57 protein-coding genes (2 of these 57 running past the window's edge) are annotated in these 55,410 nt (G+C 72.9%); 3 read left to right on the top strand and 54 right to left on the bottom strand.

Features of this window, described 5'->3' with window-relative positions:
- The 21 genes from ACZ4UB_RS27165 to ACZ4UB_RS27065 form a co-directional block, all read right to left on the bottom strand.
- Positions 1-510, bottom strand: the 5' portion of a protein-coding gene (locus tag ACZ4UB_RS27165) for a LuxR family transcriptional regulator (protein WP_354379798.1). Its footprint begins 294 nt before the window's first position; only the first 510 of its 804 coding nucleotides appear in the window; its start codon is at positions 508-510; its stop codon lies beyond the left edge, outside the window.
- 109 nt (positions 511-619) lie between these two features.
- The gene (locus tag ACZ4UB_RS27160) at positions 620-1,915 is read right to left on the bottom strand and encodes an MFS transporter (RefSeq protein WP_468073981.1); all 1,296 of its coding nucleotides are present in this window, start codon (positions 1,913-1,915) and stop codon (positions 620-622) included.
- Positions 1,912-3,288, bottom strand: a complete 1,377-nt coding sequence (locus ACZ4UB_RS27155) for an ATP-grasp domain-containing protein (RefSeq protein WP_468073979.1) — start codon at positions 3,286-3,288, stop codon at positions 1,912-1,914. Before ACZ4UB_RS27155 ends, ACZ4UB_RS27160 begins: the two co-directional genes overlap by 4 nt.
- Complete coding sequence (locus ACZ4UB_RS27150) at positions 3,285-4,508, bottom strand: 3-deoxy-7-phosphoheptulonate synthase class II (RefSeq protein WP_354379801.1); 1,224 nt, start codon at positions 4,506-4,508, stop codon at positions 3,285-3,287. The genes ACZ4UB_RS27155 and ACZ4UB_RS27150 overlap by 4 nt, the downstream gene beginning before the upstream one ends.
- The gene (locus ACZ4UB_RS27145; protein ID WP_468073976.1) at positions 4,505-5,953 is read right to left on the bottom strand and encodes a nitrosuccinate lyase; all 1,449 of its coding nucleotides are present in this window, start codon (positions 5,951-5,953) and stop codon (positions 4,505-4,507) included. Before ACZ4UB_RS27145 ends, ACZ4UB_RS27150 begins: the two co-directional genes overlap by 4 nt.
- Positions 5,950-7,932: an FAD/NAD(P)-binding protein gene (locus ACZ4UB_RS27140; protein ID WP_468073974.1), complete on the bottom strand. Its 1,983-nt coding sequence runs from the start codon at positions 7,930-7,932 to the stop codon at positions 5,950-5,952. The genes ACZ4UB_RS27145 and ACZ4UB_RS27140 overlap by 4 nt, the downstream gene beginning before the upstream one ends.
- A 92-nt stretch (positions 7,933-8,024) precedes the next feature.
- Entirely contained in the window at positions 8,025-9,404 is a 1,380-nt protein-coding gene (locus ACZ4UB_RS27135) for an aldehyde dehydrogenase family protein (protein WP_468073972.1), read from the bottom strand.
- Positions 9,404-10,504, bottom strand: a complete 1,101-nt coding sequence (locus ACZ4UB_RS27130) for an AMP-binding protein (RefSeq protein ID WP_468073970.1) — start codon at positions 10,502-10,504, stop codon at positions 9,404-9,406. The genes ACZ4UB_RS27135 and ACZ4UB_RS27130 overlap by 1 nt, the downstream gene beginning before the upstream one ends.
- Before the next feature lie 114 nt (positions 10,505-10,618).
- Positions 10,619-11,635, bottom strand: coding sequence for a 3-oxoacyl-ACP synthase III family protein (locus ACZ4UB_RS27125; RefSeq protein ID WP_468073968.1), 1,017 nt, complete (start codon positions 11,633-11,635; stop codon positions 10,619-10,621).
- A 7-nt stretch (positions 11,636-11,642) separates the two neighbouring features.
- Entirely contained in the window at positions 11,643-11,936 is a 294-nt protein-coding gene (locus ACZ4UB_RS27120; RefSeq protein ID WP_354379807.1) for a phosphopantetheine-binding protein, read from the bottom strand.
- Complete coding sequence (locus tag ACZ4UB_RS27115; RefSeq protein WP_468073966.1) at positions 11,933-13,510, bottom strand: amino acid adenylation domain-containing protein; 1,578 nt, start codon at positions 13,508-13,510, stop codon at positions 11,933-11,935. The genes ACZ4UB_RS27120 and ACZ4UB_RS27115 overlap by 4 nt, the downstream gene beginning before the upstream one ends.
- A 51-nt stretch (positions 13,511-13,561) precedes the next feature.
- Positions 13,562-14,161, bottom strand: a complete 600-nt coding sequence (gene wrbA / locus ACZ4UB_RS27110; RefSeq protein WP_354379906.1) for an NAD(P)H:quinone oxidoreductase — start codon at positions 14,159-14,161, stop codon at positions 13,562-13,564.
- An 89-nt stretch (positions 14,162-14,250) separates the two neighbouring features.
- Positions 14,251-14,772, bottom strand: a complete 522-nt coding sequence (locus ACZ4UB_RS27105; protein ID WP_354379809.1) for a flavin reductase family protein — start codon at positions 14,770-14,772, stop codon at positions 14,251-14,253.
- A 73-nt stretch (positions 14,773-14,845) separates the two neighbouring features.
- Positions 14,846-15,520: a phenazine biosynthesis FMN-dependent oxidase PhzG gene (gene phzG, locus ACZ4UB_RS27100; RefSeq protein ID WP_468073963.1), complete on the bottom strand. Its 675-nt coding sequence runs from the start codon at positions 15,518-15,520 to the stop codon at positions 14,846-14,848.
- Positions 15,521-15,535: 15 nt separating this feature from the next.
- Positions 15,536-16,399, bottom strand: a complete 864-nt coding sequence (locus ACZ4UB_RS27095) for a PhzF family phenazine biosynthesis protein (RefSeq protein WP_354379811.1) — start codon at positions 16,397-16,399, stop codon at positions 15,536-15,538.
- Positions 16,392-16,760, bottom strand: a complete 369-nt coding sequence (locus ACZ4UB_RS27090; protein WP_354379812.1) for a hypothetical protein — start codon at positions 16,758-16,760, stop codon at positions 16,392-16,394. The genes ACZ4UB_RS27095 and ACZ4UB_RS27090 overlap by 8 nt, the downstream gene beginning before the upstream one ends.
- Positions 16,757-18,631 (bottom strand): anthranilate synthase family protein, encoded by a 1,875-nt coding sequence (locus ACZ4UB_RS27085; RefSeq protein ID WP_468073961.1) that lies wholly within the window; start codon positions 18,629-18,631, stop codon positions 16,757-16,759. The genes ACZ4UB_RS27090 and ACZ4UB_RS27085 overlap by 4 nt, the downstream gene beginning before the upstream one ends.
- Entirely contained in the window at positions 18,628-19,251 is a 624-nt protein-coding gene (locus tag ACZ4UB_RS27080) for an isochorismatase family protein (RefSeq protein ID WP_468073959.1), read from the bottom strand. The genes ACZ4UB_RS27085 and ACZ4UB_RS27080 overlap by 4 nt, the downstream gene beginning before the upstream one ends.
- Positions 19,252-19,265: 14 nt before the next feature.
- The gene (locus tag ACZ4UB_RS27075; RefSeq protein WP_354379815.1) at positions 19,266-19,742 is read right to left on the bottom strand and encodes a PhzA/PhzB family protein; all 477 of its coding nucleotides are present in this window, start codon (positions 19,740-19,742) and stop codon (positions 19,266-19,268) included.
- 32 nt (positions 19,743-19,774) lie between these two features.
- Positions 19,775-20,977, bottom strand: a complete 1,203-nt coding sequence (locus ACZ4UB_RS27070) for an acyl-CoA dehydrogenase family protein (RefSeq protein ID WP_468073956.1) — start codon at positions 20,975-20,977, stop codon at positions 19,775-19,777.
- 53 nt (positions 20,978-21,030) lie between these two features.
- Positions 21,031-21,855 carry an SDR family NAD(P)-dependent oxidoreductase gene (locus ACZ4UB_RS27065; protein ID WP_354379817.1) on the bottom strand — a complete coding sequence of 275 codons (825 nt, stop codon included), beginning with the start codon at positions 21,853-21,855 and terminating at the stop codon, positions 21,031-21,033.
- 246 nt (positions 21,856-22,101) lie between these two features.
- Here ACZ4UB_RS27065 and ACZ4UB_RS27060 point away from each other — a divergent pair, with 246 nt between their 5' ends.
- Both ACZ4UB_RS27060 and ACZ4UB_RS27055 read left to right on the top strand, forming a co-directional pair.
- Positions 22,102-22,815: a class I SAM-dependent methyltransferase gene (locus ACZ4UB_RS27060; protein ID WP_468073954.1), complete on the top strand. Its 714-nt coding sequence runs from the start codon at positions 22,102-22,104 to the stop codon at positions 22,813-22,815.
- Positions 22,812-23,231, top strand: coding sequence for a VOC family protein (locus ACZ4UB_RS27055; protein ID WP_467964173.1), 420 nt, complete (start codon positions 22,812-22,814; stop codon positions 23,229-23,231). Before ACZ4UB_RS27060 ends, ACZ4UB_RS27055 begins: the two co-directional genes overlap by 4 nt.
- Positions 23,232-23,305: 74 nt before the next feature.
- Here ACZ4UB_RS27055 and ACZ4UB_RS27050 read toward each other — a convergent pair whose 3' ends face one another.
- The 5 genes from ACZ4UB_RS27050 to ACZ4UB_RS27030 form a co-directional block, all read right to left on the bottom strand.
- Positions 23,306-24,688: an FAD-binding oxidoreductase gene (locus ACZ4UB_RS27050; protein ID WP_354379820.1), complete on the bottom strand. Its 1,383-nt coding sequence runs from the start codon at positions 24,686-24,688 to the stop codon at positions 23,306-23,308.
- Between the two features lie 37 nt (positions 24,689-24,725).
- Positions 24,726-26,255, bottom strand: a complete 1,530-nt coding sequence (locus tag ACZ4UB_RS27045; RefSeq protein WP_468073951.1) for an MFS transporter — start codon at positions 26,253-26,255, stop codon at positions 24,726-24,728.
- A 30-nt stretch (positions 26,256-26,285) separates the two neighbouring features.
- Positions 26,286-27,416 (bottom strand): ParB/RepB/Spo0J family partition protein, encoded by a 1,131-nt coding sequence (locus tag ACZ4UB_RS27040; RefSeq protein WP_468073949.1) that lies wholly within the window; start codon positions 27,414-27,416, stop codon positions 26,286-26,288.
- Positions 27,417-27,462: 46 nt separating this feature from the next.
- On the bottom strand, positions 27,463-28,665 hold the full coding sequence (locus ACZ4UB_RS27035) for an IS701 family transposase (RefSeq protein WP_468073947.1): 1,203 nt from the start codon (positions 28,663-28,665) through the stop codon (positions 27,463-27,465).
- 127 nt (positions 28,666-28,792) lie between these two features.
- Positions 28,793-28,915, bottom strand: a complete 123-nt coding sequence (locus tag ACZ4UB_RS27030; protein ID WP_468073945.1) for a hypothetical protein — start codon at positions 28,913-28,915, stop codon at positions 28,793-28,795.
- A gap of 64 nt (positions 28,916-28,979) precedes the next feature.
- Between ACZ4UB_RS27030 and ACZ4UB_RS27025 the strand changes: the two genes are divergently transcribed.
- The gene (locus tag ACZ4UB_RS27025; RefSeq protein ID WP_468074029.1) at positions 28,980-30,077 is read left to right on the top strand and encodes a phosphotransferase; all 1,098 of its coding nucleotides are present in this window, start codon (positions 28,980-28,982) and stop codon (positions 30,075-30,077) included.
- Here the strand turns inward: ACZ4UB_RS27025 and ACZ4UB_RS27020 are convergent.
- From ACZ4UB_RS27020 to ACZ4UB_RS26885, 28 genes are all read right to left on the bottom strand, one after another.
- Positions 30,074-31,105 carry a glycosyltransferase gene (locus ACZ4UB_RS27020; RefSeq protein ID WP_468073943.1) on the bottom strand — a complete coding sequence of 344 codons (1,032 nt, stop codon included), beginning with the start codon at positions 31,103-31,105 and terminating at the stop codon, positions 30,074-30,076. The genes ACZ4UB_RS27025 and ACZ4UB_RS27020 overlap by 4 nt on opposite strands.
- 7 nt (positions 31,106-31,112) lie before the next feature.
- Positions 31,113-31,727: a hypothetical protein gene (locus ACZ4UB_RS27015; protein ID WP_468073941.1), complete on the bottom strand. Its 615-nt coding sequence runs from the start codon at positions 31,725-31,727 to the stop codon at positions 31,113-31,115.
- On the bottom strand, positions 31,724-32,620 hold the full coding sequence (locus ACZ4UB_RS27010) for a PIG-L deacetylase family protein (protein ID WP_468073939.1): 897 nt from the start codon (positions 32,618-32,620) through the stop codon (positions 31,724-31,726). The genes ACZ4UB_RS27015 and ACZ4UB_RS27010 overlap by 4 nt, the downstream gene beginning before the upstream one ends.
- A complete protein-coding gene (locus ACZ4UB_RS27005; protein ID WP_468073937.1) occupies positions 32,617-33,348 on the bottom strand; it encodes a glycosyltransferase in 732 nt (243 codons plus the stop codon). Before ACZ4UB_RS27005 ends, ACZ4UB_RS27010 begins: the two co-directional genes overlap by 4 nt.
- On the bottom strand, positions 33,345-34,226 hold the full coding sequence (locus ACZ4UB_RS27000) for an aminoglycoside phosphotransferase family protein (RefSeq protein WP_468073935.1): 882 nt from the start codon (positions 34,224-34,226) through the stop codon (positions 33,345-33,347). The genes ACZ4UB_RS27005 and ACZ4UB_RS27000 overlap by 4 nt, the downstream gene beginning before the upstream one ends.
- Positions 34,223-35,110 (bottom strand): glycosyltransferase family 8 protein, encoded by an 888-nt coding sequence (locus ACZ4UB_RS26995; protein WP_468073933.1) that lies wholly within the window; start codon positions 35,108-35,110, stop codon positions 34,223-34,225. Before ACZ4UB_RS26995 ends, ACZ4UB_RS27000 begins: the two co-directional genes overlap by 4 nt.
- Before the next feature lie 45 nt (positions 35,111-35,155).
- Positions 35,156-35,353 carry a hypothetical protein gene (locus tag ACZ4UB_RS26990; RefSeq protein WP_468073931.1) on the bottom strand — a complete coding sequence of 66 codons (198 nt, stop codon included), beginning with the start codon at positions 35,351-35,353 and terminating at the stop codon, positions 35,156-35,158.
- The gene (locus ACZ4UB_RS26985; RefSeq protein ID WP_468073929.1) at positions 35,350-35,772 is read right to left on the bottom strand and encodes a hypothetical protein; all 423 of its coding nucleotides are present in this window, start codon (positions 35,770-35,772) and stop codon (positions 35,350-35,352) included. Before ACZ4UB_RS26985 ends, ACZ4UB_RS26990 begins: the two co-directional genes overlap by 4 nt.
- Before the next feature lie 194 nt (positions 35,773-35,966).
- Positions 35,967-37,169 carry a helix-turn-helix domain-containing protein gene (locus ACZ4UB_RS26980; protein ID WP_468073927.1) on the bottom strand — a complete coding sequence of 401 codons (1,203 nt, stop codon included), beginning with the start codon at positions 37,167-37,169 and terminating at the stop codon, positions 35,967-35,969.
- A gap of 89 nt (positions 37,170-37,258) precedes the next feature.
- Complete coding sequence (locus tag ACZ4UB_RS26975) at positions 37,259-37,921, bottom strand: HAD-IA family hydrolase (RefSeq protein ID WP_468073925.1); 663 nt, start codon at positions 37,919-37,921, stop codon at positions 37,259-37,261.
- A gap of 235 nt (positions 37,922-38,156) precedes the next feature.
- Positions 38,157-38,762: an HAD family hydrolase gene (locus ACZ4UB_RS26970; protein ID WP_468074027.1), complete on the bottom strand. Its 606-nt coding sequence runs from the start codon at positions 38,760-38,762 to the stop codon at positions 38,157-38,159.
- 128 nt (positions 38,763-38,890) lie between these two features.
- A complete protein-coding gene (locus ACZ4UB_RS26965) occupies positions 38,891-40,318 on the bottom strand; it encodes a protein kinase domain-containing protein (RefSeq protein ID WP_468073923.1) in 1,428 nt (475 codons plus the stop codon).
- Positions 40,319-40,466: 148 nt separating this feature from the next.
- Positions 40,467-41,237 (bottom strand): 4'-phosphopantetheinyl transferase family protein, encoded by a 771-nt coding sequence (locus ACZ4UB_RS26960; protein ID WP_467964185.1) that lies wholly within the window; start codon positions 41,235-41,237, stop codon positions 40,467-40,469.
- On the bottom strand, positions 41,234-41,635 hold the full coding sequence (locus ACZ4UB_RS26955) for an acyl carrier protein (RefSeq protein WP_468073921.1): 402 nt from the start codon (positions 41,633-41,635) through the stop codon (positions 41,234-41,236). The genes ACZ4UB_RS26960 and ACZ4UB_RS26955 overlap by 4 nt, the downstream gene beginning before the upstream one ends.
- Entirely contained in the window at positions 41,632-44,058 is a 2,427-nt protein-coding gene (locus tag ACZ4UB_RS26950) for a xanthine dehydrogenase family protein molybdopterin-binding subunit (RefSeq protein WP_468073919.1), read from the bottom strand. Before ACZ4UB_RS26950 ends, ACZ4UB_RS26955 begins: the two co-directional genes overlap by 4 nt.
- Positions 44,055-44,597: a (2Fe-2S)-binding protein gene (locus ACZ4UB_RS26945; protein ID WP_468073917.1), complete on the bottom strand. Its 543-nt coding sequence runs from the start codon at positions 44,595-44,597 to the stop codon at positions 44,055-44,057. The genes ACZ4UB_RS26950 and ACZ4UB_RS26945 overlap by 4 nt, the downstream gene beginning before the upstream one ends.
- On the bottom strand, positions 44,594-45,493 hold the full coding sequence (locus tag ACZ4UB_RS26940) for an FAD binding domain-containing protein (protein ID WP_468073915.1): 900 nt from the start codon (positions 45,491-45,493) through the stop codon (positions 44,594-44,596). The genes ACZ4UB_RS26945 and ACZ4UB_RS26940 overlap by 4 nt, the downstream gene beginning before the upstream one ends.
- Positions 45,490-45,936 carry an ester cyclase gene (locus tag ACZ4UB_RS26935; protein ID WP_354379830.1) on the bottom strand — a complete coding sequence of 149 codons (447 nt, stop codon included), beginning with the start codon at positions 45,934-45,936 and terminating at the stop codon, positions 45,490-45,492. Before ACZ4UB_RS26935 ends, ACZ4UB_RS26940 begins: the two co-directional genes overlap by 4 nt.
- Before the next feature lies 1 nt (position 45,937).
- Positions 45,938-47,452: an MFS transporter gene (locus tag ACZ4UB_RS26930; protein ID WP_468073913.1), complete on the bottom strand. Its 1,515-nt coding sequence runs from the start codon at positions 47,450-47,452 to the stop codon at positions 45,938-45,940.
- The gene (locus ACZ4UB_RS26925) at positions 47,449-48,189 is read right to left on the bottom strand and encodes an AAA family ATPase (RefSeq protein WP_468073911.1); all 741 of its coding nucleotides are present in this window, start codon (positions 48,187-48,189) and stop codon (positions 47,449-47,451) included. Before ACZ4UB_RS26925 ends, ACZ4UB_RS26930 begins: the two co-directional genes overlap by 4 nt.
- A gap of 266 nt (positions 48,190-48,455) precedes the next feature.
- Positions 48,456-49,514 carry an AvrD family protein gene (locus ACZ4UB_RS26920; RefSeq protein WP_468073909.1) on the bottom strand — a complete coding sequence of 353 codons (1,059 nt, stop codon included), beginning with the start codon at positions 49,512-49,514 and terminating at the stop codon, positions 48,456-48,458.
- Positions 49,515-49,524: 10 nt separating this feature from the next.
- The gene (locus ACZ4UB_RS26915; protein ID WP_330332185.1) at positions 49,525-49,809 is read right to left on the bottom strand and encodes an acyl carrier protein; all 285 of its coding nucleotides are present in this window, start codon (positions 49,807-49,809) and stop codon (positions 49,525-49,527) included.
- The gene (locus ACZ4UB_RS26910; RefSeq protein ID WP_354379834.1) at positions 49,803-50,555 is read right to left on the bottom strand and encodes an SDR family NAD(P)-dependent oxidoreductase; all 753 of its coding nucleotides are present in this window, start codon (positions 50,553-50,555) and stop codon (positions 49,803-49,805) included. The genes ACZ4UB_RS26915 and ACZ4UB_RS26910 overlap by 7 nt, the downstream gene beginning before the upstream one ends.
- On the bottom strand, positions 50,552-51,901 hold the full coding sequence (locus tag ACZ4UB_RS26905) for a class I adenylate-forming enzyme family protein (protein WP_354379835.1): 1,350 nt from the start codon (positions 51,899-51,901) through the stop codon (positions 50,552-50,554). Before ACZ4UB_RS26905 ends, ACZ4UB_RS26910 begins: the two co-directional genes overlap by 4 nt.
- Positions 51,898-52,650 carry an HAD family hydrolase gene (locus tag ACZ4UB_RS26900; RefSeq protein ID WP_354379836.1) on the bottom strand — a complete coding sequence of 251 codons (753 nt, stop codon included), beginning with the start codon at positions 52,648-52,650 and terminating at the stop codon, positions 51,898-51,900. Before ACZ4UB_RS26900 ends, ACZ4UB_RS26905 begins: the two co-directional genes overlap by 4 nt.
- Positions 52,651-52,847: 197 nt before the next feature.
- Entirely contained in the window at positions 52,848-54,335 is a 1,488-nt protein-coding gene (locus ACZ4UB_RS26895; RefSeq protein ID WP_468073906.1) for an MFS transporter, read from the bottom strand.
- 38 nt (positions 54,336-54,373) lie between these two features.
- Entirely contained in the window at positions 54,374-55,168 is a 795-nt protein-coding gene (locus ACZ4UB_RS26890) for an AAA family ATPase (RefSeq protein ID WP_385775246.1), read from the bottom strand.
- 117 nt (positions 55,169-55,285) lie between these two features.
- On the bottom strand, positions 55,286-55,410 hold the 3' portion of the coding sequence (locus tag ACZ4UB_RS26885; RefSeq protein WP_467964210.1) for an AAA family ATPase. Its footprint extends 520 nt past the window's final position; the window shows 125 of its 645 coding nt (coding positions 521-645); its start codon lies beyond the right edge, outside the window; the stop codon is at positions 55,286-55,288.

The following is a 55,410-nucleotide window of genomic DNA, read 5'->3' as shown; positions in this document are numbered from 1 at the left end:
CGCGTCGCGGACCAGGACGGCGGAGGTGCGCTCCCGGTCGGCGGGGATGAAGGCGACCTCGCGGTCGATGACGATCATCCGGTCGAAGAGTTCCGGGAGGGTGCGGACCTGCGCGCCGCGGGCCTGTACGCAGCCCACGTACCGCTTGGTGGCCTCGTGGAAGCGCGAACTGTGCTGGTAGAGCGTGCGCATGGCGACGCCGCGGTCGAGGTGGCCGCGGACCGCTTCGTACGCCTCGTCGAGGGTGGCGTCGGGGCGGGGGCCGTCGGGTTGGGCGGTGAGTATCTCGTGCCGGGCCTCGCGCAGTGCGTCGTGGATGGCCCCGGTTATCTCGGGGCCGCCGTGCAGGTAGGCGATGCCGGCGGCCGGTGCGGGGGCGGGCGGGAACGCCGAGGTGGCGTGCTCGGCGCTCTCGGCGGCGTACCGGGAGAGGGTGCCGAGGGTGTCGGCCATCCGCAGGAGGGTGTCGAGCGGGTCGATCGTGGAGGTGGCTCCCTGGGTGGTGTTCATGGCGTGGCCTCTCGTGACGGAGGAGGAACGGTCCGGTGGGGCGGGGCGGACAACGGGCAGGGCCGCGGGGGGATGCAGCATCCCTCCGCGGCCCTCGGTGCGTCCGTGCTCACTCCCCCGGCTCCGGTTCGGGTGCGGCCGGGGCCGTGCGCAGCGCCAGCAGGGCGAGCACGGTGGCCAGCAGGGAGGTGGCGCCGACGGCGTACCAGAAGGAGTGGCCGAAGGCGGCGAACAGCCATCCGCCCGCCACCGGGCCGAGGGCGGAGCCCAGGCCGAAGGCGAAGTGGAAGCTGCCGAGGTAGTGGCTCTTGAGCGGGGTCGGTGCGATGACGGCCGGGTACGAGAAGATCGCCGGCCCGCCGATGATCTCGCCCAGGGTCCAGGCGAGGGTGCCGGTGACGATGACGGCCGGGCCCATCGGCAGCCCGTACAGGGCGACTCCGGCGCCCAGCAGGGCGAAGGCCAGGCCGATGGTGACCCGTACCGGCCAGTCCTGGGTGACTTTGGTGAGGACCAGCTCGAAGGCGATGACGAGCAGGCCGTTGAGGGACACCGCGGCGGTGTACCAGATGAGGCCCAGTCCGGCGGCGGCCACGTCGAGCGGCAGCGTGGACAGGTACTGGGCGTAGACGGCGGTGTGCAGGATGGTGGCGACGAGGTAGAGGGTGAAGCGGCGGTCGCGCAGGACCGCCAGGTAGCTGCCGGTCGGGGCCGGCTCGTCGGGCCCGGCGGCGGCCCGGCCCGCGGGCAGGGTGCGCCAGGCCAGCAGGGCGAAGGCCAGGGCGATCAGCGCTTCGCCCCAGAACAGCAGGTGGTAGGAGTCGTGGCCGAGCCGGAAGAGGCCGAAGCCGACGAGCGGCGCGGCCATCGCGCCGAGGTTGAGCCCGAAGCGGTACATGGCGAAGACCATGACCTGCCGCTGGGGGCCGGCGAGTTCGGAGAGCAGGGCCGCCGACGCGGGCCGGAACATCTGGCCGGCCAGGCCGGCGAGGACGATCACGGCGAGCAGGGCGGTGTAGTCGGTGAGGTAGAGCAGGGCCGCGGTGAGCGCGGCCGAGCCGGCCATGCTGACGGCGGTGGTGTTGCGGGCGCCGAGGCGGGCGGAGAGCGAGCCGCCGATGAGCACGCCGAGGACGGTGCCCGCGCCGTAGCTGCCGAGCGCGAGGGTGGCCCGGCCCGCGGAGTGCCCGAGCGAGGTGAGGTAGAGGACGAGGAAGATGTTGAGGAAGCCGCCGAGCCGGTTGATGAACACCCCGGCGAGGAGGGTCTTCACGGCGAGCGGCGCTTCGCTGAAGGTGGCGCGTACGGTGGCCCGCGCGGCCGGGGGCGCGGCCGCGCGGGTCCCGTCGGCCGGCGCCGGGGCCTCGGGAGCCTCGGCGTCCGGCTGTGGTGCGGTGTGCGTCACGCCCCGGCCACCGCCTCCGGTTCGGGCCCGGCGGGCGAGGTGCGGATGGTGATCGCGGCCCGGACGCGGGCTTCCAGCGCGTCGAGGGCGACGCCGGTGGGGGCGTCGATGAAGAAGTTCGCGACCCGGTCCTCGGAGCTGAGCAGCGGGCCGACCTCGGCGCCCTTCTCCTTCTGGGCGAAGACGGCGCGCAGGGTCGGCGGGTCGCTCGGCCGGCCGACGGGGACCTCGGGCCACAGGTCGCCCTCGCCGGCCCATTCGACGACGGCGCCGGGCCAGTCGACGCTGATCTCGTCGAGGATGCCGGGGTCGTGTTCGAGGTAGACCTGGCGGGCGTGGCGGGTGGGCTTGGGGTAGTCGGCGGGCTCGCCGAGGGCGATCTTGATGATCTCCGGCTCCAGCGGGCGACCGGTGGCCAGGTGGTAGAGGACGGTCAGGCCGTCGCCGGGGGTGCGGGCGGCGATCTCCATCAGCCGGGGGTGGCCGCCGGCGTCCAGGCGCCACTCGGAGTGGGTCATGCCGTCCTTGAAGTCGAGCAGCTTCAGGGTGCAGCGGTTGGCGGCGAGCAGGGTCTTGCGCTCCAGGCCGACCGCGCCGGAGACGGTGTGGGACAGCTCGACGAAGGTGTCGGCGTGGGAGTCGGTGGTCTCCTTGACGGTGACGGACTCGAAGACGACCTTGCCGTGCTGGATCAGGGCCTCGACGGAGAACTCCTGCCCGGGGACCTTCTCCTCGACCAGGATCGTCTCGTGCGCGGGGTAGCCGGCGAGCAGCTCGGTGAGCTGCGCCGCGTCGGTGGCGGTCGCGACGCCCGAGCTGGAGTGCCGGGTGGCGGGCTTGACGACGACGGGGAAGGGCACCGACGAGGGGTCGAAGCCTTCCCGGGCGCCGGGCGGCAGGACCACCGAGGCGGGGTTGAACTCGCCGAGGTGGAGGCGTTGGAGGTACTTGCTGCGGCAGACCCGGCTGGCGCGCAGGCCCGGGCCGGGCAGGCCGAGGGCGTCGGCGATGAGGCCGGTGGGCTCGACGAGGGTCTCGCCGGCCGCGTAGGCGCCGATGATCTCGTACGAGGACTCCCAGGCGCGGACGGCCGCGACGACTCCGGGGGTGAAGGAGCCCTCGCGGTCGACGGAGCCGTCGACGAAGGCGATGTCGGCGATGTCGGTGGCGGGGTGGCCGGGCTCGGCGAGCCCGGCCAGGGCCTGCTCCCGCCACACGGACGGGGTGATGACGAGGATCTTCAGCCCGCGCGCGGCGAGTTCGGTGAGGTAGCGCGGGGCCCGGCAGATCGCCAGGAAGGATCCGGTCAGGAGGAAGGCCGAGGGTCTCCCCGACAACGGCGGCAGGGTCTCGGTCACGGGTGCGGTGCTCATCGTGCGGGCCTCCACAGGTCGGCGGCCAGGAAGGCCATGTCGAGTGCCTGGCCGCGGTTGAGGCGCGGGTCGCAGGCGGTGGTGTAGTTGCGGTCGAGGTCGTCGAGGGTGACCGGGTCGGTGCCGCCGACGCATTCGGTGACGTGGCTGCCTGTGAGCTCCAGGTGCAGGCCGCCGGGGTGGGTGCCCAGCGAGCGGTGGATCTCGACGAAGGCCCGGATCTCGGCGGTGATGTCGCCGAGGCTGCGGGTCTTGAGGCCGTTGGGCGCGACCTGGGTGTTGCCGTGCATCGGGTCGCAGACCCACAGCACGTTCGCGCCGGCGGCGGTGACCTTCTCGACCAGGGCGGGCAGGACGGCGTGGACGCGGTCGGCGCCCATGCGGGTGATGAAGGTGAGGCGGCCGCCCTCGCGGTCGGGGTCGAGGATGTCGGTGAGGGTGAGGAGTTCGTCCGCGGTGGCGCCGGGGCCGACCTTGACGCCGATGGGGTTGGCGATGGAGGCGGCGAAGGCGACGTGTCCGCCGTCGAGTTGGCGGGTGCGTTCGCCGATCCACACGAGGTGGCCGGAGCCCGCGTAGCGGCGGCCGGTGGCGGGGTCGGTGCGCACGAGCGGGGTTTCGTAGTCGAGGAGCAGGGCCTCGTGGCTGACGTGGAAGGGCGCCCCGGCGGCGGGGTCGGCGAGGCCGTCGGGTCCGGTGAGGTCGTCGTCGGCGCCCGGCAGCAGTCGGATGCGTTCCAGGGTGCGGGCGGCGGTGCGGTAGGCGGTCTCCATCCGCCAGGGGTCGGGGGCCCGGTCGGCGGCGGTGAAGCCGAGGCCGTTGACGGAGTCGCCGCGGTAGGCGGGGAGTTCGACGCCGCCGCGGGTCTCGGTGGGGCTGGAGCGCGGCTTGGCGTACTGCCCGGCCATCCGGCCCAGCGGTACGACGGGCACGGCGGCGCCGTAGGAGACGATCTCCGCCATCTGGCGCAGGGTGGTGACCGTGCTCTCGGCCTCGCCGAGCGCGCGCGGGCCGAACTCCTCGGCGCAGTGGCCGCCCTGGAGCAGGAGTGCTTCCCCGCGGGCGGCGGCGGCCAGCCGCTCGCGCAGGGCGTCGGCCTCGGAGAGCGGGACGAGGGGTGGTAGTGCGGCGAGCCGGTCGGTGACGGTGGTGAGGGTCTGCGGGTCGGGCCAGTCCGGCTGTTGGGCCGAGTGGAGGGTCCCGCTGGGGGCAGTGATCATCGTGTACTCGCTCCTCGCTTCAGGGCCCGGTCGGTCAGCGGACCGGCCACCCCGGTGTATTGGGCGGGTTCCAGCAGGTCGCGCAGGTGCTCCGGGGTGAGGTCGGTGGTGCCCGAGAGGTGTTCGGACAGGAGGTCGGACAGGGTGGTGTGCAGCGGGTCGCCGGTGGTGCGCGCGGCGTCCGTGGCCTCGGTGAGCAGGCGGCGGGCTGCCGCCTTGCCCAGGTGCGGGGCGAGGACGGCGGCGATCCGTTCGGTGACGACGGCGCTGCCGGTGAGGGCCAGGTTGGTGTGCATGCGGGCGGGGTCGGGGGTGAGTCCTTCGGCGAGTTCGACGGCGGCGTCGGCGGCTCCGCCGGCCAGGCGCAGGCATTCGCGCAGGGCGTGCCATTCGCTGTGCCAGACGCCGGCGGAGCGTTCCTCCTCGGTGACGAGCGCCTGGGCGAGTACGACGGCCAGCGCGGGGACGGTCAGGGCGGCGGAGCGGATCAGGGTGGCCAGGACGGGGTTGCGCTTGTGCGGCATGGCGGAGGAGGCGCCGCGTCCCGCCGGGGCGGGTTCGGCGGCCTCGGCGGTCTCGGTGCGGACGAGGAGCAGGACGTCGGCGGCGAACTTGCCGAGGGTTCCGGTGGTGTGGGCGAGTACGGCGCCCAGGTCGGCGATCGGAGTGCGCAGCGCGTGCCAGGGCAGCAGGGGCACTGCGAGGCCGGTCTCGGTGGCGAAGGCGGCGGCGAGCCGGTCGTGGAAGGTGTCGGGGTCGATGCCGCTGCCCGTCGTGGTGGCGGCGGCGATGCGGGCGTACTCCAGGTAGCCGCCGAGGGTTCCGGCGGCGCCGCCGAGGGAGACGGGCAGCCCGCCGTCGAGGAGCAGGTCGATGCGGTGCACGGAGTCGAGCAGCCCGTGCCGCCAGCCCGCCGCCTTGAGCCCGAAGGTGGTGGGTACGGCGTGCAGGGCCAGGGTGCGGCCGGCGATCGGGGTGTCCCGGTGGTCCGCGGCGAGGCGGGCCAGGGCGTCGGCGGTGGCCAGCAGGTCGGCGCGGAGCGGGACCAGGGTGCGGGTGGCGACCAGCATCATGGCGGTGTCGAGGATGTCCTGGCTGGTGGAGCCGCGGTGGACGTACTCGGCGGCGGCTTCGCCGGCCAGGTGTGCCGTGAGGGCGGCGACCAGGCCGACGACGGGGTTGGCGGTCTCGCGGGCGGCGAGGGCCAGGGCCCGTGCGTCGAAGTGTTCGGCGCGGGCGGCGGCGGTGATGGCCTCGGCGGCGTCCGGGGGGACCGTGCCGAGGCGGGCCTGGGCCCGGGCGAGCGCGGCCTCGGCGTCCAGCATGGCCTGGAGCCAGGCGGTGTCCGAGGTCGCGGTCTCGGCCGGGGTGCCGGCCCGTACCGGGGAGAGCAGTCCGACGTCGGTGTCGGCGCCGGTGGCGGGTCCGGGGCGGGGCGCGGTCACGGCCGGGGCTCCGCTCCGGTGCCCGACGCGCTGGCCAGGGGTGCGGTGACCGCGGACAGGGCCAGTGCGGCGTGGGCGATGGCGTCGGAGTCCTCCAGGGTGACCGAGCCGACGCCGGGGCGGATGCCGGCGGCGGTGACCCAGTGGACGGATTCGGTGGGGACGCCGTAGGCGAAGCGGCGGGGGTGCTCGCGGCCCTCGGCGTCGACGAGGCGGTAGGGGCGTTCGGAGACGGCCAGGCCCCCGGTCTCGTACTCGATGCCGCAGGCGCCCATGATCTTGAAGGGGCGGCACTGGCCGCTCTCCAGCAGCTGGACGAGCAGCGCGTCGGTGGTGCGGCGCAGGTCGGGGTGGGGCAGGCGGGCTTCGATGAGGGCGGTGGTGCGGATGTCGGGGGCGTCGACGCCGGTGGCGGTGGCGACGAAGGCCGGTCCGTCCGGGCCGTCGGGGTCGGCCGTGACGCGCAGGCCGGGGCCGGTGAACTCGACGATGCCCGCGGAGGCGAGCGCGATCAGTTCGTCGATGCGCGAGACGGGCGGGCCGATGGAGAGGAAGGCGTTGAGCGGGGTGTACCAGCCTTCGAGTTCGTCGCGGTGCGAGGTGGCTTCGAGGCCGCCGTGGTCGACGGCTATGCGGATCTCGTTGCGCAGGTCGCGCAGGACGTCGAGGGCGGCCTTCAGCGGGCCGCTGACGTTGCCCGCGCGGGCCTCGTGGGCGTCGCGCAGCAGGTAGGCGAGCATCCAGCGGCGGAAGTCGTCGCGGCCGGTGAAGCGCAGGTCGCCGTAGGGGCGCGAGAGGCTCTCCCAGTTCCAGCGCTGGCCCTCCTCGACGCCCGCTTCGAGCAGCAGGAGGTCTTCGGCGTCCTCGTCGGGGGCGGCGAGGTAGCGGTCGGTGAAGGAGGCCACGGCGGCGGGGTCCTCGCCACGGGCGGCGAGGAGGCGCTCGTAGTAGACGCTCTGCACCTCCTTCTGGATCAGGGGCCAGATGTGGATGCCGAAGTGGATCCAGTCGCCGTCCTTGGCGGCGGCGCGCATCGCGTCGACGCGGGCGACGGTGAGCAGCCGGGGGGCGTAGCGCCCGTCGGGGCCCTTCTCGTTCTCGCCGCGCGCCTGGTAGGGCAGGCCCCGGCGGGACCCGGCGTACATCTTGGGTTCCAGGCCGGAGGGCCGGTAGACGAGCCGGCCGTCGGCCCGGCGCTCGAAGAAACCGCCGCGACCGAGGGTGAACAGCGCCATGTAGTCGAAGAAGTTGAGGCCCAGGCCGCGCAGCAGGACGGGTCGGCCGGGGGTGATCGCGGTGAGGTCGGTGTCGGCGGGGTTGGCCGGGCCGGTGTACGAGAGCCCGTACTCGGTGGCGAAGTCGGCGAGCCGCTGCTCCTCGGGGGTGAGCTTGGCGGGCAGGTGGCCCTGGGCGAGGACGACCGCGGACAGGCCCGACAGGCGTACTCCGTCGGCGAGTTCGACGGACTGGGCGCCGCCGGGGATCTCCGAGTCGTGCAGGGCGATGGCGCGGGTGCGGTGGACCTGGATGTCCACGTGGGCGGGGGCCGCGTCGAGGGCCTCTTCGAAGGCCCACTGGAGGTAGTGGCCGTAGAAGGCGCGGGTGGGGTAGGTGTCGGGGCCCAGCTCGCGGGCCTCGGCGAGGGTCTGGGCGCCGTAGCGCTCCTCGTGCCCGGGGTTGGAGGGGTCCAGGCGGCGCGCCCAGGCGTAGAGGCTGGGGCCCTCCTCGATGGGTCCTTCGATGCGCACGCTGTCGTCGGTGAAGAGGGTGATCTGCGAGGCGACGGTGTTCATCAGCAGGTGGCGGGGCTGCGCGGTGCGCCACACGTTGCCGGCGCCGGGCGGGGCCGGGTCGACGATGTGGACGGTCAGGGCGTCGTGGGCCGGGGACTTGCGCTCCTGGGCGCAGAGCCGTTCGAGGACGGACAAGCCCCGGGGGCCTGCCCCGACAATGCAGATCTGGGCGTGGCTGTGCTGCATGGCTGATCCTTCTGTTCGGGCCGCGGATCACGCGGAGGGGATGTTCCAGCCGACGTCGGAGAGTCCGCACCTGGTGCACATGGCCGCTCCTTTCAGTCGCGGATGACGGTCTTGCTGCGCATGAGGAATTCGGCGAGGTAGCCGTCGTGCGGGAGCCCGGGACCCATCCAGTACGTGGGGTGGTCGCCGGCGTGGACGTTGCCGATGGAGGGCTCCGCGACGAGCTCGTCGAGGAGGGCCTCGTCCCGGGTGAGGGCGGTGACGACGAGGGAGCCGCGCAGCGGCCCGATGCCGTCCGCCGGGTCCCAGGGGGCCACCCACACGCAGGGGAAGGGGAGTTCGATGCCGGCTTGGGGGGCGTCGGCGCGCTCCAGCTGGTGGACGGCGGGGCGCAGGGCGGCGCTGCCGTCGCCCAGTTCCTCGGCGATGCCGTCGCCGCCGAGCCAGGCGCGGGTGCCGGCGGTGTGGGAGAGCAGGTAGCGCTCGATGGCGAGGGCGCCCTCCAGGGGTTGGACGGGCAGGACCGCCTTGTCGTCCTCGGGGCGCAGGGCGGGGAGCACGGCGAGGCGTTCGGCGAGCTGTTCGGCCAGGGCGGTGGCGGCTTCGACGCCTTCGACCAGGACGGTGGTGGTGTTCACGCAGCCGGTGCCGCCGTGTCCGGCGACGGAGGCGACGACGGTGTCGAGGTGGGCGCGCCAGTCGGTGTCGGCGGTGATCAGGATCTTGCTGCGGCCGGGGCCCTGGAGGTGGACGGCCGGGTTCCCGCCGTACTTGCGGATGACGTCCTCGCCGCCGTAGACCATGGCCCGGTCCACGGCGCGCACGAGGGTGTCGGCTTCGGCGTGTTCGGTGGGCAGCAGCACGATCTGGTCGTCGCCGAAGCCGGCGGTGCGCAGGGCGGTGACCAGCCGGTGCGGGGTGAAGGGTTCGCGGCGGGAGGGGCGGACGGCGACCCGGTAGCCCAGGGCGAGGGCTTCGGGCCACAGGCTGTGGGTGCCGGGGTGGTTGCCGGCGGCGAGGACCGCGAAGGTCTCGCCGCGGCGGGTCCACACGGCGCGGCCGGTGCGGGTGAGCGGGGAGCGCCAGTGTTCGGCGGTGCCGGCCGGGCGGGCCTGCGTGAGGCTGTCGTAGACGCGGGTGAGGCGGGCGGCGATGTTGGTGGTGGTGGCCCGTACGACGGGCAGCGGGACGCCGCCGACGCGGCTGACGGCGCGCTCGTGGACCTCGATGGAGCGCCCGTCGAGCTCGGCGGTGGCGAAGAGCTGCGCGGCGCGCAGGACCGCGGCGACGCGGGCGTCGGCGTCCAGCGGCCGGGCCCGGTGCAGGGCCTTGGCGGCGCGGTCGACGAACAGGGAGGGGACCAGGCTGAGTTCGGCGGCCGGGGCGCCCGAGACGTCGGTGACGGTGAGGCGCTTGCGGGCGCGGAAGGAGCCGCGCGGGCCGAGGGCGTCGAGGCGCGGGACGGTGCTCACTAGTAGACCCCCTCGATGACGGGCTCGTCCTCGAAGGTAGCGACGGGGGCGATGTCGGCGACGGCGTCCCCGACGAGGGCGCCATGGGCGGGGAGCCGGGTGGCGAGGTCGCGCTCCAGGTTGTTGGGGAGCAGGAAGCCCTTGCTGACGTGGCTGACCAGGACCTGGCCGCGCTCGCCGTAGGGCACCGGTTCGCTGGTGGCGGGGTCGACCACGGAGAAGGTGACGTAGGGGCTCAGCGGGTCGAAGACGCAGGGCTCGTCGTCGGGCAGGCCGGCGCGCTCGCCGGCGAAGCCGAGGATCATCGTGCTGCCGTAGTTCCCGCAGAAGGCGACGTCGGGGAAGATCTCCGTCTTGTACAGGTGGCGGGAGTCGGGGTCGAGCTGGGTGCCGCCCCAGCGGATCGCCTTCACCTTGTGGTTGACGAGCTCGACGAGGTCCTCGCGGCCGGCGAGGCGTTCCAGGACGGACGGGGTGATGGTGAGGACGCCGATGTCCTGGGAGCGCAGCACGAACTCGGCCTGTTCCAGCAGGTGCAGGGCGTAGGCCCCGGCGTCGGCGCCGCGGCCCTGGGCGATGAGCTTCTTCACCCAGCGGGGGTCGAGGTCGATGGTGAAGCCGCGGGCGCCGTGGGTGGTGGCGGAGCGGTGGAAGAACTCGCCGACGATGTGCGGGCCGGTGGGCACGAGGCCGAGCCAGTTCGCGCCGCGCGGGAAGCCGTGGGCGTCGATGTTGGCGTTGGACCACGCCACCATGCGCTCCAGCCAGTCGCGGGTGAGGACGACCCGCTTGGGGGCGCCGGTGGTGCCGCCGCTCTCGAAGACGCCGACGACGTCGGGGCCGGAGCCGTAGCCGCGCGGGATGAGGTCCTCGGCGCGCACGTGGCGCAGCTCGCCGGTGACGTTGGGGAAGAGCCGCAGGTCCGCGTGGGACTTGATCTCGGTGCGCGGGTCGAAGTCGAGGGTCTCCGCCCGTCGCAGCCAGAACGGCGATCCGGTCTCCGGGTTGAAGTGCCACTCCATCGCGGCCTGGACGAACTCGTCCGGATCGGGCTGCACGTCGTAGGGGAGGTCCAGGATCGGGTGGGCGGGCGAGGGCACGGTGGTCTCCTTCGGGCGAGGGCAGCGGGTACGCCGGCGGGGCCCGGCACGGGGGAATGGACGGCCCCGCCGGCGTACGCGCTGGTCTGGTGGCCCGGGTGACCGGGCGCGGCTCTAGATGCGGATCAAGGTGGCGCACCAGCGGCCGGTGGAGATCCCGCACAGGGCCACCAGGTCGCCGGTCTTCAGTTCGCCGCTCTCCACCTGGAGACCGAGCGAGATCAGCTGGTCGGCGCCGCCCATGTGGCCGTGGCCGGGGGCGATGGCCGCGTTGGTGCGTTCCAGCGGGATGCCGAGCGGTCCGGCGACGGCGGCGATGCTGGAGGGGACGTCGTTCAGGTAGATGACGTGGTCCAGGTCGGTGCGCCGTACCCCGGCCCGGCGGCACGCGCCCTCGATGACCTCGACGAGGCGGGTGTAGCGCTCGCCGATGAAGGTGCGCAGCGCGGCGGGGTTGCCGCCGAACTGCTCGCGCACCTGGTCGTAGGCGGAGGGCGCGTCCGCGCTGGTCCAGCCGACGGGGGGCAGCGGGGTGACGGCGCCGCCGAAGTCGAGGCGCAGCAGGTCGCTGTACTCGGGGTCGGTGAACTGCTCGCTGGCGAGCCACTTGTTGGCGTCGTGGCCGCGCCGGACGACGACGGCGACGGCCGCGTCGGACAGCACGGTGTTGATGACGTTCATCCGGTTGCGGTGGAACTCGCTGACCCGGTTGACGACGACGAGCAGGGCGTATTCGGCCTCGGGTTGCATGGCCAGGGTGGAGGCGACGTAGAAGAGGCCGTTGACCCCGGACCCGCACCCTTCCTGCAGGAGCAGGGTCTGGGTGCGGCCGATCTTCAGCTCCCGGGCCAGCGCGGAGGCGCTGTCCCAGTAGGAGTACTCGGGCATGTCCGTGATCGCGACGACGACCAGGTCGAGGGCGTCGGCGGTGATCCCGGCGCGGGCCAGGGCCTGTTCGGCCGCGCCCCGCGAGAGGTCGGTGCCGGTGACCCCGTCGGGGGCCCGGTGGAAGGTGTGGTAGCCCCACTTGATGACGCGTTCGGGGTCGCTGACGTAGTCCGCCGCGGCGGCGGCGACGCTCTGGTCCTCCCCGAACGCGTAGCCGAAGGAGACGATTCCGATGTCGACCACGGCGGCCTCAGGCGGCTTCCGCGTCGGGGGCGCTGATCCGGGTGATCCGCTCGGTCAGTTCGTCGGCGGCCTCGCCGAGCGGGCGCTCGAAGAGGACCAGCAGGTCGTACTCGATGCCGAAGCGCTCGTGGGCGTAGCGGCCGAGCTGGAGGGCGAGGGCGGAGTGGCCGCCCAGCTCCAGGAAGGTGTCCTCCAGGGTGACGTCGGGCTCTTCGAGGAGCTCGGCGACCCAGGCGAGGGTGGCCTCGCGGACCTCCTCGGGCAGCGCGACGGGGGTCGTGTGGTGCTGGGGGATGCTCATGCGGACTGGCTCCTCTGCTCTTCCCAGATGCGGGCCACCTCGGCCCGGTTGACCTTTCCGTTGACGGTGCGCGGCAGGTAGGCCAGCGGCAGCGCCTGGTAGACGGACGGGTGCATGTACGACGGCAGCAGGTCGCGTACGTGGGCCCGCAGGGTGCGGGCGCGCGGGTCCTCGGCGCCCTCGGCGACGACGTAGGCGCAGGCGAGCCGGTCGTCGCCGGGCTTGAAGGTGTGCACCCAGACGATGGCGTCGGCGACGTGCGGGTGCGCCTGGACGGCGAGTTCGATGTCGCTGAGCTCGATGCGGTGGCCGCGCAGCTTGACCTGGAGGTCGGCGCGGCCGCGGTAGACGAAGCGGCCGTCGTGGCGGCGGCTGACGAGGTCGCCGCTGCGGTAGTGGCGCACGCCGTCGACGGTCGGGAAGCGTTCCGCGGTCAGCTCGGGGCGGCCGAGGTAGCCGTCGGCGACCTGCGGTCCGGCCAGCCACAGCTCGCCCTCCTCGCCGGGGGCGGCCTCGCGGCCGTCCTCGGTGACCACGCGGGCGGTGCCGGAGAGCAGGATGCCGACGGGGAGGTCGTCGCGGTCGAGGTCCTCCTCGGTCACCGGGTGGTAGGTGCTGAGGACGGCGGCCTCGGTGACCCCGTACATGTTGACCAGGGCCGGTTGGGCGAGGCCGAACCGCTTGGACCAGGGGCGCACGGTCTCGGGGGTCAGCTTCTCCCCGCCGAAGATGACGTAGCGCAGTTCGGGCAGGTCGGCGTCCTCGCGCAGCACGATGGTGGTGAGCGCGCCGAAGGCGGTCGGCGTCTGGTTCAGGACGGTGACGCCCTCCTGGCGGATGAAGCGCAGGGTCGCCTCGGGCGAGCGGGCGGTCCCGGCGGGCAGGACGACGACGCGGGCGCCGGTGGACAGCGGGCCCCAGATCTCCCAGACGGAGAAGTCGAAGGAGATGGAGTGGAAGAGCAGCCAGCTGTCGCGCTCGTTGAAGGCGAAGGGCCCGTCGGCGCTGGCCAGCAGGACGGCCGCGGCGCCGTGCGGGACCAGGACGCCCTTGGGGCGGCCGGTGGTCCCGGAGGTGTAGATGATGTAGGCGATGTCGTGCGGGTCCGGGCCGGGTCCGGCGGGCGGGGCGGAGACGGGCCCGTCCAGCAGGGCCGCGAGGGTGTCCTCGGAGAGGACCGGGACGGCGCCGGTGGGGCAGCCGTCGGGGTCGCCGAGGAAGGCGGCCACCCCGCTGTCGGAGACGATGAACTCGTTGCGGGCGGGCGGGTTGCGCACGTCGAGCGGCACGTAGGCGGCGCCCGCCTTCATCACGCCGATCATCGCGGCGATAGCCGTGGCGCCCGGCGGCAGCCGCAGCGCCACCCGGTCCCCGCCGCCCACGCCGCGGCGCACGAGCAGGTCGGCGATGGCGTTCGCCCAGCCGTCGAGGAGGCGGTAGGTGTACGAGATCCCGTCGGCCGATATCGCGGTGTGCTCCGGGAAGCGCGCGACGGACCCGGCGAGGAGGTCGGTGAGCGTGCGGTAGTCGGTGGCGCGTTCGGTGTGCGGCGGGCCGATGGTGGCGATGGTCATGGCGGGCTCCGGGCTCCGGGGTGCGGACGGACTGGGCTGGTGTGCGGTCGGTCAGGCGTGCTTCACGGCGCGGGCGAAGCGGACGACGCGTTCGGCCTGGGCGCGGGCGGCGTTGCGGGTGGTGTCGTCCACGGGCCGGGCCCCCTTGCCGCCGGACCAGTGGGCCGTGCCGTAGGGGTTGCCGTCGGTGAACTTGTCGGGGTGCGTGTAGCCGGGGGCGACGACGATGCCGCCGAAGTGGTGGAAGGAGGCGGTCAGGGCCAGCAGGGTGGACTCCTGGCCGCCGTGCTCACTGGCGGTGGAGGTGAAGCCGCCGTAGACCTTGTCGGCGAGCAGGCCCTGGCTCCAGGCCGGGCCGAGGGAGTCGAGGAACTGCTTGAGCTGGGCGGAGACGTTGCCGAAGCGGGTGGGCGAGCCGAAGAGGACCGCGTCGGCCCACAGCAGGTCGTCGGGGGTGGCCACCGGGACGGCCGCGGTCTCGGCGGCGTGCCGGGCCCAGACCGGGTTGGCGTCGATCGCGGACTGCTGGGCGAGTTCGGCGACCTTGCGCAGGCGGACCTCGGCGCCCGCCTTCTCGGCGGTCTCGGCGATCTCCCGGGCGATCTCGGTGACGTGTCCGGTGGCCGAGTAGTAGATCACGGCTACGTTCACGGCGAGTCGGCCCCGGTCGGTGGGGGCGGCGGCGGGTGCGGTGGTGGGCGCTGCGGTGGTCACGGCGTACGGCTCCTCGGCTCGAAGGTTCACCAGTCGGCGATGTGGCAGGCGCTGAAGTCCTGCTCGGCCCGGGACGCGTTGGGCGTGGGCCGGGCGAAGGCGCGGTTGTAGTAGACGAGCGGGGTGCGGTCGCTCGTGTACGTCTCCTCGACGCAGCCGAGGAGGATGGTGTGGTCCCCCGCGTCGACCGCCGAGTGCATGGAGCAGGCGACGCGGACGCCGGCCGTCTGCAGGCCGGGCAGGCCGAGCTCGCAGGTCTCCATGTCCCCGGCGGCGAAGCGGTCGATGCCGGAGGTCGCGAAGCGGCGGGCGACCGCGTGCTGCTCCTCGGTCAGGACGTTGATCAGGAAGTGCCGGGCGGTGGCGAACGCGGCGTGCGTGCTGGCGCCCTTGTCCAGACAGACCGAGACGAGCGGCGGGTCGAGGGAGACGGAGCTGAACGAGCTGGCGGTGAAGCCCCAGCGTTCGCCGTCGCCGTCGATCGTGGTCACCACCGTCACCGGGCCGGGTACGCGGGCCATCGTGCCGGTGAGCTGGGAGCGCTCCATCGCACGGTCCTTCCTTTCCGGTCGGGTCTCTTCGAAGCGGTGCGGGGTCGGTGCGGGGCCGGCGGCGGGCCGGTCAGGGCTGGAGGCGGCTGGTGTGCCAGTCGCAGCCGAGGCGGGTGTAGGAGAGCCGGCGGTGCAGCCGGTCGGAGGCGGCGTTCCAGAACTCGACCTCGGCGGGCTCCAGCAGGTAGCCGGTGAACCGGTCGGGGCGGGGCAGCGGCTGCCCGCCCTCGGCCAGTCCCCAGGCCCGCTCGCGCAGGGCGTCCAGGTCGGCGGCCGGATCGCTCTGGTGGGAGACGGTGGTCATCGAGTGCAGCGGGGTGGGGCGGGCCGCCCACAGCTCGTCCGATTCGGCCGCCGACAGGGCGGTGACCGGGCCGGAGAGGATGAGCTGCTGGCCGGTCTCGCGCCAGTACAGGACACCGGACGCCCAGCAGTTGTCGGCGAGTTCGCGGCCCTTGCGGCTGGTGCTGTGGGTGGTGAAGACGAAGCCGCGCTCGGTCTCCCGGGCGATGGTGACGATCCGGTTGGAGGCGTGGCCCATCCGGGTGGCGGTGGCCAGGGCCAGCGAGCGGGGCTCGCGGACCCCGCGCCGGACGGCTTCGGCGATCCACTGCCGGGCCAGGGCGAGGGGTTCGGCGGGCGGGGCGTCGTACTCGGGGAAGGGGAGGTCGGTGGCGCCGGTCAGGGACTCGTACTTGCTGGTGTCCAGGCCCGCCCGGACGGCGGGGCTCGTCGAAGTGCTCATGGCCGCTGCTGCTCCCTAGACGTAGATGGTTCCGCGGGCGATGACCGTGCCGTAGCCGCCCACCCGCACCCCGTTGACCCGGTCCGCCTGGCCGTGCGCGGTGGCGCACATCCGTGACGGGCGGCCCATCTCGACCCCCTGCGTGATCTTGATGCGCTGTCCGTACGGGGCCAGCCCGTGCCGGGCCAGGTGGATGGCCAGCGGCCCCGCGGCCGAACCGGTCGCCGCGTCCTCCACGACCCCGTAGGCCGGGGAGAACATCCGGGTGCGCCACTCCTCCCCCGCGCCGGCGAAGCAGTTCGCCGCCATGTCGGGGAAGCGGGACAGCGCCCGGTGGTCGGGCCGTACGGCGGACAGCGCCTCGATGCTCTCCAGGCCGACGAACACGTGCCGCGGGCCGTTGTGGTAGATCTCCACCGGGGCGATGGACTTGTCGATCCCGAGGGCTTCCAGCAGCTCCTCGGCGTGCTCGTACGCTTCCCAGCTCGGGTGCGGCTGGCGCATCTGGACGATGACCGAGCCGTCCGCGTTGTCCATGCCGACGTCGAAGGGGATCACTCCCATGCCGGTCTCCAGCCGCAGCCGTTCCTCCTTGCGGCCGACCCCGAGCGCCTTGCGGGACAGGCCCAGCGCGACGGCGGTGCCGAGCATCGGGTGGCCCGCGAAGGGCAGTTCGTTGACCGGGGTGAAGATCCGGATCCGGGCGTCGGCCTCGTCGGCGTCGGGCGGCAGGACGAAGGTGACCTCGGAGAGGTTCATCTCCCGGGCGATGGCCTGCATCCGGTCCGACGTGAGGTCCTCGCTGCCGAAGAAGACGGCCACGGGGTTGCCTTCGAGCGGGTTGCGCGCGAAGGCATCCACGACCATGTAGTCATGCATGGGGAAGCGCTCCCTGACTGAGTGAGGTGGCGTCGGCGAAAGCGGCGCCGAGCCCGTGGAGGGTGACGAGGGGGTGTACGCCCTCCACCGCGGCTTCGACCTCGAACCGCGAGCGGTGCGTGGGCGGGCCGCCGATCAGCTCGGCGGCCCGGTTGGCGGGCAGGGTGTCGGTGGGGGGACGCTCGGTCCAGAGCATCACGGCCCCCCACCGGTTGCCGGGCCGGTCGGCGACCCACAGCTTGAGGACCAGCCCGGGCACGTCGACCCAGGCGTCCACGGCCTCCTCGCGCAGGTGCTCGCGCAGCGAGTCGATGCTCGCGCCGGTCCCGGCCAGCTCCCACCAGGCGATGTCCACCCTCATCGGGCCGCCACCTCCAGCGACCCCAGGGCCCGCAGCAGGGCCTGCCCGAGGATCCGGGGGCCGTCGACGGTGAGCACCGATTCGGCGTGGAACTGCATGGAGGCGAAGCGCGCTCCGCGCAGGGCGTGCACCTCGCGGGTGTGCGGGTCGCGGCTGACCTCGACGATGCCGAGGTCACCCGCGTCGATCTCGTCCTCGGCGCTCTGGGCGGCGTACGTGTTGTAGAAGCCCACCCGCTCGGCCGTCCCGAAGAGGTCGATCTGCCGCTGCACGCCCTGGTTGGGGGTGGCGCGGCGGACCAGCGGGAGGCCCAGGCGCAGGCTGAGCACCTGGTGGCTGAGGCAGACCGCGATGAACGGCCTTCCCTGTTCCAGGAGTTGTCCGGCGAGCGCGTTCAGGTGCACGATCCGCGGGTCGGCGCCGTCGCGCGGATCGCCGGGGCCGGGGCCGAGGACGACCAGGTCGTGGGCGGCCGCGTCGTAGGGCTGGTCGAAGCGGCGGACGCTCACCTCCAGGCCGAGCGAGGCGAGCTGCTGGCCGATCATCGCGGTGAAGGTGTCCTCCGCGTCGACGACCAGCGCGCGCAGCCCGGCGAGGCGGGGCTCCCACGCCCCGCGGTCGCCGCGCTCGGCGCAGCCGCGCAACCAGAAGGAGGCGATCCCGGTGTTGCGGGCCGCCAGGGCCGCCCGCACCTCGGGGTGCGCGGCGAAGCGCACCGCGGTGCCGGATTCCAGGGCGCTGAGCAGCCCGGCGGCCTTGGCGCGGGTCTCGGCGACCTCCGACTCGGGGTCGGAGTGGCGCACCAGGGTGGCGCCGACGCCGATCCGCATCCGGCCGTCCGCGTCGATGTCGGCGGTGCGGATCAGGATCGCGGAGTCCAGGGTGCGCCCGCCCGCGGGGTCGCGGCCGATGAGGGCGGCGATCCCGCCGTAGTAGCCGCGGCCCTCGGGCTCGTGGCGCCGGATGACGCGGGCCGCGCTCTCCAGGGGGCTGCCGGTGACGGTCGGCGCGAACATCGTCTCGTGCAGGATCTCCCGCACGTCGCGCTCCGTGGTGCCCTCGATGAAGTACTCGGTGTGCGCGAGGCGGGCCATCTCCTTGAGGTGGGGTCCGGTGACCCGGCCGCCGTCGGCGCAGATCCGGGCCATCATCTTCAGTTCCTCGTCGACGACCATGTACAGCTCGTCGGCTTCCTTGCGGTCGGCGAGGAAGCGGGTGACCCCGTCGAGGGTGGGCCCGGTGGGCGGGTAGCGGTAGGTGCCGCTGATGGGGTTCATGACGGCGGTGCCGCCGGCGAGGGAGACGTGCCGTTCGGGGGTGGCGCCGACGAAGGTCCGCCCGCCGGTGTGGATGGCGAAGGTCCAGTAGGCCCCCTGTTCGCGTTCCAGCAGCCGGCGGAAGAGGGCGGGCGCGGTCCGCCGCGGGGCGTGGTCCTCGATGCGCGCGGTGTAGCTGCGCTTGATGACGAAGTTGGAGCCGGCGCCGGTGCCGATCTCGTCGGTGATGATCCGCCGCACGGTCGCCGCGTACTGCTCGTCGTCGACGTCGAAGCCGCCGCCGCTCAGGTGCACCGGCTGGTCGGCGATCCGGTCGGGCAGCGCGGCGAGCGGGACCGTCTGGCGTTCGGTGACGGTCATCGCGAGCAGCGGGGCGCCGTCGTCGGGCGCGGCGAACCCGCGCTCGGCGAGCTGGCGGTAGGGCACGACCACGAGCACCTGGTCGGCGTCCAGCGGTACGTCGGCCAGCGCGGCCGGGGTGTGCACGGCGCCGGCGAGCACCTCGACGGCGTCGGGGGCGAGCTCGGGCCGGTGCAGCAGGGCGAAGTCGTGGACGTCTCCGGCCAGGATCCGGGCGAGCAGGTCTCTGTTCACGCGAAGACCTCCCCGGCGGTGACGACCCGGCCGCAGCGCTGGGCGACGTACTCCAGGGCGCGGGCGTGGTCGGGGGCGGAGAAGTCGGCGACGGCGTCGGCGACGAGGAAGGGCTGGATGTCGTTGCTGAAGGCGTCCATGGCGGTGGCGAGCACCCCGATGTGGGCGTAGACCCCGCACAGGATCAGCTGGTCGCGGCCCTCGGCGCGCATCCGCTCCAGCAGGCCGGAGCGGAAGAAGGCGCTGTAGCGCCACTTGGTGAAGACCCAGTCCTCGATGTCGGGCGCCAGCTCGGCGACCACCTCGCGGTCCGCGTCCCCGGTCCGCATGCCCGGACCCCAGAAGTCCTTGAGCAGGCCGCGCTGTTCGTCGGACATCCGGCCGGGCTGCGCCGTGTAGGCGACGGGGACGTCGAGGGCGGCGGCGCGCTTGCGGAGCTGCGAGGCGTTGTGCACGAGGTCGGCGCGCAGCGGGTCGGGCAGGGCGGCCAGGAAGTAGCGCTGCATGTCGTGGACGAGCAGCACGGCCCGGCCGGGGTCAGGGGTCCAGGAAACGGTGTTGGCGGGCAGTTCCGCGGCGGTGGGCAGCGGATAGGACGCGACGGGGGGCAGGCCGGGCATCGGGCATCTCCTTACTACGTGGGGATTCCTTCGCGCCGTACCTGCGGGACGTCGATCCCGAGGGCGCGGAACTGCTGGCAGGGGTTCATGAACTCGCGCTGCTGCTTGATCTTTCCGTCCTCGAAGAGGAAGGAGTGGATGAAGTGATTGGTGTAGTGACCGACGGGATACCCGGGGTAGACGATCTTTCCTTCGCCCCGGCACTCGACCCAGAAGCGGTTCGGGTCCTGGGTGGAGAAGATCTCGACGTCCGTCCAGGCCCAGTCGGGGAAGCAGCGCAGGGACCACACCGCGTGCTCGCCGAGCCGGTCGCGGCCGGTGATGGTGATCGGGTGGCCGGTCTCGTTGGTCCACAGGCCGCCGACGCCGTCCTCGGTGAAGAGGAGGTGGCGGCGCAGGCGGTCCTCGCCGCGGGTGTTCATGTACTGCTCGACGATGCTCCGGTTGTGCTCGCGGACCGCCTGCTCGTCTGCCGTCTGCTCGAAAGACACGGTGTTCCTTTCGGGTGGGAGGAGGGCGGCGGTCAGACCAGCAGGCTGATCTCGCGCGGGTCGCGGCCGACCAGGGCCCGGCCGTAGAGCTGCTGCGGGATGCCCATGCCGAAGCCCGCGTGGCGGCTGCCGACGTTCACGTCGCGCCAGATCCGCTGGAGCGGGTTGGCCTCGTTGAAGGCGGAGGAGCCGTAGGCCGTCATCAGCACGTCCACGGCCTCCCGACAGAGCTGGGCGACCTGCGTGGAGTACTGCCGGGCGGCGGCCCGGACCAGGACGTCCGCGAACTCCCCGGCGTAGGCGGCCGCGTCGGCCGCGTCGGCGACCTTGGCGGCCAGCAGCTTCGCCGTCTCGATCTTCGTGGCGGCTTCGGCCAGGTCCAGCTGGAGCGAGGGCGACTCGGCCTGGTTCGGGTAGCGGGACCCGGCGGCGGGCCGCTTGGGGGCCGACTCGCGGACGAAGTCGAAGGCGGCGGTGGCCCCGCCGAGCAGCGAGCCGAGCAGGCCGATGGAGAAGAGGCCGACCAGGCTGTTGCGGTAGCGGTGGGCGGGGTCGACCAGCCCGTCCGTCTCGCCGTTGAGCAGCGGCAGGTAGGGCAGCAGGCGGCGCTCGGGTACGAAGACCCCGGAGGCGACGACGGTGTTGCTGCCGGTGCCGCGCATCCCGGCGAAGTGCCAGGTGTCCTTGATCTCGACCTCGTCGGCCCGCATCAGGGCGAAGTGGACGACCGGGTCGGAGCCCTCGACCGGCCGCGCGATCAGCACGCCCACCCAGTCGGCGTGCAGCGAACCGGAGACGTAGGCCCACTCGCCGGTGACCAGCACCCCGCCGTCGGCGCTCTCGACCCCGCGGGCGGGCATCCCGAGCACGAGGGCGGTGCGGGCGTCCGGGTTCAGGCTCCACACCTCGTCCTGGACCTGGCGGGGGAAGAGGGAGGCGACGAAGTTGCCCGCGTTCAGCACGCCGGTGATCCAGGCCGTGGAGCTGCACCCGCGGCCCACCTCGGTGGCGACCTCCAGCAGGGTGCGGATGTCGGCCTCGTAGCCGCCCAGGCGCTGCGGGGTCATGAGCCGCATCAGGCCCGCGTCGGTGACCGCGTCGATGCTCCGCCCGGTCAGCCGCCGCGCGCCGTCGCTCTGCGGTGCGTCCTCCCACAGGCCCGCGCGCAGTGCGGCCGCCCGGGCCACCAGCTCCTCGCGGCCCGGGGCCACGCCGTTCACGGCTTCACTCTGCACGGTCTTCTTCCCTTCGAGGGTTCTGGCTCGGTGTCGGGCTATGTAAGGGGGGCTCAGTTGCCCTGGGCGGCGCGGGCGAGGGCGTCCCACTGCTTCCACCCGGCGAGGCGCTCCTCGTAGGCGGTGGTGATCGTGTCCAGCACGGTCGCGCCGAGCAGGACGCGCAGCGGCGGGTCCGGGTGGTCGACCAGCTCCAGGACGGGGCCGGCCGTGGCGGCCGGGTCGCCGGGGGCGGAGCCCGCCGAGGGGGCCTTGGCGAAGTCGGCGTACGCCTCGGAGGGCTCGGCCCATACGGCCGAACTCCCGCGCCAGTCCGTCTTGTACGGGCCCGGCTCGACCAGGGTGACGTGGATGCCGAAGCGGCCCACCTCCTGGGCGAGGGAGTCGGTCAGGCCCTCGATCGCCCACTTGGAGGCGTGGTAGAGGCCGAGCATCGGCCAGGACGCGAGTCCGGCGATGCTGGACATCTGGAGGATGTGTCCGCTGCCCTGGGCCCGCAGGACCGGCAGGACGGCCTGGGTCACCCACAGCGTGCCGAAGAGGTTGGTGTCGAGCTGCGCGCGGGCCTGCTCCTCGGTGACGTCCTCCACCGCGCCGAAGAGTCCGTAGCCCGCGTTGTTCACGACCACGTCGATCCGGCCGAAGTGGGCGTGGGCGGCGGCGACGGCGGCGAAGGCCGCGTCCCGGTCGCGGATGTCGAGCCGCAGGGGCAGGACCGCCTCGCCGTACGCCTCGACGAGGGGGTCGAGGGAGGCGAGGTCGCGGGCGGTGGCGGCGACCTTGTCGCCCCGTTCGAGGGCGGCCTCGGCCCAGACCCGGCCGAAGCCCCGGGACGTCCCGGTGATGAACCAGACCTTTCCTGTCACTGCGGAAGTCACTGCGGCTCCTTAACCCGTCGGTGAGGCTTGTGCTCCATTCATCCCGACGCGCAGCGGCCTGTCCATGAAAGGAATTCGGACACCCCGTCCAAGTGCGGAATTTCCTCGGACGGACACGGAAGGGCGTCCGCAGACACCTCGCTCGGACACCAACCACCGTTTCGGACACGGGAGTTGGCGGGTGATACTGCCGTGAATCCCGCACCTACGGATCCCCGAGATCGAATTCACCGCAAGGAGATTCGCGTGAGCGCCACGGAACAGACTTACGACTACGCCGCCGCCGACTTCAACGCCGTCTACACGGGCGGCGAACTGCTCGAAGGGGCCGCCATCAAGGTCGTCCCGTGGGACATCGGCGAGGCCCAGCCCGACGTGGTGGAGCTGGAGCGACTGGGTCGCTTCAGCGGCGCGGTCCTCGACGTGGGCTGCGGCCCCGGCGACAACGCCGTCTTCCTGGCCGGCCGCGGCTACAAGGTCACCGCCGTCGACGCCGCCTCCGCCGCCATCGAGCAGGCCCGCGCCCGGGCCGGCGACCTCGACATCGAGTTCGCCGTGGCCGACGCGACCGCCCTGACCGGTTACGAGGGCCGCTTCGACTCCGTCCTGGACAGCGCCCTCTTCCACACCCTGCCGGCGGCCGCCCGCCCCCTGTACGCGGCCGCCCTGCACCGGGTCACCCGCCCCGGGGCGCGGCTGAGCGTGCTGTGCTTCGCCGACGTGCCCGGCGGCATGCCCGCGCCGCTGTCGGTGTCCGAGGAGGAGCTGCGCGCGACGCTGACGGCGGCGGGCTGGACGATCACCTCGCTGGAGCTGTCGGAGTACGCGGGCGTCGCGGTCGGCATGGAGAAGTTCTTCGAGCGCACCGGCCGGCGCCCCGAGCTGGACGAGAAGGGCCGCACCCGGCTGCCGGTGTGGAAGCTGTACGCCGACCGCGGCGCCGAGGGGTCCGCGGCGTGAGCGGGGCCCACTCCTCGCTCCCCATCACCCCTTCGCGGCCCGCCGCCCCCGCCGTGGTGCGGCGCGCCTTCCCCGTGCTGCGCGCCCGCCGGGTGGGGGCCACCGCCGCCTTCTACGAGCGGCTCGGCTTCCGGGCCGGGCACCGCCACCCGGCGCAGGGAGAACCGGACTTCGTCGCCCTGCGCCGCGACGACGCGGAGCTGGCGGTGAGCCGGGACGACAAGGCCGTCGACCTGCCGTCGGGCGGGGTGGACCTGTTCGTCTTCGTGGAGGCCGTCGACGTCACCGTGGACGCCCTGCGGGCCGCGGGCGCCCCGGTGGTCCAGGAGCCGGAGAACACCCCGTGGGGCGAGCGCGTGGCGTACGTGCGCGACCCCGCGGGCAACCGCGTGGGCCTGGGCTCCCCCGCCGCCTGACCCGCCCGCGCACGTCAGCGCCCCGGGACCGGATCGATCCGGTCCCGGGGCGCTGTCGCTGCGCCGGGCGCGTGCTACGCGGCGGGCTCGATGTTCAAGTTGGTGCGGAAGAGGTTGGCCGGGTCGTAGACGCCCTTGAGCTTGGCCAGCCGGGCCCGGGTGGCCGGGTCGTACAGCTCGCCCGCGTAGGCGTCGGCGGTGCGCTCGCCGTAGACGAAGTTCAGCGAGCGGCCCAGGGTCCAGGGCGCGACGGCCTCGTCCAGGGCCGCGTGCGCGGCGCGGATCTCGGCCAGCGGCGCCTCGTCCGAGCCGGACAGGACGCGCAGGATGTAGGCGGCCTCGCGGAACGGCACCGCGTTGGGCACGGCGGGCTGGCGCGCCAGGGCCCCGCCCATGTGCCGCAGGTCGACGATGCAGTCCACCGGCGCTCCGGGCCCGGCCAGGGTGCGTACGGCCGCCAGGACCTCGGGGGTCAGCTCGCTCAGCAGGACGCTGTTGCCGTCGTAGGCGTGCGAGAAGGTCGGCTCGGCGTAGATCGAGCCGACCTCGGGGTAGGCCAGCTCACCGAGGTGCTCGTGGATGATCTCGGCGCCGAAGGAGCGCCAGGGGGCGACCAGTTCGGGGCCGGCGGCCAGGTCGGTGGTGGCGAAGCGGACGTGCACGACGTGGCGGCCGCGCAGCGGCTCGGGGAACACCGGGATCGGCGGGTACTCGATCATGCCGAGGGAGGCGGTGACGCTCTCGGGGGCGGTCGCGGTCCAGCTCCGGAACTGCTCCAGGACCAGATCGGCCTGGGCGGCGTCGAAGTACATGCCGCCGCCGTAGACCGTGGCGACCGGCAGCAGCGAGATCTCCAGGGCGGTGACGATGCCGAAGTTGTCCCGGCCGCCGCGCAGCGCCCAGAACAGGTCGGGGTCGCTGTCGGCGGTGACCCGGCGGGCCTGTCCGTCGGCGGTGACCACCTCGACGGCCTCGACCAGGTCGGCGGCGTAGCCGAACTCGCGGGCCAGCAGCCCGAGTCCGCCCGCCAGGGTGTAACCGACCACGCCGACGTGCCCGGCGGAACCGCTCAGCGGGGCCAGCCCGTGCGGGGCCGTCCGCTCGACGACCTGCTCCCAGCGGGCGCCGGCCCCGATGCGGGCGGTGCGCGCCGCGGGGTCGACGGTGACCTCGGTGAGGCGCCGGGTGTTGATGACCAGGCCGCCGCGGTCCAGGACGGTGACGCCGTGCCCGGTGGACTGGACGGTGACGGCGATCCCGTGCTCGGCGGCGAAGGCGACCGCGAGGCGGACGTCCTCGGCGTCGGCCGCGCCGAGGACGGCGGCGGGGTCGTGCCGGTAACCGGTCTGGAATCCGGTGAGTTCCTCCTCGTAGCCCTCCTGCCCGGGGGTGAATACCGGTCCGGTCACCGAATCCGTAAGGGAGGTGAAGTCAATCCGGGTGTTGTCATGGGACATCAGGACTATTCCTTTCGATGGCACGCGATGCGGTGGTTCAGCCGACCTTTTGCAGGTCGGAATTCGGGGCGTCCAGCGGCTTCGCGGCGCTTTCGCTCGCGTGCGCGGACTTTCCGGACGGCATGAGCAGGCAGGCGAGCGCGCCCACGAGCAGGACTACCACGGGAAGCAGCAGGGTCGTTCCCGACGCCTGCGCCAACCCCTCGTGGAACGCGTGGCGTTCGGCGGTGGTGGCGTTCTCGGCGAGGGTCTCGGTGGCGAGGCGGGAGGACAACTGCGCCTGCATCAGCACGCCGACGGCGGCGGCGCCGATGACGCAGCCGACCTGGCGGATCGAGTTGTACATCCCGGCCCCCGCGCCGATCTCCGTGACGGGCAGCGTGCCGGTGGCCACATTGGCCATGGGCGCGAAGGCGGCGCCGGTGCCGATCCCGGCGAAGAACAGCGCGCCGGCGAGCTGCCAGACCCCGCCCTCGGGGCGCATCGCCAGCACGATCATGCCCAGCCCCGCCGCGAAGACCAGGAATCCGGCGAGGACCACCCATTTGCCGGGGACCCGGTCGGAGAGGGTGCCGGCCAGCGGCCCGGCCAGCCCGCTGGAGACGGCGACGGGCACCATGAGCAGCCCGGCCTGCTGCGGGGAGAGCTCCATGACCGCCTGCATGTAGAGGGTGAGCGGCAGGTAGAGGCCGGTGACGGCGAAGCCGATGGCGGCCGCGGCGAAGGCGGCGGTGGAGAAGTGCCGGCGCCGGAAGAGGGAGAGCGGCATCAGCGGCTCGCGCGGGTTGAAGCGCTGCCAGAGCACGAAGACGACGAGCAGCACCACGCCGGCGGCGATGACCATCGGCACGGTGACCGGTCCGGCGACGGTGCCCCAGTCGTAGTGCTGGCCGTTCTGCAGGCCGAACACGAGGGCGAACAGGCCGAGTCCGGAGAGCAGGGTGCCGAGCAGGTCGAAGCGGCGGTGGTTGCGGGGCTGGCCGCCGGGGACCAGTTTCGCGGTCATGGCGAGCCCGGCGAGGCCGATCGGCACGTTGACCAGGAAGATCCACTGCCAGCCCGCGGAGCCGACGAGGAAGCCGCCGAGCAGCGGGCCCACCGTGGTGGCCAGGCCCGCGACGGCGCCCCAGACGCCGAGGGCCGCGCCGCGCCGGTGGGGCGGGAAGAGCGTGGTCACGAAGGCCATGGTCTGCGGAGCCATCAGCGCGGCTCCGACGCCCTGTACGGCGCGGGCGGCCATCAGCATGTCGGCGCTGCCGGACAGCCCGCACCACAGGGAGGCGGCGGTGAAGACGGCCATGCCGGCCAGGAAGACGGGCTTGCGGCCGAAGCGGTCGCCGAGCCGTCCGGCGACGAGCAGGGGCACGGCGTAGGTGAGCAGGTAGACGCTGTGCACCCAGGTGATCTGGTTCAGGTCGGCGTCCAGGCCGCTCATGATGCCGGGGATCGCGACGGTCACGATCGTCGTGTCCATCATGATCAGGAAGAAGCCGACACAGAGGGCCGCCAGCGCGGCCCACGGATTCTTCGCGTTCGTCGCGGTGGTGGTGTTCGCGGTGGTCGTCATCGTGTCAACTCATCTTCTCTCAGCGGTTGTTCAGTTCGCGTCGGTGGCCGACCTCGCGCCGCGGTGTTCCAGTTCCGCGGCTATCTCGGCCCAGTGCGCGGCGCAGGCGCGGGCCATGGCGGCGATCTTGGGGGCCTGGTGGTCGGGGGCGCGCAGCACCACTCCGCTCTCGCCCTCGCGGATCATCCGGGCCTCCAGCCAGCGGATCATCGCGCGACCCTCGTCGCTGTACTTGAGGGTGGGGTCGCGCTTGAGGGAGTCCAGGACGAGGGGGACGTCGAGGGCGGCGCGGTCGGGGCGCCGGGCGCCGCCCTCACCGTCCGGCGCGGGGGCCCGTACGCCCGTACGCCCGCCGGGGCCGGCGCCGCGCGCTCCCGTACCGGCGCCCGTACGCGCCCCCGCGCCGCTGCCGGGCAGGGGACCCTCGCCGCGGCCGAGCCGGTCGCGCACGTCCCGGGCGGTCTCCACCGATATGCCGGCGGAGCGGGCGATCTCGCGGAGCGAGGCCTCGGGGCGGACCGCGAGGTAGTCCATGGCCCGCAGCCGGCCCTCGGTGGCGTTGAGCGGGCGGGCCCGGCCGTCGCAGCCGACCCGGGCGGCGGGCAGTTCCCCGGGGGCCCCGGCCTCGCCGTTCTCGGCGGCGGTGCGGCGCAGCACGCCCACGGTCTTGCCGGACAGCCCGACCTTGGCGGCGACCGCCCGGTCCGACCACTCGGGCCAGGCGCGCAGGATGCGGCGGGCGGACTCGCGGCGGTCGGAGAGGGTCAGCGGCAGCCCGTGCCGGTTGTTCGCCTCGACGGCCAGCAGGAAGGCTTCGGGGCGGGTGCCGTCGAACCAGCGGACGGCGATGGACTCGCGGCCGCGCAGCCGGGCCGCGTGGAGCCGGTGCATACCGTCTATCACCCGCAGGGTGGAGCGGTGGACGACGATCGGCGGCAGCTCCGTCTCCAGGCCCGCGAGCAGCCGTACGTGGTCCTGGTCCACCCCGGCCAGCCGGGGTGACTCGGCGTCCAGCAGCGCGTGCACGGGCACGCAGCCGGTCATCAGGGCCGAGGCCGGGGCGGGCAGCGTGACCGGGCGCAGCGCGGTGACGGCGGGCAGGGCGGTGAGGGCGGGCAGCTTGATCGCGCGGATGGGGGCTGCCGCCGTATCGACGGTCATTTCGACTCCTTGGGTGGCATCCTCGGGCACGGGGCGCGGAGCACGGTCAGCCGCTGAACGCGTGGGCCCGGGCGCGGACTTGGCCACTGACGCGGGCGGGCACGCGGGGCGGTGCGGGCTCGGGGGCCCGCGCGGGGCGGGCGGCGGCGCGCCGCGATCCGCCCAGCAGGCGGTGGGCGGCGGCGGCCGAGACGAGGGTCATGTGTCGGTGCCACCCGGGGAAGGAGCGCCCCTCGAAGTCGAGCAGCCCGCACTCCTCCAGCACGTCCATCGAGGTGGCCAGCGACAGCGAGGCGGCGGCCGACAGGGAGAACCGGGTGGCGGCCAGGGTGCGGCCGTCGGGGTCGGCGATCCAGTGCTTCACCGGCCGTTCCGGGGTGGCCGGGTCCCATTCGGTGAGCAGCGCCAGCGGTCGGGCCACCCCGGGGACGCGGATGAGCGCGGGCGCCCGGCGCAGTCGCCCGCCCGCGAGCGGGGAGGAGGCGGGGCCGAGGCGGGCGGCGAGCCGGGCGACGGTGGTGGTGTGGGGCGCGCGGTCGCCGGGCGGACCGCACAGGACGGGCGTGCCGAGCGGTACGGAGACGGCGAAGCCCAGGCTGCGTCCGGCGAGGCCGGCGATCAGCCGCACCGCGTCGAGGGGGGCCTCGGTGGCGGCCTCGGCGACGACGGGCACGCCGGCGGCGGCCGCGTGTGCGGCGGCGGCCTCGGCGGCCTGGTCGAGGCCGAGCCCGGGGTGGGAGGCGGGGGCGGCCGGGGAGGTGCGGGCGGCGGCCGGTATCCGGGCCCGCTCGCACAGCTCGTCGTCCTCGCTCCAGCGGCCGGGCAGCACCAGCCTCCAGTCGACCGGAACGCTGCCGTGGTCGGTGACGAGGAAGAGCCCGAGCGCGAGCTGGCAGCTCAGGGTGCGCCCGCCCGCGGGGTCGAAGCGGCGGTGCACTCCGGCGGAGCACTGGCCGCGCTTGGGAATCACCACGGGCACCATGCGCAGCGCCCGTGCCCCGGCCTGCTCCCCGCACCAGGCGGCCAGCTCCCGACGGACCGGATTCCAGTCCCAGGTACTGGCGTTGACGACCTGGTGCAGCGACTGCGAGGCGGCTCCGAGCGCGGCGGTGGACCGCGCCATGTTCCGCACGGACTTCTTTCCGGGCGTACCCAACAGCCCGGACAGGTAGGCACCGGCCCAACGGCGCTGATCGGTACGGGGCAGGCAGTGGAAGAGACGCCGGGCGAGTAAGTCGGCGGTCGGCATGGCGGGCAGCTCCCTCCGGCGAGGCGGGTCGGGTCGGTTGGCCAGCGAAATAAAGAATAGCGAGTGTTCTCTATGTTTTGCGACCCCTAGGCGCCCCCGCAACGACTTTGTCACCTCCGGGAGGGGGTCAGGTCAGGTCGGCACTCGGATCGATGGACCACCGGTTGGCCCTGAACACCCGCTCGGCGAGGTTCACTTGAACCACCATCGGCACGCCGTATCCGGCGATGGCCGCCGAGGTCAGGGGCATCGCCGCGCGCACCTGGGGCCGCGATCCGCTCCAGGCATCCCGGGCACACCCTGCCGAGGTGGAGATGGCGGTGATCCTTGTGCATGCGGGTGCCGGGCTCGCGTATCGTCGCCGGGTGACTGACACGACCGCGACGGACAGGACGCACATCCCCGCTGATGATCTTGCGGAGCTGATCGGTGCGTTCGGTTTCGGCGATGTGCTGGACCGACACCATCTGGCCGAGGGCCTGATGAATGTGAACTGGCGGTTGGAAACTCCTGCCGGGCGGTTCGCTCTCAAGCGGGTCACAGACGTGCCGCTCGACCGACTGCGCCGCAACCTCTCTGTCCTTTCCTCCCTCGCTGACGACGGCATCCCTGTGTGCGCTCCGGTGGCCACAGCTTCGGGTGACACCGTCGCCGAGATCAACGGCGACGGGTACTGCCTCTTCCCGTGGTCCGCCGGGGAGCACGTCCGTGGAACCGACCTCACCCTGTCGCAGGTGGCCGCGCTCGGCGAGATGCTCGCCCGCCTTCATGTGGCGCTCGGGCGCGCTGCCGGCGGACAGGTGCTGTCTGCCGTGCCCGGTGCGGTCACCGCCGACGTGACCGCACCGGAGCACGCGCTGCAGAAAGCCGACCGGCTCGCGGAAGCCGTTCGGTGTCGCGGGGTGGGCGATGCGTTCGACGCCGTCGCCGGGAGTGCCCTCGAACGGCGCCGGGTCCTGCTCGGCAAGCACGCCCACCTGCGTCCCGAGGGGGATGCTCCGGCGGGGCCGCACGGCTGGACGCACGGTGACTTCCAGTTCCGGAATCTGCTGTGGGCGGGCGGTGAGCTGGCCGCCGTCCTGGACTGGGACCGGCTCGGTGTACGCCCGTACGCCGAGGAAGTCGTACGGACGGCGCAGGTGCAGTTCGGCGTGGACGGCGTGTTCGACCTTGGCCGGGTGTCGGCGTTCGTAGACGGCTACCGGTCGGTGGTCCCGCTGGAGGCGGTCGTGCTGGTCGACGGTGCGCGCCGGCTGTGGTGGAAGCGGATGACGGACTTCTGGCAGCTCGAATTCCACTACGACCGGGGTGACCACTCCTGCGATGACCTCTTCACCGCCGACGAGGCCCTCCTCCACTGGTGGACGGACCGGCTCGACCAGGTGGAGTACGCGTTCGCCGGAGTCGTTTAGATCCCGAGGGCCCGAAGTTCTGGCAGGCAGGGCCGCGTGAGTCGTACCGCCCTCTGCCGGGCTTGGATGCCCAGAGTCTGGTGATCGGCTTCGCGGATCGCCCGCGCCCAGGTCTGGGGCCCGGCTGTGTGGGGCAGGACGATCCCGGCGCCGCCGATGGCCTCGGGGATGCCGCCCCGGTCGGTGCCGATGCTCGCCGTGGCGTGCAAGGCGGCCTCGATGATCACCCGGGGGAAGGCGTCGTCCACCGCGGAGGGCACCAGGAGCAGCCTGTGGCCACGGTAGAGCGGTCCCATGTCGTGAACGCGGGGTACGAAGGTCACGTTCGGGTAGGCGGAGAAGTCGGCGGCAGTGTTCCACCAGCCTTCGACCAGGGTGAAGTGCTGCTCCGGCATGAGTGGGATGAGCTGGTGCAGCAGGGCGGAGCCTTTGGCGGGGATCGGGTTGACCATGAGCACTGAAGCGGAACGGGGGGCGTCCTGGCGCGGAGCGGGCGGGGCGAACGGCGGGTAGAGCACCGCGAGGCGGGTTCCGTCCGCACGAGGCGCACTGTGCCGGACGAACTCCGACACGGCGAGACCGTAGTGGGGGTGGCCTGCGAGGACCCCGAGGCCGGTGGCGGATACGGAGTGCAGCAGACCCGCCACCAGGGCCGACGGCCGGGCCTGCGCGACGAGCTGGGCGGCGCCCTCCTGCGAGGTGAACACGGTATCGGGCCGCAGGCCGGCGAGCATGCTCCCCAGGATGGGCTCCACGCGGTCCTGGGGGACGGCGATGCAGTCCACTCCGTTCCACCGGTAGCGCAAGGTCCCGCGCGCGTCCACGTACGGGGCGCGGTGGGCATCAAGGTAGGCGCGCATGTCAGTGCGCTGAGTGCTGCCGTCCCAGGGGGCTTCGTGAGAGCCGAGGTAGGCGACGCGCCATCCGGCAACGGCGAGTTCTTCGGCGAGGAGTTGCTGGGTGACTTCCGCGCCGCCGATGCGGAACGGGGGAGGCGTACGGCGCCAGGCGAACAGGGCGGTGGGCATCTACCTGTCACCTCGCCCAGAAGGTGACGAGGGCTTCCACGGCCTGCGCGACGTCGGCCGGGCCGATGTCGGCAGCCATGACGGTGACCTCCCGCGACACGGGCGGTGTGGCGGCGTGCACGAAGTAGTCGCGGGCGTGGTCCAGGAATCCGGGTTCGTGGAGGAAGTAGTCGGACTCGGCTGCGGTGTGGCCGGCGGTCTTGCGGCGCAGGTGGAGGACTTCGGCGGGCACGTCGAGGTAAAGGGTGTGATCGGGCCGCAGGAACGGGAGGGTCTGCAACCGGTCGCGGAGCCGGTGGTGCACTCCGTACTCGAAGAGGAGGTCGAGAGCGTGGGCGTGGGCGAGGAGGGTGTCCACGGAGCGCTCCAGGATGACGAGCGGCAGGCCACCGGCAATAGCCGCGGAGACTCGGACGGCTTCGATCTCCATGAACGTCTCGAACGCGGCCAGCTGGGCCGCCGGGGAGTCGGTGCGGGCAGGGGGGATGTCGCCGCGATGCCCGATGTGCTTGACGTAGCAGTCGGAGACGAACGCACGAACGCCGAGGGAGGTTTGGCGCAGGTGGCGTATCGCAGTGGACTTTCCGGCGTAGGACGGGCCTTCAAGGGCGATGATCTTCACTTCGGCTCCGACCGGTAGAAGCGCTCGGCGTAGGTTCCGGTTCCGTCGAGGAGGTCAGTGGCGGCGGTGAAGGCGTGCCGGATCGGCCGGTACTGCTTGCGCTCCGGGTGCATCTGGGAGCCGTGCATCCGCAGGACGGTGACCTTGTCCAGGACGGTGCTGGTGATGTCGACCAGTTCGGGGACCATGGCCGCCCCGGTCCGGGCGCGGAACAGGTGGTGGTCGCAGTCGGCGAGCGCGTACGTGGGCCAGAAGGCGAGGTCTTCCCAGAACCAGCGGCAGCCGAGGCGGACGGCGGCTGCGTGGACGAGAAGGTGGTCAGGGTGGCGGGTGACGGCTGCGGGAGCGAGGAGTTCGGCGTTCGGGTGGGCTTCGGTGATCTCGCGGAGTTCGTCGGTGACCTGGTCGAGTGTCTGGGGGCTGAAGGGCCGGTAGGGAGCTTCGGCGTCCTTCCGGCCGAGGATTCGACGGCGGGCGGCGAACGGGGCCAGGGAGGCAGCGGCTTCGCGATCCCTCAGCTCCGAGACAGCCCACTGAGTGGTGTACGTGGCCTCCAATGCGGGGTGGACGCTTCTGGATCGGGTGAAAACCGTGACCACGGTGAGCGGGCGGGGGTGAGCGAGGAAGGTGCCGGAGGCGGAGAGGGCAAAGTCGTCGTGATGCGGTTCGATGACGAGGACGGGGCGGCCGGTGGGGGTGCGCGCCTCGATGTAGTACGGCAGACCGGTGTGCGGGGCGGCCAGTTCCAGTACGCCGTGGTCGTGGGACCGGTGGCGGTCGGCGAGCCGGTCGGTCCAGGACTGGTGGGCGTGGGCGAGGTCGTCGGGGAAGGTGTAGATGCCGGTCGCGTCCGGCACGGGCAGGAGCGGACTCACTGGGGCCTCCTTCGTCATCGGACAGTGGACTCGTACCAGTGGCGCCACATGCGGGGGGATCCGAGACGGAGGCGGGCGGTGACGGGGTTCTGCCACCAGAGCATCCGGAGGCTCGACCACTGGTCGTAGCGGCGGGTGGAGGGCCGTACCCGCAGGTCGTCCAAGATCTTCACGGGACGGCCGGTGGCCTGTCCGTGGGCGGTGAGGCGGGCGAAGAACTCCACGTCCTCACCCATGAACAGGTCGTCGCGATAGCCGCCTACGTGGTGGAACGCATCGGCGGTGCAGAACTGGTTGACCCCCTGGGCCCCGCCGCGACGTGTGCGGTAGTGGTCCCAGTAGGCGCACAGGAGGCGGGCGCCGAGCCGGTCGGGGGTGTAGAGCGGAGGGATGGCGCCGCCGACGGCGCCGGCGTCCACGGCAGCCGCGGCGGCAGTGACCGCCTCCAGGGGCAGCGCCACGTCGGCGTCGGTGAAGAACAGCCGCCCGCTACGGGCCGCAGCCGCACCGGTGTTGCGGACACGGCCGATGTTGCGGACGGCTTCAGACACGACGCGGACGCCGTAGGAGGCGGCCATGTCGGCGGTGGCATCGGTACTGGCGTTGTCCACCACGATCACCTCGCCGGTGTGGCCGGTGGCTTCCTCCCAACGGCCCAGGGAGCCAAGGACGGAGGGCAGGTATCGGGGCAGGTAGGCGACCTCGTTGTACGCCGGAATCACTACCGACAGGGCCGGGGTGGTCATCGGCTCGTCCTTTCCGTACGGGGGGTGCGGAAGAGGCGGGGGTTGCTTCGGGTGAGGTCGTTCACACGGGTCGACCACATGGCTCGACCGTCTCCTGTGGTGGAGTGCGCCCAGCAACGGACGGTGTGGAAGACGGCCCACGCGTTCAGCAGGTGGGGATCAAGGGCCAGCGGGTAGGCGCCGGTGATCACGTCGAGCCTCATGGTGGTGAAGGCGTTGGTCATGACGAGCGTCTGCGCGACGTCGGACTCACGGGGGCCGGGGGCGGCGTCGGTGAAGTCGACCAGGTGGCGCACCCCGCGGGGGGCGGAGATCACGACGTTGTCGAAGTGCAGGTCGCCGTGGCACCACACCGGGGCCGTGTGGGGGGAGTCGGCGATGGTCGCCAGGGTGGGAGCGATGCGGTCCAGGGTGCCGGGCGGGCAGCGTCGGCCCAGGGAGGAGACCTGTTCATGGAAGGCCCTGCGCGGCGCGGCTGCTCGGACCGGAGCCCGGTGCAGGCGGCCGAGGAGGCCGCCGAGGTCCCTCGAAGCGCGGCCGTCGGGGACTCGCCCCGAGCGGAGAGCACTGCCGAGGGTGAGCGGGCCGAGGTCGGCCGTGATGAGCGCCGTCGACCCGTAACCGGGAAGTACGCCGCAACCGAGGACGGGCGGCACGGGCACGTGAGCGCCTACGGACCGGATCGCCGCAGCCTCGCTGATCGCGTTGCGCCGTGCGGTGGACGCGTACAGCTTGACCACGACGCTGCGGCCGTCGGTGAGGTCGGTCCGGTACACGGCCGTTCGCGTGCCGGCCGTCAGGCGCTCCGTAGCGCGGGCCGAGACGCCGATCAGGGTGGTGCAGGCACGGGCGACCGCCGACGGAACCTGCGGGTTCACCGGATACCCGCCGGTTCGATGCCGACCGCGCCGAGACGGCGGACATGCCTCATGGCGTGGGCCAGGTGCGTCCGGTACTCACGAACGTCGTCCGTTACCGGGCAGGTGGTCTGCCATGGCTTCTCGGGGCCGACGAAATGGATGAGGTGGGCGGTCGGATCAGGCCGCAGCGGGCGGGTGACGACTCGGCGCACCCAGTTGCCGCGTTCGAGGAACCGACCGACCTCGAAGCGGTTGAATGCGCCCTCGACCGGGCGGACCCGACCGTTGGTGAGGAGCCACAGGTTCAGGGCGTCCTGGTCGTTGTGGAGGATGTGGCGTCGGCCACCGAGGAGGACACGCTCAACGCCGTCCCGCAGTCGCCGCAGGTCGCGGGTGTGGGCCCACAGCATGCCGGCGTTGTAGTAGCAGCGGCCTCGCAGGTGGGGCCATCGTTCGGCCGCGCCGGGCAGGGCCGGGCATTGACCCACGGCCGGGTTGAACTCGTCGCGCACGGCACCGAGCTCACCCGGCCCGAGGGTGCCCAGGGGCACGGTGAGGTCTCCGCGTACGAGTACGTCGGCGTCGACGTAGATCAGATAAGGGCGGCGGACGAAGCCGGGCGTGAACTCGAACCGCAGGTAGGTGGTGACGGTGATGTACGCGTCGTCCGCCATACGGGAGGCACGCAGCGGAGGAGAGTGACGCAGGTCGAAGGAGCTGAAGCCGACGCGCTTGGCGAGATCGGCGAGGAGTAGCGCCTGAACGGGGCCCAGGTCGAGGGTGAGGATGCGCAGGGCGGCATCCCGTCGGGCGGCCGGGGTGAGGCTGTCAGCGAGGCCGGTGACGGCGGCCAGGCCGGGGATCAGGTACTGCTGGTCGATACAGAGACCGAACGCGTACACGGGGCTCCACCTTTCCGGTCGGGGTGCGCGGGCATGGCAGGGTGCTCAAGGGGTGGTGTGCTCGCCACGGCGAGCGATCACTTCGAGGCTGTCGGGGTGAGTGGTCTGCCACTGGGCGGTGAAGCCGCCGCCCACGGGCCGCAGCACCCACACGGTCCCGGCCTCTGTCACGTCGGTGACGATCGCCCGCCGTCCCTGTGCGTCGTCCACCAGGTCGCCGACCCAAGGCAGCTCGGCGTTCATGGGACGTCCGACTGAGGGGTGTCGCCCCGCGAGGAGGCGTCGGCGATGTCTCGGAGCCGCTGGAGCTGGCCCGGATTCCGGCGAGGTCGGCCGCCTGCGACGTGCACGAGGAACCCGCCACGGTCGCGGATGAGGACTCCGAGACCGGCGAACTGGGTGGCGACGTCGGTGACGTCGGTGACGATGATTCCCCGGATCATTCCGGTCGACAGGGCGGACGTTATGGCCTGCCAGCCGGGCCGCTCATCGAGCGGTACCGCGGGGTCGGGATCGGACCACGCCCCGGCAACGTGCCAGTGCCGGGCCTCGGCGTAGTGACGAGCGCGTTTCTCACCTTCACGGACGGCGGTGGCGATGGCGGCGCAGGCGTAGACGGCGACGGGCACATGCCCGAGGCCGCTGGGCGGTTTGGTCGGCATGCCCATAAGACTGCTGCGCACCGCCACGCGCGCCCAGACACGGCCCGTGGTAGCGGCGACAGTGGGTGCCCGGTTCCAGTGCCACGGGGCGTGGCAGCGCAGGGCCCGGCAGCCGGGCTTGTGCAACGCCCCGTAGCAGTCGGGCTGATGGCAGCCGCTCGGGTGCTACGGGACGTTGCACCCGCGCCGGGCGGTCAGCGCACCCCTAGAGAAACCCCCGCCGCGTTGGCGAGTCCGCGCAAGCGACCGACGGAAACCCCGGCGAGCCGGCCGACGATGACGCCGGGGAGCATCTGGTGGCGCACCCATCCGGGGGCCATCGTGCAGACGGCTTCGAGGGTGTCGGCGGCGGCCTCCCAACGTCGGCATTCCACATGGGTGAGGGCGACGTCCAGGCCGTAGCGGGCACGGGTGGCCAGCGGCACGGTGTCGTCCAGTCGGACCGTGTCCATGAGCCGCAGCGCCCCGGAGGTGTCGCCGAGGGCCACGGCGATGCTCATGGCCTGGGTGGCCGCGTACATGGGCCCGTACGGCTGGGCGTGGGCGCCGCGGGCGTGCTCCTCACCGATTCGGGCAGCCACGGCGTGTGCCTGGGAGAGGTACTCGCGGGCACTCTCCTCGCTCGCACCACCCCGGGAAGCAGCCACAGCGGCGTTCGTGACGAGCTGCCCGTACACGCTCAGCCGGTCGGGGTCGTGTTCGCTCATCTTGGGTTCGATCCGGTCGGCCTGCGCAGCGGCAAGGGCGAACCCTTGCGTGGTGCGGCCATCGCGCAGGTTGACCCACGCGGTGGTCGCGGCCAGGTGGGCGTCGCGGAGGTCGTCCCCGGCCTGCACGGCGATCTGACGGCCGTACGTCAGCGCCGCGTACGCCAGATCGCGGGAGCCCAGCACGTTCGCGGCCATCCCCGCCGTCTGGAAGGTGTCGATCAGGACGCCGGCGGCGGCCTCCCTCTCCGCCACCTCGGCGGCATCGAACCGGGCCCGCGCCTCGGGGAGGAGCCGGCCCAAGAGCGTACCGAGTTCGGTGTACTGGCCTGCCCAATAGGCTTCGTCCGCCCGCCGGACGACGGCACGCAGTTCCTCAAGGGTGCCCGGCTCGATGTCGGCGGGGATGCCGATGGCGGCATCGTGGGTGGCCGCGGACACCGTCCGCAGCGCGGCCCGCTCGTCGCGGTCCATGGACCGGCGGGGCGCCTGCTGGCCCAGGAGCACGGCGATGTCCGTGCCGAGCGCATCGGCGATGGACAGGAGCGACGGCAGCGACGCGGTACCGCCGCGTTCCAGCTTGCGGACCACGCCGACGGACACGGAGGCGGCTTCCGCCAACTGCTCCTGCGTCATCCCGCCGCGCAGCGTCTTCAACCGCTCAGAGGTGGTGTACTCCGACCACTGCATGCTCCAGCACCTCCGCGTGATTGGCCCCACACGGACGGTACTGGCAAGGGCGGTGGCGCCGACAGCTCGCGTTCAGACGGAAGTTGCGGTCACGCGGCAAGGACCGCGCTGACTCCCAGAAGGGCCTCAAGCTCCGCAACGGCCTCCTCCTCACCGGTGGCGTGGACGGTGATGATTCCCAGCTCGGCGGCCGGCGGAAGGTTCACCGCGTGATCGTCCACGAACACGCATCGCTCGGCGGGCAGGCCGATCCGGTCCAGGGCCAGCCGGTAGATCGCCGGATCAGGTTTGGCCATGCCAACCAGTTCGGAGACGACATGTACATCGAACAGGTCCCATATTCCGACGTGCTCGTACGGGTTGAACGGGTCCAGGCCGAAGCTGTTGGACAGCAGGGCGACCCGATGACCAGCTGCCCGTGCCGCACGGGCGAGGGCGGCCATCCGCCGAGCCGCAGGCACCTCGGCCCACGCCCGGCCCATCAGGTTCACCGGGTCCACGTGCGCCCCCAGCAAGGCGGCCGTGCCGTCGTTCCACTCGGCCTGCCCGATCTCCCCGACCTCCAGGGCCGCGTACAGGCGTCGCCCTTCCGGGTGATCGTTGAGGGTGCTGCGCCACGCCTCCGGGGCCAGCCCTTCCGACACGCACCACGCACGGTGGACAGGGAGGGGGTTGGCGGTGAGCACTCCTGCAAAGTCGAGGATCAGCCCATGCGGCGCGTTCCCCTTGGCGGTGTCGGTGCTGTGCGGCATCCAGTAACCATCCCTTCCGTGAGTTGGTCCCCCTGAAGACGCTACCGCTCACCGGACACGCAGAACGTACGAGAACGCTTCGACCGGGCGAAGGATCTCGCCGCCGCGCGCCCGCCGATGGACGTCTACCGGCGAACTCCAGATCGGTGACGATCCCGCCGCGCCATGATCCTCAGTGAAGGCCGTCGCGGTAGTGAAGACAGGCGGACAGAGCCTCGGAACTCGCCCCCCTCTCCTACACCTTGACGATCGAGGCAAGCTCCGTGAGCGAATCCACGGACCAGTCCGCTGCGGCCCGCACGGCCGGGGCGTCGGCCCACCAGAAGCCCCAGGGGCCGCGCCGGAGGTGGGCGGTGCGCAGGCCCGCCGCCTTGGCCGGGTGGATGTCGTTCGCAGGGTGGTCGCCCACGTACAGCGTCTGGTCCGCCGGGGCCTGCGACACCTCCAGCACCTGCCGGAAGAACGCGGGCGAGGGCTTCGCCACGCCCCACTCCCCCGAGGTGGCCACCAGGTCGACCGGCAGGTCCAGCGCCCGCAGCAGGTCTCCGGCCCTGGCCGTCTGGTTCCCGGCGATCACGACCCTCAGTCCGAGCTGCCGCAGGCCGGTCAGGGCCGGCCGGACGTCGTCGTACAGGTCGCTCTCGTCGAGCCGCTCGCCCTGGCCCGCGGCCTCGCGGGCGCGGTATTCGGCGCCGATGTCGATCCCCGGCCGCAGCAACCGCAGCGCATCCGCGTTGTCCCGGCCGTCCACGACCACGGCCCCCACCAGGGCCGACAGTGTGTGCCGGGAGACGTGCAGCCAGTCCGCCCAGGAAGCCCAGTACCGGTCGTCACGGGCCAGTGTCTCGCCGCTTTCGTGTGATCCGGCCCCGCGCGGCGGGGTGGCTCGCGCGTGGCCGGGGGCGGCGGGGGCGGGGCTCCGCGGCGCGGGCCGCGAGGCCCACTCCGTGGGGGCCGGCAGGGGACCGCCTAGCGCGCTCTCGATCGCAGGATGGCGCTCGCGGCGGCGGTGCTCGCGGTCAGCAGTTCGAAGATGGTGGCGAGGCCGAGCAGCACGCCGGTCGGCTTGTGGAAGCCGAACACGAAGTCGAACTGGGCGCCGAAGCTCACGTCGAAGCTCACGCCGAGCAGTGGCTGCAGGACGAGGGTCGTCACCGCGAACAGCAGGCAGACGGCGGCCAGGGCTCGGGCGGCGGCGGTGCGGGTGGGCGTGAGCGCCCCCAACAGCGCCAGCACCGCGGCGGAGACGAACCCTCCGGTCACATTCATCCGCATCACGTCCGTCCACGGGACGTCCGCGCCGGCCTGCGCGATGTTGAGGACGGCGAACGCCGCCAGCAGGCCGGCGGTGACCAGCGCGAGCAGCCCGGCGGCGATGCCCACGGGCGGCCTGGTCCTCGGCGTGCCCTGCGGCAGCGGCGGGACCGGGCGCGGCGGCCATGCCGGCTGCGTCGGTACGGCCGCCGGCACCTGCGCGTCGAACGGGGCCCGCAGCGGCGCCTGGACGCCCCGTAGCCGGTCCACCTCGGCCCGCATCTCCTGAGCCGTCGCGAACCGCCGCGCCGGATCCTTCTCCAGCGCCCGGGACACCAGCAGCTGCACCGCGGGCGGCGCCTCCCACCCCCGGTCCGCGAGGAGCGGCGGCGGTTGCGTCACGTGCTTGACCGCGATCGCGGTGAACGAGTCCCCGTCGAAGGGGAGTTGGCCGGTCAGCAGTTGGAACAGCATCACCCCGACCGCATACAGGTCCGATCGGCCGTCCAGTGGCAGCGCCTGCGCCTGCTCGGGGGACAGGTAGTGCGGCGTGCCGATCACCGAACCGGTCCGGGTGAGCTGGGTGACGGGTCGGTCGTCCTGCTGGGCGCGGGCGATGCCGAAGTCCATCACCTTGACCACGCCGCGGTCCGTCAGCATGACGTTCGCGGGCTTGATGTCCCGGTGGACCAGGCCCAGTTCGTGGCTGGCGGCCAGCGCCGCCAGGACGTCCGAGGTGAGCGCCAGCGCCCGCTCGGGATCCAGCCCCCCGCGGGGCCCCGCCTCGTCCCGCAGCACCTCGCCGAGCGAGCGGCCCGCCACGTACTCCATGACGATGTACGCCACCGGCGGCCCCCCGTCCGGCATCTCCTGTTCGCCGCTGTCATGGACGGCGACGACGTTCGGATGGTTGATGCGCGCGACGATCTGCGCCTCGCGCTCGAACCGCTTCAAAAAGCCCTGGTCGCTGCCCAGTTCGGCATGCATCGTCTTGATCGCCACGACCCGGTCCAGCCGGGTGTCGTGCGCCTGGTGGACGGCGGCCATGCCGCCGCTGCCCAGCAACCGCCCCAGCGCGTAACGGCCGTTGCCGACCGCGCCGCTCAACCGGGTCGCCCATGCGTCGTCCTGCCCCTGCACCATCACAGCCCCCACCCGTCCCGCCGATGACGAAGCACCCTATCGGTCCGCCCTGACGGCCCGCCGCTCGCTTCGAGCGCGAGAATCCCCCGGCCGGGACGGCTTCCCGGTCGGGGGATTCTCTTGCGCGGGGCCCGGGGGCGGGGCGGGGTCAGGCGGCCAGCTCCGCGAGGACCGAGTCGCGGTTCGCCAGGTTGGCGCGGGTACCGCTGAACAGGCTCTCCATCGGGAGCCAGCGCAGGGTCACCGGGCCCGCCGGGGCGCCGTCGTAGCCGATCGCGGCCGCCGCCGTGTGGCGGGGGCCGGCCGGTACGTCGACCACCGACCAGCCCTTGGGGTGCCGATCGGTCTCCCACCCCAGGTAGTCCAGGGACAGGTCCCGGCCCAGGCCGGTGCCCAGCCCCTTGAGGTAGGCCTCCTTGCGGGTCCACAGTCGCCCGAAGGCGGAGGTGCCCGCGCATTCGGGAACCTCGGCCAGCTCGGCGCGCTCGTCCGCGTGCAACGCGGCGGTGCACACCCGGGCCGTCTCGGCCGTCGGTACCTTCTCGACGTCGACGCCGATGGGTACGGAGGCCACCCCGATCAGCACGATCCCGCTGCTGTGCGACAGCGAGAAGTGCAGGTCGGAGGTGGGTCGCAGGAGGATCGGCCGCCCGTGCTGCTTGTCGCAGCACGGGCAGGGACCGCGGCCGAACTCCAGCGACCCGGCCGGTTCTCCCACGTACGTGGCGAGTACCCGGCGCAGCGCGATGTGCGCCGCCGCGTACAGGTAGCCGCCGGACTGGCGGCGACAGGCGCGGGCCCGCTGGAGTTCGTTCTCGTCCAGTTCGGTCATCTCCAGCACGCCGGTGATGTCGTCCGGCTTCGGCTGCCGCAGCAACCAGACATCAGCGCCGGCCGGCGGCGCCAGCTTCGCGGTCATCCGCCGGACCCGAGCAGCGCGACGACCATGGCCGCCAGCGCGTGCGTGTCCTTGGCCATGAGCAGCTCCGTCAGTTCGGGTGCGACGCCGAGCGAGGACTTCAGCCGGTACTGGAGCTCCAGCCCCAGCATCGAGCCGATGCCCACGCTGACCAGCGTCCGCTCGGTGTCCAGCGCGGCCGGGGTGACGCCCACGGAACGGGCGACCTCCCGGCGCACGTAGTCGGTGACCAGTTCCATCCGCTCGGCCGCCGTCGCCGCCGCGAGCGTGGCCGCCGAGGGTGCGGTCACGTCCACGGAGACAGGGCCGTCGGAGACCGGGGCGCCCGGACCTTCGTCCGGTGCGTCCCAGTCGGGTTCGGTATTGAGCCAGTCGAGAACCGCTTGGTTCGCTGTCACAGCTCCTCCTTCGAGTCGTGGTGCGGGGTGTGGTGGTGCGGGGACATAAAGGGGTGGGACATAAAGGGGTGGGACATCAGGGGGTGGGACATCAGGGAGCGCACCCGCGCGGGGTGCAGCGGGAGGGCGCCGACGTCGCCGGGCAGGCCCAGGGCGTCCCGTACGGCGCCCGCGACGACGGCCCCGCTGCCCGCGGTGCCCCCCTCGCCGGCTCCGCGCAGGCCCAGTGGGTTGCCCGGGGCCGGGGCGTCCTCGTAGATCTCCACCTGGATCTCGGGGAGATCGGCGGCGCGCGGCCACAGGTAGTCGTCCAGGGTCAGGGACAGCGGGCGGCCGCGCGCGTCGTAGCGGAACTCCTCGGACAGCGCGCCGCCGATCCCCTGGACGGCGCCGCCGACGAGCTGGCCGCGCACCGCCTCGGGGTGCACCGCGCGCCCGATCTCGTAGGTCATCGCGTACCGCAGCAGCCGCACCGCGCCGGTGCCCGGGTCGACCTCGACCTGCGCGAAGTGGGCGCCGTAGGGGTACGTCATGCCGTCCGCGGCGTACGTCGCCCGGCCGATCAGGCCGACCTCCTCGCCGGTGCGGATCCACCGCGGGGTGAACGCCGCCGCGGCGAGCGCGGGCCAGCCGATCTCGGCCGGGGAGTCGGTCGAGCCGAGCCCGCCGGGTACGGGACGCACGGATCCCGGCGGGACCTCCAGCAGGCCCGCGGCCACCCGGACCGCCTTCTCGCGCACCGCCGCCGCCGCGCGGCGCACGGCCTCGCCGCCGACGACCGTGGAGCGGCTGCCGAAGGTGCCGCCGCCGTCGGGCAGGACGTCGGTGTCGGAGAGCACGACCCGCACCGCGGCCACCGGTACGCCGAGTTCGTCGGCGGCGATCTGCGCCATCACGGTCTCGATGCCCTGCCCGACGTTGGCGCCGCCCATCGCGACCCGGACCGCGCCGGTCACTCCGATGTCGACGACCGCGCTGTCGTAGCCGAGCCCGGCCTTCTCCAGGATGACCGCGCAGCCGGTGCCGACGAGGCGTCCCGCGGCCCGGGCGTCCCGCGCCTCCTCGCGCCATCGGGCGTAACCGACCGCGGCGAGCGCCTTGTCGAAGTGCTCCAGGTGGTCCTTGCCGTCGAGGATCAGGGGCGAGCCGAAGACCTGCATCGGCCGCCGGTGCGGGAGTTCACCGCCCGTGAGCAGATTGCGTCGGCGCAACTCGACCGGATCGACGCCCAGTTGGGTGGCCGCCAGGTCCAGCGCATGCTCGCGCACGAAGTTGTGCTGGAAGCGGCCCGGCGCCCGGTAGGTGCCGATCGGGGTCTTGTTGGTGGTGACGATGTGCACGCGCGAGCTGCACGCGGGGATCCGGTAGGCGCCCGAGATCATCGACGCGGTGAGCGCCGCGACGACCGCGCCGTGGGTGCGCACGTAGGCGCCGTTGTCCAGCCAGGCCTCGTCGCGCAGCCCGAGCAGCAGCCCGTCCGCGTCGAAGGCCAGCTCGATCCGGTGCTCCTGCTCGCGCGCGTGGTTGGCGGCGCTCATGTGCTCGGCCCGGTCCTCGGACCACTTGACCGGGCGCCCGGTGCGCCGGCACAGGAAGGGCACGAGGAAGTCCTCGGGATAGAACTCGCCGCGGATGCCGAAGCTGCCGCCCGCGTCCGTCTCCCGCATGTGGATGCGGTGTTCGGGGACGTCGAGGAGGGAGGCCAGGACCCGCCGGTTGATGTGCGGGATCTTGGCCGCGCCCCGTACCACGATCCGCTCGTCCGGTCCGCCCGGGTCCTCCAGCTCGGCGAACAGGCCGCGCGGCTCCAGCGGGGTGCCGCTGTGCCGGCCGGTGCGCAGGTCGGCGCGGACCACGTGGGCGGCCGCGGCGAAGGCCGCGTCCACGTCCCCGTAGGTGAAGTCGACGGTGCCCACTTGGGCCGGCGGCGCCCCGGCCAGGGATACGGGCCCGGGCCCGGCCGCGGCCGTACGGGCGTCCAGCGCCGGGGGCAGCTCCGCCAGGTCCAGGGCGACCAGCTCGGCGGCGTCCTCCGCGACGTAGGGGTCCTCGGCGAGGACGACGGCCACCGGCTCCCCCGCGTACCGGACGTACCCGGTGGCGAGCGGCGGCTGGAGGTAGGCGGTGAAGTCCATCCCGGGGTGCGGTTGGCGGACCGGTATCCGCAGGTCCGGCGGTAGGTCGGCGGCGGTGAGCACGGCCGCCACCCCGGGCAGGGCGGCGGCCCGCGCGGTGTCCACGCCGAGGATCCGGGCGTGCGCCAGGGGGGAGCGTACGACGCGCAGCCACAGCTGGCCGGGGCGCGCCACCGCGTCGTGGAAGCGGCCGCGGCCGCGCAGCAGCCGGTCGTCCTCCAACCGGGGCACGGACCGCCCGACGGCGCCGCCGGTCGCGGCCCCACGGGTCACGGCGCCGGTGCTCACGGCGTCTCCTCGGCGCGGGCCGCCCCCGCGGCGGCCGACACCGCGTCCACGATCGACTGGTAGCCGGTGCAGCGGCACAGGTTCGCCGAGACGCAGGCCCGCACCGCACCGCGGTCCGGTTCGGGATCGCGGCGCAGCAGCGCGGTCGCGAGCATCAGGAACCCGGGGGTGCAGAAGCCGCACTGGACCGCGAAGTGGTCGCGGAACGCGGCCTGGACCGCGCCCAGTTCACCGTCCGGCGCGGCGAGGGACTCGACGGTCTCCACGCGGCCGCCGTCGGCCTGCACGGCGAGCAGCGCGCAGGACCGCACCGGCTCGTCGTCGAGCAGCACCGTGCAGGAACCGCACACCCCGGTCTCGCAGCCCACCTGGGTGCCGGTGAGCCGCAGGTCGCGGCGCAGCACGTCGGCCAGGCTGCGCCGGGCCTCGACGTCCAGGGCGCGGCGCTCGCCGTTGACGGTCAGCGCCACGGGCACGGCGCGGGCGGCGGCGGTGAGGGGGGTCGGGGCGGAGACGGATCCCGAGGCCGAGGGGGTCATACCGGCATCAGCTCCAGTCTGCCGCGGCGCAAAGGGGCCAGGACGGCGGCCCGGGCGGCGGACTCGGCGAGCGCCCGGCGGGCCAGTACGGCGGCCAGGGTGCCCAGGTCACCGGTGGCGCCGGTGATCCGCACGGCCTTGGCGGCGGCCACCGCGAAGCTCTCCTGGCCGGGGCGCGCCCCGATCAGCAGGGCCTCGGCGGCCGGGACCCGCATCGGGCGTTCCAGCGGTCCCGCCAGGGCGAGGCGGGCGGAGCCGATCCGCCCGTCGGCGTCCAGGACCAGGGCCGCGGCGGCGGCCGCTTCCGGGATCCGGCCGGGCTGGACGGCGTACTCGACGAGGGCCGCGGCGGGCTCGGCGACCGGGAAGCGCACCTCGACCAGGATCTCCCCCGGCCGCAGGGCGGTGCGGTGGCGCCCGCGCAGGAAGGCGTCGGCGCCCACCACCCGCGTGCCGGCCGGCCCCAGCAGGGTCAGCTCGGCGCTCAGCAGCACCGCGAGCAGGCACCACTCGGCGCCGGGGTCGGCGTGCGCGAGGCTGCCGCCGACGGTCCCGCGCACCCGCACCGGCAACTGCCCGATCAGCGCGGCCGCCTCGGGCAGCACCGGCAGCCGCCGGTTCAGCTCGGGGTCGGTGCTGCGCTCGACGGTGGCGTGCGGGGTGAGGGCGCCGATGCGGACGCCGCGCCGGCCGGTCTGGATGCCGGTGAGCGCGGGCACCCGGCCGAGGTCGACGATCAGGTCGGGCCGCAGCGCGCGGCGGTTCAGCAGCGGGACGAGCGACTGGCCGCCCGCGAGCACCCGGGCGTCGCGCCCGGCCTCGTGGGCCGCGGCCAGCGCCCACACGGCCTCCGCCGCGCTGGCGGGGCGGACGTAGTCGAACGGTGCGGGCCTCACGGCTTGTCCTGCGGGGGCACTTGGAGTTCCGTGTGGCCGTACTTGCGCATCAGGTCGGCGAGGTCGAAGTGCGCCGACCGCTCGATGATCTTGTCCCCGCGGAACCGGTCGATGCCCAGCGCCCCGAAGGTGGCCTTGCGGCCGCTGGGCGGCAGCCCGCGGAAGGCGCCGAGCTGGGTGGCGGTGCACTCCACCCGGGAGATGACGGTGTCCCCCTCGGCCCACTGCTCGACGACGGTGTCCACCATGTCGGGGAAGGAGGTCCGGAAGGCCCGCACCCAGGTGCGCACCCCCTCGGGCCCGTGCAGGCCGAACTGCGGCCAGGTGAAGTCCTCGTGGAAGAGGTCGTCGGCGAGGTGCAGCTCGCCGTGCGTGATGATCCGTTCGAAGAGCTGCGCGGCCTTGGCCTTGCGCTCCTCCACACTCAGGGCCGTCCCCGGCATGTCACACCTTCCCCAGAATCTTCGACGGGTCCTTGACGTGCGCGTCCTCGGCCCCGGCCCCGGCCGCGGTCTCGTCCTGCGGCCGGGGCAGCGCCCGGCTCGCGGCGGCCGCGACCAGCACCAGGACCAGCCCGATCCCGGCGACCCAGCGCAGGGCGATCGCGTAGGCGCTGGGTCCCTCACCGGAGCCGAGCACCGAGAAGAAGACGGAGCCGAGCAGGGCCACACCGGCCGCGCTGGCGAACTGCTGGGCCGTGGTGAGCACCCCGGCGGCGGCCCCGGCCTGGCCGGGCCCGACTCCGGTGAGCACCGCGCCGGTCAGGGCGGGCACGGCGAGCCCGTTGCCGAGGCCGATGAGGACCATCGGCAGCAGCAGCCGCAGGGCGCTGATCCGGTCGGCGGCCCAGGTGAGTTCGCCCAGCAGCACGACCAGTCCGGCGGCGGCGACCAGCGTGCCGCCCAGGACCGTACGGGCGGCCCGCGCGGGCGGGATCCGCCGCGCGGCCATGGAGGCCCCGGCGAAGGCGAGGCCGAGCGGGGCGAAGGAGAAGCCGGCGGCCAGCGGGCTCAGCCCGAGGCCGGACTGGAGCACCAGCGTCAGCGCGAACATGAAGCTGAAGAAGGCGCCGAAGACCGCCCCGCTGACCACCAGACCGCGGTGGAAGGAGCGGATCTTGAAGAGCGAGAGGTCGAGCAGCGGCCGCCCGCCCCGGCGGGCCAGCGCCCGCTCCCACCCGAAGGTCGCCAGGAGCACGGGCACGGCGGCGGCCAGGCACAGCCAGGTCCACAGCGGCCAGCCCTTGGCCCCGCCGAGCATCATCGGTACGAGCGCCAGCGCGAGCCCGGCCGGGATCCCGACGGCCCCGACGGGGTCGAGCCCGCCGCGCGCCCCGGCCCCGGCGGCCCGCTTCGGCACCAGCCGGCGGGCGAGCAGGAAGGTCAGCAGCCCGGCGGGCACGTTGACCAGGAAGATCGCGCGCCAGCCGAGCCCGTCGGAGCCCGCCTGGAGCAGCATCCCGCCGAGCACCTGGCCGGCGACCGCGCCGACGCCGACGGTGAAGCCGAACCAGGCCAGCGCGCGCGGTCGTTCGGCCGGGCTGAACACCCCGGTGATCAGCGCGAGCACCTGCGGCACCATGGCCGCGCCGGTCACGCCCTGGAGCAGGCGGGCCGTGACGAGCTGGCCGGGGCTCTGGGCGATCCCGCAGAGCAGCGAGGCGAGGGTGAAGGCGAGGGCCCCGCCGAGGAACATCACGCGGGAGCCGAAGAGGTCGCCGAGCCGGCCGCCGGTGATCAGGCCGCTGGCGTAGGTGAAGGCGTAGCCGGCGACGATGAGTTCGAGGGCGACCGGTCCGGCGCCCAGGTCCCGCTGGAGGGTGGGGGCGGCGACGTTGACGACGTAGAGGTCGAACTGGGCCATGAAGAGCGCGGCCAGCACGACGGGCAGCATCAGCCAGCGCCGCGCGTAGGGCACGGTCCCGGCGGTCCCCGTGGTCCCGGTGGTCGAGGCGCTCACTTGGTCCCTCCCGCGGCCGCGGCGACCAGGGAGGCGGCGCTCTGCGCGCGCTCGCCCTCCAGCCGCCAGTCGATGGCCTCGTAGGCGCGGGCCGCCAGCTCGATCGCCTCGTCGGCGGAGCGCACGACGGGCAGCCCGAACAGGTCGACGATCTTCTCCAGCCGCTCCGGGCGGGTGCCCTCGACCACGTGGTAGTCGACGTCGAGGTCCTCCAGCGCCCGCAGCAGCATGTCGTCGCAGAAGGCGCGGAAGTCGGGGTGCATCCGGCGGTGCCCACCGGGCTTGACCGCCCCGGCCGTGGCCCGCAGGTGCACGAAGCCGTCGTAGGTCTCCTTCACGTGCTGGCGCATCGCGTGGCCGAGCTGGTCGACGGCCTCGGCGAAGAAGCCCATGGCCGCGGTGGCCGGCGCGGTGGCGGCGGGAGCGGCGGGGTCCATCCCGAAGCGGACGCGGGCGGCCGCGTAGATCCACTCCTGGAGCGAGGAGCCGTCGGACACGAATCCGGCGCCCCGCGCCCCGAGCCGCGCCTCGTTCTGCACCCGGCCGACGTGCCGGCGCACCGCGAGCTGGAGGTACTCGGCGGGCGTCACCTCGGCGAGCGCCTTGCCGGGCACGGCGTCGGGCAGTATCTCCCGGATGGGTCGGGCGGGGGCGAAGGCGAGACCGGTGTAGGAGGCGAGGGCGGTGGCCGTGGAGGTCTTCCCCGCGGAATAGGTACCGGACACGGACAGCCGCATCGGTGTCTCCTTAGTGGTGTATCGGTTCGTTGGCCCGCCAGGCGGGGTGAGGGGTGCCACCTCAGCCCCGCCGGCGTTTGAGGCGCCCCCTGAGGGTCCACCGGGCCGCAGCGCCCCACCGGACCGGCGGACTAACGGGGCTGGGGCCTGGGGCCGGGTGCGGCTCTCGTGCCCTCCGGGGGCGCCTCAAACGCCGGCGAGGCTGGATGGGCGGGGCCGGGCCCGCCGACCGGCCGAGGGGACCGGTCAGCGGGCCTCGGGCACGCTCAGCTGGCCGAGGCCGCGGCCTCGGCCGGGAGTTCGTGCGCGAACGAGGCGCGCACGCCGACTCCGCCGAGGCCCGCCTCGATGTCCACGCTGCGCCACACCCCGCCGCGCAGCGGCAGCAGCCGCTTCGCCGTCAGCCGTGCCGAGGCGGTCTGCGCCTCGTCCCCGCGGGTCGGCAACGGCAGGGCCGTGTCCGCCGCGGTGAGCACGGTCTGCATCATCCACAGGGTGTTGCTCGCGGCCCGGTTCACCTGGTCCAGCTCGTACATGAGCACCTGGACCAGCTGGAGGTTGACCACGAAGGCGTCCACGAGCGAGACCGAGGGTTCGGTGGCCGCGTCGACGCCCAGCGCCCCGGGCCCGCCCGGGCCCTCGTTGGCACCGGGGACGAAGTGCACCCCGGCGGTGGCGCCCAGCTCCTCCATGTCGACCACCACGTCACGGATGACGTGGCGCCGGCGCTTGAAGCCGTCGCCGTAGAAGCGCCGCGCGCCCTCGCCGAGGCCCTCGTCCAGGCTGTGGAAGGCGGCCTCCGTCTCGGCCCGCACCCCCTCGTCGTGCTCGATCTCGCAGCGCACCCGCAGCTCGCCGACCGCGCCGTCGTGGACGGACAGCCGCCGCCCCGGGACCCCGGGGACGTCGTCGGTGCGCACCAGGCGCGAGGAGGCGGGGATCCGCAGCAGGTCCTCCTGCGGCGCTCCGCCCGCCCGCAGGACCACCTTGCGCAGCCGCATGGTGCTGCGGGCGTCGCCGGTCAGTCCGTAGGCGTGGACCAGGTGCAGCTCGGCGAGCTGCACGCCCAGGACCAGTGCGTCCACCGTGCTGAGGTGGGGGCGCAGGTCCGTACCGTTCTTCTTGCGGGACCAGTCCGCCGGGTAGCTGACGTCCACGGTGGCCCGGATGCCCGGCCGTTCGATGGTGACCGGCGTGGAGACGAGGTCACGGACGAGGTACTCGGCCCGCTGGTAGCCGCGGGAGAAGAAGCGGCCCTCCGCGGGACCGAGGTAGTCGTCGACCGCTTTCAGGAACAGCTTCCGGGGAGTTTCCGTCTGGGTCACGGCGGACACGTCACGCACCCGCCGTCGCACCGGCCGAGGCCGCACGCTCGAGGGCCGCCTCGTACGCGCCGACCAGCTCGCGCAGCGTCCGTATCTCCGTGATGGACAGGTCCGCGGCGAACGGGTCGACGCCCAGCTCGGTCTCCAGCTGGATCAGCAGCTGGGCGAGCATCAGCGAGTTCACCCCGGACTTGAGCAGCTCGTCGTCCAGCGATACCTCTTCCTCCTCCGAGCTGAGGACCACGGACTGGATCTCGCGCTCGATGATCTGCTGGATGTTCTGCTCGTTCAGCATGTGATTCCTCCGTCGATGACCAATGACTGACCGGTGATGAAACGTGCGTGTGAAGAGGCGAGGTAGAGGACCGCGTCGGCGATCTCCTCCGCGCTGCCGAGCCGGCCCAGCGGAGTCCGGTGCTGGATCTTTTCCCGGTTCCGCTCGGTGACGTCCGAGGTCAGCTCGCTGTCGAAGAACCCGGGGGTCACGGTGTTGACCCTGATGCCCACGGGCCCCAGCTCCCGGGCGAGTGCCCGGCCGAACCCCTCCAGGCCCGCCTTGGCCGCCGCGTAGACGGCGACCCCGCGGTAACCGCGGATGGCGTTGATGGAGGAGATGTTCACGATGGATCCGCCGCCGCGCATCATCAGCCGGGCGCACGCCTGGGTGAGGTGCACGGGGGCGGTCAGGTTCGCCGCCAGCAGGTCGTCGACCCGCTGGGGGGCGAGGGTGAGGAAGAGCTCCTGGTGGAGCACTCCCGCGTTGTTCACGAGGAGGTCGACCCGGCCGAAGCGGTCGCGGACCGCCTTGACGAACTGCCGGATCTGCGCCGTCTCGTGGAGGTCCACCGACTGCCACAGGAAGGTCTCGGGCAGGGCCGCGGCCTTCTCCTCGGTGAACTCGTTGGGCTTGCGGCTGAAGGTGGCGACCCGCCAGCCCGCGGCCAGCAGTCGCTCCGTCAGCGCCCGGCCCAGGCCCCGGCTGCCGCCGCTGACGACGGCGACCCGCCCGTCCCCGGGCTCGTCGGTGGGCTGCGTGCTCACACGGCGCTCCGGATCTTCTTGAACCGGTCGGAGTGCGTGTCCGCCGTGGTCACCTCGACCACCACCGGGACCTTGAAGGCCTCCAGGCGCTGGGCGCAGTACTCGCGGATGCGCCGGGCGGTCGCCCGCTCGTCCTCGACCGGTGCGATGAGGCGGACGATGGCCTTGACGACCTGTCCGGTGACGTGGCTCGGGCGGCCCGAGACGACGGCGTCGGCGACGTAGTCCAGCTCCAGCAGGACGTTCTCGACCTCGCTGGGGTAGACCTTCTCCCCCGCGACGTTGATGAGTTCGGACTTGCGGCCCAGGATCCGGACGTAGTCCCCGTCCGTCTCCACGGCGTCCTGGGTGTTGAAGAAGCCGTCGTCGTCGAAGGGCGCCGGCGCGTTGAGGTAGCCGAGCATCGCCATGTCGGAGCGGATCCACAGGATCCCGTCCTCGATGCGGTACGAGAACCCCTCGCCGCCCAGCTTGACCCACAGGCTGCCGTCGTCGCGGGACTTGGTGGGCATGATGCCCAGCTCGGACAGGCCGTAGGTCTGCTTGAGCCGGATCTGCGGCAGGGCCTGGCCCAGCCGGGTCAGGGTGCCTTCCGGCATGGGCTCGGTGCCGTAGCTGACCAGCTGGAGCGAGGACAGGTCGTGCCGCTCGTAGGCCCGGGAGATCAGCAACATGTTGAGGAAGGTCGGGGTGGTGGGCAGGATCTGGATGGCGTTGGACTCGATGGCCGCGCAGACCTTGTCCGGGGTCCGCTCGTCGATCGTGACGAGCGCGCCGCCCTGGCTGAGGGTGTGCAGCAGGGTGTTGATGCCGCCGATGTGGTCCAGGTTGAGGAAACCGAGGGTGCGCCGGGGGCGGGTCGGGGGGCCGTACTTGGACAGGACCTTGGAGAAGTCGAGGACGCTGGCCTTGCTGCGACCGGTGGTGCCGGAGCTGAAGAGGACCAGTCCGGGGACGCCGTCCGTGCGGAGCTGGTCGTACAGCTCGTGCTCGGAGGAGCGGCCGGTGATCTCGATGCTGCGGCGCCACTGCTGGGAGTCGATCGTGATGACCGTCTCCACCTCGGCGACCTCGTGGAACTCGGCCCGCTTGGCGGGCGGCAGCGGGGTCATCGGGACGATGATCGCGCCGCGCTCGATCAGGGCGAGGAGGCCCGCACAGGCCTCGACGCTGCTGACGCCCTCCAGGGCCACGACCTGGCCGGCGTGGACGCCGCCCCGGTCGAGGAATCTCTCCCACTCGCCGGTCAGCCTGGCCAGCTGGGCGTAGCTGTAACTCACACCGTTGAAGACGATGGCATCGGCCTCACCGAAGCTCCGCATCCGGTCGAAGAACCATGACGTCATACGCTTTCCACCTCTTTCACCTCGTCGTGAGCGGCCGTGTGCCGGTCGCTGTGCCACTGCGGCAGGTCGAGCGCCGGGGGGACCGGCGCGGCGGGCAGCAGGGACCACCCGTGGATACGTGCGTGGGTGCGCAGCACCTTGTCGCCGCCGACGACCACCGCGGAGCCGACGGCCCTGAGCATCGGCAGGTCGGACATGTGGTCCCCGTACGCGATGCACTCGGCCGGCGTGGTGCGGTGGCGGGCGGCGACGGCCCGGACCACCTCGGCCTTGGCCTCGGCGAGCATCGGGGGCCGGGTGAGCCGGCCGGTGTACCGGCCCCAGGCGATGTCGGGTTCGGTGCACCAGACCTCGTCGGCGCCGAGGTGCTCGGCGATCGGGTCGAGGACGGCGGGGAAGGAACCGGAGACCAGGACGATCCGGGTGCCGTCGTCCTGGTGGCGCCGCAGGGCGGCGACGCCGTGTTCGTGGAAGAAGGTGCCGGAGCGCAGTTCGTCGCGGAACCAGTCCTCGGCGCGGAAGGAGACCTCGGCGGCGAAGGCGCCCTCGAGGTTGGCGAAGTAGGCGCGGTTGGTGACCGTGCGGGGACAGCCGACCTGGTTCATCGCCTTCAACTCGCGGCGGCGACTGGTGTACTCGTGGGGCGGGTTGCCCAGCGCGGCGAGGTAGTGGCGCAGGAAGCGGAACATGCTCGGGGCGGTCGTGAGAGTGCCGTCCACGTCGAAGAATGCGGTGCGGTAGCCGTTCACTGCGTCTCTCCACTTCCGGCCGGGATGGTGCGGTGCGTGGGCCTCGGTAGGCGATCTCTCCGTGCGGTGGTGCGGGTGCGGGTGCGGTGGTGCGGTGGTGCGGTGGTGCGGTCCGTGCGGGCGGCCCCCTCCCCCACGGGGGAAGTTGGGAGGAGGGAGCCGCGCGCGGGGCGCCGGACGCAGCGGGGGTGGGTGCGTCAGACGCGCTCGGTGACGGGTGCCGTCACCGTGATCGGGTCTCCCGCGGTGACCTGTTCGGTCGGCGCGGCAGCTCCCTCGGCCACCTGGGTGGCGGAGGGCTTCTTGAGGGCGAGCGTGGCCAGGAAGGTCAGCGCGATGCCCGCGGCGGTGGCCCAGGTGGCGGCGAGGATCCCGTCGGTGAGCTTGGCCGGGTCGGTGGCCCCGTCGCCGCCCGCGGCGGAGGCCGCGATGGCGATGAGGACCGCGAGGCCGACGGCGCCGCCGATCTGCTGGCCGGTCTGGGCGACGCCCGAGCCGATGCCCTGGTCCTCGTCGGCGACGCCGGTGGTGGCGGCGGCGAACATGGCCGTGAAGATGACGCCCTGGCCGAGGGAGAGGACGACCAGCGGTGCGGCGATGACCGCGTACGAGCTGTCCTGGGTCAGCGTCAGGGCGAGGGCGACGGTACCCACCAGGCCGACCGCGAGGGCGATCAGCAGGGTCTTGCGGGCGCCGTAGGAGTTCATCAGCTTCCCGGCGGCCACGGTTCCGATCAGGACGCAGCCGGAGGGGAGCAGGAAGGCGAAGCCGGTGGCCCAGGCGCTGTAGCCCTGGACGACCTGCCAGTACTGGGTGAGGAAGTAGGCGTAGGCACCGAAGGTCGCCATGAAGAGGAAGGTGATCGTGGTGCCGACGGAGACGTTGCGGTTGCCGAAGAGCCGCAGCGGCATCATCGGGGCGCGGGTCTTCGACTCGATGGTGAGGAAGATGGCGAACATGACCACGGCGGCGATCAGGCTGCCGATGGTGGTGCTCGAACCCCAGCCCACCTCGGGGCCGTTGACCAGGGTGAAGACCAGCAGCGTGGAGGCCACGGTGCCGGTGACGGCCCCGGGGAGGTCGAAGCCGCTGGCGTTGGTCTTCGCCGTGGTGGGCAGGGCGGTGATGCCGTAGGCCATGGCCGCACCGGCGCACAGGACGTTGACCCACATCACGGCCTGCCAGCCGAAGGCGTCGGTCAGGATGCCGCCGAGGATGGCGCCGAGCACCATGCCGAAGCCGCCCGCGCCGCCCCAGACCGCGAGGGCCCGGTTGCGTTCGGTGCCCTCGGCGAAGAGCGTCGTGACCAGGGAGAGGGTGGCGGGTGCGAGGAACGCGCCGCCGAGGCCCTGGACCACGCGGGCCGCGACCAGCAGCCACGAGTCGGTGGCCAGGCCACCGGCGATCGAGGAGGCCGCGTAGAGGAAGAGGCCGAAGAGGAACATGTTCTTGCGACCGAAGAGGTCGGTGGCGCGTCCGCCGAGCAGCAGGAAGCCGCCGAAGGCGACCGAGTAGGCCGAGATCACCCACTGCAGGTTCTGGGCGGAGAATCCGAGGTCGCTGCCGATGTCGGGCAGGGCCACGAACATGATGTTGTAGTCGATCGCGATGATCATCTGGGCGAAGGCCAACAGGCCGAGGATCGCTCCGAGACGACGCGGCTTGGCCTGCACGCTGGTGGGCACGCCATTTCCTTCCGGTCGGACGGTCAAGGACGGGTGGATCAGTAACGGAAGGCGTACGCGAGCCGCTTGCCGAAGGACTTCTTCCGCATGGCTTCCATGTACGCGAGGTTGCTCTGGAGGTCCGAGATGTCGGCGGCCACGCGGCGCTCCGCCTCCTCGATGGCCTCCTTGATCGGGACGACGATCGGCAGCTCGAAGATCTCGACGATCTTCTCGATGCGCTGCGGGATCGGGCCGCCCACGACGCGGTAGGGGATCTTGATCTCGTCCAGCGCGCCGATGAGCAGGTCGTCGGAGAGCCGACGGAACTCCTCGGAGACCGGACGGTGGCCGTCGCGGTCCATGTCGAACTCGACGGGCAGGTGGACGTAGGCGTCGTAGGACCGCTTGGCGCGGTCCTTCTGTATGTCGCCGAGGGTGTCCGTGTACTTCTGGTAGAAGCCCTTCGAGACCACGCCCAGGGACTTCTTGATGGTCTGGAACCACCACGGCATGCCGGGGTTGATGCCGACCCGCATGCGGGCCTCGAAGTACACCCACTCGTGGAAGACGCCGCCGTCGGAAATGAAGGCGCCGGTGCCGGCCTCGTTGACGAGGCGCTCCTCGTAGCGGCGCAGGCCCAGCTTGACCAGCTCCATGGCGTTGAGCTCCATCACCGTCTTGCCCGGGACGAGGTCGACGAGCAGCTCACGGGAGGTCTTGGCGTGCGTCCGGGGGATGCCGGTCGCGATGGAGAGGGCTTCCGTGGTGGTCGACTTGCCGGACGAGTAGGTGCCGGATATCGCCAGTTTGAGATCGGGCTTGTCGCCCCACTTGGGAACCTCGAGCTGCATTTTCGGTGACCTTTCTCTGGTGGCGCCTGGGGTGAGTGGAGCTGAGTGGAGCCGAGTGGAGCTACTTTCCGAGGGAGCGTGTCCGCTTTCGCGCGTGGGTGCGCAGGTCGAGCGGTATTACTTCTGGACGGACGCGAGCGCCTTTTCGATGTCAACGACGGTCGGCAGGCCGCTGATCTCGATGATCTGCTGGAGCCGCTCGGCGGGAGTTCCGGTGATCGTGTGGATCGGAATTCCGGTGT

Source organism: Streptomyces sp. NPDC028419, assembly GCF_055565515.1.
This window is presented reverse-complemented; position numbering and strand designations above follow the sequence as displayed.

Coding starts and splice junctions, on each gene's coding strand:
- ACZ4UB_RS27155 (WP_468073979.1), bottom strand. CDS start 3,288: ATGAGCACCGCACCCGTGACCGAGACCCTGCCGCCGTTGTCGGGGAGA.
- ACZ4UB_RS27150 (WP_354379801.1), bottom strand. CDS start 4,508: ATGATCACTGCCCCCAGCGGGACCCTCCACTCGGCCCAACAGCCGGAC.
- ACZ4UB_RS27140 (WP_468073974.1), bottom strand. CDS start 7,932: ATGCAGCACAGCCACGCCCAGATCTGCATTGTCGGGGCAGGCCCCCGG.
- ACZ4UB_RS27120 (WP_354379807.1), bottom strand. CDS start 11,936: ATGAGCATCCCCCAGCACCACACGACCCCCGTCGCGCTGCCCGAGGAG.
- ACZ4UB_RS27115 (WP_468073966.1), bottom strand. CDS start 13,510: ATGACCATCGCCACCATCGGCCCGCCGCACACCGAACGCGCCACCGAC.
- ACZ4UB_RS27105 (WP_354379809.1), bottom strand. CDS start 14,772: ATGGAGCGCTCCCAGCTCACCGGCACGATGGCCCGCGTACCCGGCCCG.
- phzG (WP_468073963.1), bottom strand. CDS start 15,520: ATGAGCACTTCGACGAGCCCCGCCGTCCGGGCGGGCCTGGACACCAGC.
- ACZ4UB_RS27095 (WP_354379811.1), bottom strand. CDS start 16,399: ATGCATGACTACATGGTCGTGGATGCCTTCGCGCGCAACCCGCTCGAA.
- ACZ4UB_RS27090 (WP_354379812.1), bottom strand. CDS start 16,760: ATGAGGGTGGACATCGCCTGGTGGGAGCTGGCCGGGACCGGCGCGAGC.
- ACZ4UB_RS27080 (WP_468073959.1), bottom strand. CDS start 19,251: ATGCCCGGCCTGCCCCCCGTCGCGTCCTATCCGCTGCCCACCGCCGCG.
- ACZ4UB_RS27050 (WP_354379820.1), bottom strand. CDS start 24,688: ATGTCCCATGACAACACCCGGATTGACTTCACCTCCCTTACGGATTCG.
- ACZ4UB_RS27045 (WP_468073951.1), bottom strand. CDS start 26,255: ATGACGACCACCGCGAACACCACCACCGCGACGAACGCGAAGAATCCG.
- ACZ4UB_RS27040 (WP_468073949.1), bottom strand. CDS start 27,416: ATGACCGTCGATACGGCGGCAGCCCCCATCCGCGCGATCAAGCTGCCC.
- ACZ4UB_RS27035 (WP_468073947.1), bottom strand. CDS start 28,665: ATGCCGACCGCCGACTTACTCGCCCGGCGTCTCTTCCACTGCCTGCCC.
- ACZ4UB_RS27030 (WP_468073945.1), bottom strand. CDS start 28,915: ATGCCCCTGACCTCGGCGGCCATCGCCGGATACGGCGTGCCGATGGTG.
- ACZ4UB_RS27025 (WP_468074029.1), top strand. CDS start 28,980: ATGGCGGTGATCCTTGTGCATGCGGGTGCCGGGCTCGCGTATCGTCGC.
- ACZ4UB_RS27020 (WP_468073943.1), bottom strand. CDS start 31,105: ATGCCCACCGCCCTGTTCGCCTGGCGCCGTACGCCTCCCCCGTTCCGC.
- ACZ4UB_RS27010 (WP_468073939.1), bottom strand. CDS start 32,620: ATGACGAAGGAGGCCCCAGTGAGTCCGCTCCTGCCCGTGCCGGACGCG.
- ACZ4UB_RS27005 (WP_468073937.1), bottom strand. CDS start 33,348: ATGACCACCCCGGCCCTGTCGGTAGTGATTCCGGCGTACAACGAGGTC.
- ACZ4UB_RS26990 (WP_468073931.1), bottom strand. CDS start 35,353: ATGAACGCCGAGCTGCCTTGGGTCGGCGACCTGGTGGACGACGCACAG.
- ACZ4UB_RS26985 (WP_468073929.1), bottom strand. CDS start 35,772: ATGCCGACCAAACCGCCCAGCGGCCTCGGGCATGTGCCCGTCGCCGTC.
- ACZ4UB_RS26980 (WP_468073927.1), bottom strand. CDS start 37,169: ATGCAGTGGTCGGAGTACACCACCTCTGAGCGGTTGAAGACGCTGCGC.
- ACZ4UB_RS26975 (WP_468073925.1), bottom strand. CDS start 37,921: ATGCCGCACAGCACCGACACCGCCAAGGGGAACGCGCCGCATGGGCTG.
- ACZ4UB_RS26965 (WP_468073923.1), bottom strand. CDS start 40,318: ATGGTGCAGGGGCAGGACGACGCATGGGCGACCCGGTTGAGCGGCGCG.
- ACZ4UB_RS26960 (WP_467964185.1), bottom strand. CDS start 41,237: ATGACCGCGAAGCTGGCGCCGCCGGCCGGCGCTGATGTCTGGTTGCTG.
- ACZ4UB_RS26945 (WP_468073917.1), bottom strand. CDS start 44,597: ATGACCCCCTCGGCCTCGGGATCCGTCTCCGCCCCGACCCCCCTCACC.
- ACZ4UB_RS26935 (WP_354379830.1), bottom strand. CDS start 45,936: ATGCCGGGGACGGCCCTGAGTGTGGAGGAGCGCAAGGCCAAGGCCGCG.
- ACZ4UB_RS26925 (WP_468073911.1), bottom strand. CDS start 48,189: ATGCGGCTGTCCGTGTCCGGTACCTATTCCGCGGGGAAGACCTCCACG.
- ACZ4UB_RS26915 (WP_330332185.1), bottom strand. CDS start 49,809: ATGCTGAACGAGCAGAACATCCAGCAGATCATCGAGCGCGAGATCCAG.
- ACZ4UB_RS26905 (WP_354379835.1), bottom strand. CDS start 51,901: ATGACGTCATGGTTCTTCGACCGGATGCGGAGCTTCGGTGAGGCCGAT.
- ACZ4UB_RS26890 (WP_385775246.1), bottom strand. CDS start 55,168: ATGCAGCTCGAGGTTCCCAAGTGGGGCGACAAGCCCGATCTCAAACTG.